The following is a 57,671-nucleotide window of genomic DNA, read 5'->3' on the forward strand; positions in this document are numbered from 1 at the left end:
TTCTCCCTAATACGCCGCTTACAACTAATTGAATCCCATATGTTTCATATATATATGAATATTTTTCATTTAATAATTTTATAAACTCTCTACCTACTGTTCCGTATCCCGATAATACAACTTGAATTTTCATAATATCCCCCCATATTTTTCTACCAAATCCCTCTTTCAATATAATATAAAGCGCTCTCGAATTCCATCGAGAGCGCTTTATTATTACCTATTTCGGTAAACGTGATAGCTTTTCAGCAATTGTTCTATAAAACTCTTGAATGCTAGAAAAACCTAACGAGTCTGAAACACTTAACCCTACCATGTCGAGATGGTCCCAATTCGCTTTCGTTTCGATATGATTCCATTTTCCAATCTGTAATGACTCATTATTATTTACAGTAACATTAGAAGATGGTGCAATCATAGAATTTGTATTTACTACACCATCATTTTGCCACCAAGAAGTATCAACTAGCGGACGGTTTTCTTCATATCTCGCATAAGAACCTAAGAAAAATGCATTTCCCATTAACACTTTATTCATCGTTATATGAGGCAAATGTAAACCTGTTATAGGTGCTGCTTGTGATGCATGTCCACTATATGATAAATAATACACATCTGGTTGCGTCTTTACCCAATTATTTAACTCCTTTGCACCATCTGTACTTAAATCCCATTGACTTATATCTTTTGTATTTTTCCAAAGTGAACTATTTAGAATACGATTACTATATTGGAAAAAGGACTCTCCAGCATTCTTCTTTATACCCCATTGATCCAATTTAAAATCATATAATGATAAATTATTGTTTCCCCCAAAGCTTGCAGTTGTAATGAGTAAATCTTTAACGAACGGCAGTAGAAGACTACCATCCGCAAGTGTTGTACCGTTGTGAGGGGTTGCTAATGTTGTAACACTATGAACATATGATTTTCCGCCTTCAAATAGTGGTGATATTTTGGTGTCTGGGTGATTTTTCACATAATTCTTTTCTTCAAAACTACCTTCTTTTAATAGCTGTACTAATGTTCTAATCGTTTGTCCACCCATGCTATGTCCAACTAAATGAACTTTATTTGTTTCACTCCAATTCGGCGCAAAACCACTATAAGTTCTGCCAAAACGATTATGTCCATGTTTCTCAGCATGGACTGCACCATAGTCTACTGTCCCACCGCTAATTTGTGCATACAATTCACATGCACGATCCCAGTTACTAGAAACAGGTCCAACAGCTGCGGTATGTACCGTATAACCATTTCGTTTCAAATCTTCCTGTATATCATGAACACCACCCCAATATTTTACGCCAAGCATTTCTTCTCTACCCCATCCAGCAAATCCATTCACCAATATGATAGGATAATTATTTTGTTGCCTCTCTTCAGCGTATGATATTTTCGCTGCGAATGAACATACGGTCACTAATGCAAAAAAACATATTTTTAAAAATAACTTCCCCATACTTTCTCCCCCCTAATAAAACGTTTACATTTTTCTTTTTAACTAATTAACAGAATAATTTAACAACTTAAACATAATGTAAAGTATTTTATATACTTTGTATATATAGAAAACATATACAAATGTTGATAAATATTAATTCAAGTAAATATTTACTTTTACAATATAACTTGTAAATCTATTTATTTAGATTTATAATTAGATATAGTTTCCTCATGTTAAAAAGATTTAAAAACCATAAGAAAACTAATCTCATTGCTTGAAAAGGAGGAAAAATCATGCAAATCGGATCAAATATTCATACATTGTCTCAACCTACTAAAATAACTCCATCTCATCTTGAGCATAATACTATCTCTTCTACTAAACTTGAAAGTAAGAAAATAAATGATCCTATCAAGTTTGATATTCGTTTATCTGAAAAAGAAATGAAACAGCCTGAGCATAAATTTAATGAATTAGATTTATGGAAGATGCTAAAAGATAAAGGTGTTCCTTTATGGATTATACTTGAAATGCTACAAAAGGCTCGTAAAGAAAAAGAAGCCCAAAATAATTCAGTTCAAAATTCAAATGGGATTGAGGAAACGAGTGAGACTCGATTAAATGAAGTAATGTAAGTTATTTAAACGGTATTAAAAAGAGCTCGAGGTTGATAAAGTATCCATCAACCTCGAGCTCTTTTTTAAGATTTTTCTCCAATCGTTACAAACTGAATTGATACCTCATCTCTATAACCTTCAATTAACTTTCTTACTTTTACTTTTTCATTAATCAACGTATTATCTGTCGATATTTTAGGGTTTTCATCACCTAATGACTTTTTCAAGTGTAGAAGTTGCATATTCGTTTCATTTGCTTTTATTTCTTTATACACACTATTTTTCGCCACAACGATATACCATAGTGCTCCATAGTCACGTTTATTGCCAAGCCAAGCATCACTACCATATGTAACAGGTATCTTGTTTCCTTCTATTTCAATACTTTTTATATTCTTTTCTTCTTCATTTATAAATAATAGGGAACTTTCTTTTGGAAAATTCGGCAACGTATCTAACGTTTTAGAAAGGGATGCTTGATCACGTTTACGAAAAAGCTTTGCATTCATCATCGCTTGTGCAGTAGATTCATTTATTATCAGAACCCTTTTTTGGTCAAATCTACCTGTTTTCACTGCAAAAGCTTCCTGTTCTTTCGTGTTTTCCTTATAACGATTCATAATTGCTCCAGTATGATTCTCATCTCCAATGATTAACACACCGTTAGCTGGAAATCTGTTTTCGTTTTTAGAGCATGCACTTACACTTAATAACAATAATATACTTAATATGAAAATAGATAATTGTTTTTTCATCACAGTTCCTTCCATAACTTCAAATTGTTTTTTTACATGCTTTTCTGCAATCTTACTTGCTGATTTTCTCTATTGTTCCATTGTCTTATGAAGCTTTTGTAAATAACGCCAACGAGTTATAAAGAAATATAAAACTTGTATACATATAAATGAAATTAAAATGACGATAGAGCTATTTAGAATAGAAAAATCGACTAATTGTTGTAATGCCATATAAGCGACTACAGTATGTATTACTGCAACGACAATTGGTAAGAAAAACATTAATAATAACTGTCTCGTTACAACTTTCTTTAGCTCCCGTTTACTTAACCCCATTTTCGAAATCATTTTATACTGCTGTTGATCACGATTCAAATCAGTATATAATCGGAAATAAATAAAACTAGCAGCAAATGTGAAGAAAACGATTCCGACTAAAACACTAGCCATAAGTAATAACCCATTCGTTTGTTTTGCACTTAACAACTCTATTGTTAGTGCTCTAAATTCAAAATGTATATCTCTAGGTTCTTGATCAAATATATTATTTAATTGGTTTGAAACCTCTTTCGTTTTTATCCAATCATCTACAACAAATCCGTAAGTACGATATTGAATAATATCTTCATTATCTGGACCACTATTCAGTGGAATTCCATCATATACATGATCTTGAATAGCAATATATATCCCTTTCGTATCATGTGGCAAAACTAAATTATCGACAGTTTTTTTCACATGAAATGTCTTTGTCCAATCGCCTTGAATGACTTCAATATTCTTCTTATAATCACCATTTTTAAATTCTTGTTTTTGTGATACCATTCCAGGAATTAATAACATTTCATCTTCTTTTTCAATCGTTTCTTGTTGATACCCTAGTGCTCTCGCAAGTTCGTTATATTCACTTAATTTCATTACATATACATTACTTTCTGTATATATATATGAAGATGAAGCCATTCGATACGGAATATTAGCATCAGCCAGATGGTTTTTTATAATAGAGAGATGTTTATCCGCTATTTTGTTGTTTTCAGGAGCCATGTATAGTAATGTATACGGATTCGTCATCCTTACTAAATCTTTATTTCCAAGAGCAGCTGTCGTGCCAATTGCTGTAAAAGCAACTGCTGATATAATAGATACTATAAAAAACATTGTTGCATTATCTTTCATACGATAAATTAATTCTGAAAATGTTAGTATATTTGTTCTCTTTAAAAAGAAAGTTTCTCTCCTTTTAGCAAGGTGCAATATATAAACACTACACTGTGTATATAAAAAATACGTTCCTATAATTACTAGGAGCACACCTATTCCAAGCGTAATAAAATTAGTACTTGGTATGAAGCGAAATACTGAAAAATATCCATATCCTATACTAATTAAAGAAAGTAGCGATAATAAAACTGAAGATTTCGGTTCAGGTTTTGGCTTTTCCTCTGCTCGAATAAGTTCCACAAGTTCCGTTACTTTTATCATTTTAAATGTAAATAATGAAACAATTAAAAACAAGAAAAGAAATGTGATAACTGTTAATAATACAGCCCGCACTGGTATATAAAAAGGTAAACCATTATTAATCATTAATACACTTGCACTTATCAATAAGACTAGTTTAGAAAATATGAGTCCAATGAAAATCCCTATACAAATTGAACCAAGTCCAATCAACATATTTTCAATTAATAATAATTTCTTAAGCTGTCTCATTGACATACCTTGCATCATTAAAACGCCAAATTCTTTCTTACGCGTCTTTAAAAACGAACTAACTGAATATAAAATGAAGAAAAATGAAAATACAAAAATCAATCCTTGCGAAACTGAAAATCCCAATGTACCAAATGCACTTATTGTTGCACTTGTCGATTTCAACTCACCTTGTAAATCAGGATGAAATAATAAAAGAGCATACGTAAAGAAAATCATAATAGAAAATGCACTACTTAAAAAATGGGCAGCATATGTACGCTTATTACGAAAAATATTATTAAATGCGAACTGACGAAAAGTCATGCCTTTTCCCTCCTAACAAAGAAAGAACATCCATAATCTTTTGATAAAAGGCTTGTCTGCTTTCACCACAATAAATTTCGTTATATAGTTGACCATCTTTAATAAATACTACTCTACTGCAAAAACTCGCAGCATACGGATCATGTGTAACTAACATCATCGTTGCTTTTTCTTCTTTATTAAGAGTATCAAGCATCTCCATTACATCATTTGAAGATTTAGAGTCCAAGTTCCCTGTTGGTTCATCTGCAAGTAATAATTGCGGCTTATGAACGATCGCACGAGCGATTGCTGTTCTTTGAGCTTGTCCCCCTGATATTTCAAATGTTCTTTTACTCAATATATCAGTAATGTTTAACTTCTCTGCAATCTCTTCCACTCGTTTATTCATTTCTCGGACGGAAACACCATCTAAAGTCATCGGCAATACGATGTTTTCTTTTACAGTAAGTGTGCTAAGAAGATTAAATGATTGAAAAACAAATCCTAATTGTTTTCTGCGGAATAACGCTAAATCTTCTGATGATAATTGGAAAGGATTTGTACCATTTATTAAAATTTCTCCCGATGATGGAGAATCAATAGTAGATACCATATTTAATAACGTTGTTTTTCCACTACCAGATGGCCCCATAATCCCTACAAATTCACCTTCTTGAATTGATAAATCAATATCAACTAATGCTTTATAAGGTATTTTCCCTTTATATACTTTACTAATACTTTTGGCATGTAAAATTTCCATGTATATTCTCCCTTCATTTGCACGTCTCATAACAGAGTGTAAATGAATTGTCTTACAGCTCATATTGATTCGTCTTTCATTTATCTTACACGCTTGTAAGTTTTCTAAAAAACTGATAATAAAACTATTTTCAAACTAAAATTAGCGCATAACTATCTTATAATAATTGTATAGTAGTAGGAAATACAATGTATAATAAATCTTTATTATATAAATGAGTAAAAGACCGATTGCTATCGGTCTTTTACTACCCAACGTTATATTTTTATCCACTCAGATTTTCTCAATATATAATGATTATATATTTGATTTTCTATCCTCTGTTGGCTCTTATAAATAAACCCGCATTTTTCAATAACTTTATTTGATGCTACATTGTTAATTAAAGCAATTGCGTTAAGGACATTTAAATTTGTTTCTTTAAACAAAAAGTCAATTAAACCTTTAGTCGCTTTTGTAGCATAGCCATGATTTTGATGTTCATTTGAGATAGCATACATTATCTCTCTGTTTGGTGAAGAGAGTTCTTCTTTCATACCTGTGCAGCACCATCCAATAAATTCATTTGTGGTTTTCTTAAATATTCCTAGTCTTAATATGTGATCATCTATGTTAGTCGTAGTTCTCACTGCATGAAGAAACGCTTTATTTTCTGGTATTTCATAATTTACAACCCAATTAACCCTTTGTTCTTTCATCGATTTCCAGTCCGGTAAAAATTTTTCTATTTCCGGTTGATTGGATATGTTATAAATACTCTCTGCATCTTTGACCGTAAACTCTTGTAGGTATATATCTCCACAATCTATTTTAAATAACTTAGTGAATCTCTCTTCATCCATGTTAATCCCCCTTACTTACATTAAAGCTCCTTAATCTGCTTCGTAAGTTCCATAAACCGTTCATCCAGTGCTTTATATTCTTTGTCGTTAGAAGTTAAAAAGCTTAATTTCCCTAGTACTTCTTGTCTCTCTGTTTCTAACGTTAAACGTAGCTCTTCAATATCATCTCTTGTTTTCGTAGGTTCTTCTAGCTGCTTTTGTATCGTATTGTTTGAAAACACGAGTTTTGTGTTAGTTGTTTTCTCCAAAAAATATCGATCGTGAGATACAATTACTAATGTTCCGTTATACTCAGCTAATGTATTTTCAAGTTGTTCACGTGAAGGTAGATCCAAGTGATTCGTCGGTTCGTCTAAAATGAGTACATCTTTTTCATCTAAAATATAAGCCATTAGCTTACATTTTACTCTTTCTCCCATACTCATATGCTCAATCGGCTCTTTCCATTGAGAAGCTTGGAACCCTAAATGTTTCATTAAATTTTGGACTTTTCCTCTTTCTTCAAACGTCTCTTTAAAAAATAAATTTTCTGGTGTTTTATCAAGCGGTAAATCAAAAACTTCTTGTGTTAAATAGCCGATGTTCGCAGATGGTGAAATCCATATTTCTCCTTCAGCAGTTTCCGTTCCCATAATCATCTTCAGTAATGTTGTTTTCCCACTACCGTTTGGTCCAACAATCGCAACTTTCTCACCGTGCTGAATTGTAAAATTAACGTTTTCAAATAATACTTTCCCATGAAAGTCTTTTTTTAATTGCTTCACTTCTAAAAAACGTTTTCCTACTTTTTTGTTCGCTTGAATAGAAAACTCAACTGAATACTCTTCTTTCACACGTTCTACTTTCGCTTTCTCCAGCTCTTTTTCAAGTCGTTTTCGTTTTGACTTCACTTGTGCATCCATTCGCTTCGCTTTTACACGATAGAATTCTTTCACACCTTCTTGTTTTGTAGACTGCGCGTGTGCCTTTTGTGACCATGAACTCAATTCTTTTATATGTGTTTCTACTTGTTCTATCTTTTTTTGCTGCTTTTCATATTCACGCTGCTGCGACTTTCTTTTTTGCTCACGTGCTTTCATGTAGCTCGTATAATTACCACTATGCTCAATTAATTTTTTGTCCTCAATTGACCATATCTTTGTTGCGACAACATCTAAAAAATATCGATCATGCGATACAACGATAACTGTACCTTTCATGTTTTTTATTTGTTTAATGAGAAATCCCGTACTGATCTCATCTAAATGATTTGTCGGTTCGTCTAATATTAAGACATTAGGATTTTCAGCAAATCCTTTTGCTAATCGAATTTTCAGCTTTTCACCACCACTTAAAGTATGAAAATCGTTCGTTGGCACGCCCCATTTCGCAAGAAGTTCTGCTTCTTTTGCAATTACATCATTACTAATAAAAGATTCTATTTCTTGCTCAACATATGCTGTTGTCATATTCATTTGCATCCATTCAACAGTACCTTTTGAAGGTTCAATCTTCCCGTTTATTAATTGAAGTAACGTTGATTTACCAGCACCATTTTTACCGATTAATCCGATAACATCCCCTTGTTTTACTGTCACATTCATTTTCTCTAACAACATATTTTCTTTTATTTCAACATAAACATCATTTAATTTTAATAGTTCTTTCATAAATATCGATCCCTTTCATTAAGGGAGAATAAAAAAATCCTCCCAAATAAATTTGGCAGGATTAGTCATTACATTATTTATACCCAAATAAGCTATTGCGCAATATAAATAGCAATACCGTTGTTTGGAATTGGGCAGACTAATCCTATTTTTTAGAAATTGAAATTTATTGAATTTCAACATTTAAAAATAAGATTAGTTAATCATCGTCCACCCATCATTCCTTTCCGTCATTAATAACCATATTGTACCATACTAGTACTGTATGAGTAAATGCAATTATTTGTGCTGTTAAAAAGATCGCTTTCTTTTAGGCTTATTTATCATTTCTTAGCTTCATATTGAACAAGCACAAATTACATTGATTGTAATACGTCCTTTAGATTTCCCCAGTAGTAAACTTCTAAGCACTCTCTCTTATATAAATTTTATATAAAAACAAAATGTTATTCGTTATCCAATAACCACTTATTGTTTTTCGATAAATTTTTATTGATTATTCCTTGTGATAAGCTATTATATCTTTACAGAAAATAATAATGTAAGGATTGATTTTATGGACAGGACATTAAAAATCACAAAGTTAAATATGTTTTTAATGATTTTTCTCATCCCGATTATAGTAGGGATAATTGTTGGTATACTAACTAAATTGGGGCAAAGTATACTTCCTGGACATTGGAATTCATTAGCTAATCTAGGAAGCGTTTGGTTAGTTCCATCCTTTTTTGTGGCTAGCTTTAGTTATTCTAAGCGTACAGCTATACTTTCTGGTATCCTTGCACTATTCGGAATGGTATTAGGCTACTATGGTTATGCAATAGTTATTAAAAATATAGCTCACTCTATTTATTTTATATCTGTATGGATTGTATGTGCATGTATAGGAGGAACTATCTTTGGAATTGCAGGTTTTCTATGGAAAGATACTACAAATCCACTTCATAAATTCGGAAGCTCACTTATTAGTGGAGTTTTTGTAACAGATGGACTTCACATTCTTTTAAATTTTGAAGACTATAGTCACATGTTACCTGTTGGATATACCGAAGTCATAGTCGGGATTATCTTGATTCTTGTATTAGAACGCTCTAATGCTCATCGAATTTCTTCTTTCTTAATGATGATTCCTATCACTATTTTGGGATTAATTGGATATAAATTATTAAGTTTGTTTACTTAATTAAAATTCATAAAGCTAGCTCTTTTAAAGGGCGAGCTTTTTCTTACAATAAACTATTTATATATTAATAAATTATTAAATCCTCTCATTTAACAGCCTTATTTATTATTGTGTCATTACACATACTTACACGACCTTTTATTAGAATCATACCAGTCTTGTATATCATTTCATTTAATCCATATAAAGTAAGGCTAAAAAACTTATTTCAAAAGTTCTTTAGCCTGAGTCATTTTACACATTAAAAAATATAATACGTACAACGGTACCTTTACCAACTTCTGAATAGATTTCTACACTATGTCCTAATTGCTTCGTAATTTCATATACGAGATATAGCCCCATTCCAGTTGATTCTTTAAAATCTCTACCGTTTTCTCCTGTAAAGAAAGGTTTGAATACTCTTGGTAAATCTTGCTTCGGTATACCTACACCATTATCAGCAATTTCAAGTATAACATTATTACCTTCCTTACAAGCTTTCACTTTAATTTTCTCTCTACTACCTGATGAATATTTAATCGCATTCGATAGTATTTGTCCGATTAAAAATTGTAACCATTTCGCATCACTTTCTACAGTAATGTCCTTATCAATTTCAAGCTCTGGATATACAAAATTTCGGATAAAGAAACGTTTATGCTCATGTACCGAATCATTCACTATTTTATGTAGTTGTACTCTTTCTACATAAAAATCTTGTGTAAATGCTTCTAAACGTGCGACATACAGAGCCATTTCTAATCCCTTTTTTAATCGATCAGTTTCCTCATTTATACTTTCAAAACGTGAATCTACTTCATCCTGTGTAATTAATTCTATTACAGATAAAGGTGTTTTCATTTGATGAATCCACTGATTCATAAAGGTTAAATGGTCATTATTTTTTCTCTCTTGCATTTGCAGCTGATTTTGATAATGTCGATATTGCACCTCAAGTAGTTCTTGAAGAGCAGCCGATACAGCTGCAAAATCAGATTTTTGAACAGATTCATCCAAAGATTGCATCGGGTTTGCTAGGCGCTCATAAAAAGAACGATGTGTAAAATAACGAAACACTAAATAACTTCCCATAAAGAAAACACCTAGAAACATTGCATATAACGCCGTTGTAATATGATTATGCCCATCAAACCAATATACGAGAAATATAGCTAGTAGTTGAATTATGGTAAAGCAAATAAGTGGTATATGATCACGTATAAACAACCTTATCATTTTTCTATACCATTATCCCAAGTAATATGAAATCTATATCCAACACTACGAATCGTTTCAATCGCACCTTCTATATGCAACGTTTGTAACTTTTTACGCACACGTGTTGTATTTACACTTAATGTATTATCATCAACATAAGATTCACTATCCCATAATTTATTAAGTAACACTTCTCTACTCACAACACGCGGATAATTTTTCATTAATGTCTCTAATAAAATGGCTTCGTTTCTCGTTATATCAATCTCGTCATTTCTAAGTTTCAATACAAGTCTTTCAGGATATAAACAAAGACCTTGTTGTTCAATCATTCGTTCTTCTAATTTCGGTGCATAATCTCCATATGCACGTCTTAAATGACTACGAATTTTCGCCACTACAACTTCATAATGAAAAGGCTTCGGAATAAAATCATCGCCACCGTTTTCTAACGCCATAACTTGATCCATCGTGCCTTCACGGGCCGAAATGAATAGTATCGGACATGTTGAAACTCCCCGAATTTGACGACACCAAAAGTACCCATCAAAACTCGGTAAATTAATATCTAATAAAACTAACTCTGGTTGTTCTTCTAAAAAAATGTTTAATACATTTTGAAAGTCCGATACAATAACTCCTTGATAACCATATTTCGCAACATGTGTCGATAATAGTTCTGCAATTTTCATATCGTCTTCTACAATCATAATTTTGACCATTATTGAACTCCTTTTTAATCCACAATCTCAAATATACTTATATAAAATAAATACTACCTCTTTTCACAAAATCAGTAAATTAAAAAAAGGATGCTTTTATACAAAAGTATCCTTTTTCGTCCCTTATCTATTTAATATGAAATTTACTAAAAGTAAATCCTAGTTTCTCCACATAATCCATTCCTAGTTCCATACGCGCTGTTTTCAGCGGATCCACAACTTGGCAAACTTTTAAATTACCTACTGCCGATAATAAAAGCGTTGCATCAGCTTTAGACATTGCTAATTCTTCATGTAAAAATGTCACCATATTACGTACAGCACGATTTGCTGCATCATCTAACAATTTCTCTGAAGCAATCGTCATCATTTTTTCTTTTTGAATAGCCATTGGTAATGGCCATTGTTTTCCTTTTATAATTTGAACTGTTACCGTTACCTCACCAGCAACCTCTACACCACTAACACCAATTTCACCATCACCCATTGCTGCGTGTAAATCACCTAATGCTAATAGTGCTCCTGGGACATTAACTGGTAGTAGTAATGTTGTTCCTTCTTTAATTTCTTTACAGTCCATATTCCCGCCGTGATCATGCGGTTTGCCACATGAAATGCTCTCTTCTTTCGGTGCAGTACCAATTACCCCAATCATTGGATTAATCGGGATTTGTAGTTCACTTGAAAACAAAACATATTCATTATGTATTGGGACAATTTTCACTGTATTTTCATTTAACTCATCACCCATTACACCAAGGTTTGCACCTGTAGTTAAAACGCCCTGCTCTGCAATTTCAATTTTTTCAATCGTTACGACTAATATATCGCCAGGTTCTGCTCCTTTAACATATACAGGTCCAGTCGCTGGATTAATTCGGTTCCAATCTAATTCTTGTAACACAACATCTTCAGAATCGATTTGATTTTCAAAGCAATCATATGTTTCAAATACAAGACTGCTCCCAATTTCTACTTCCATACACGGCTTATTTTCTGGTGACATTGAGTAAATGATATGGTCTTTATGAATTCGATACATAATACCTCTCCCTTTTATATTTATCTACTATTACTAATTAGCTTTTTTTATACAAGCTCCTCTTAAAATTAAATGTTATTTTTATGTAAAAAAGCACGCAGATTGTTTTATAACATACACTCTTTACTATAACAGAAAGGTGGTATCACTATGCCCCTTATTCCATACAACGAAAGTGATGTTGATTTACTAGCTCGATTAATTCGTGCTGAAGCTGAAGGCGAAGGTCGCCAAGGTGAGGAGTTAGTTGGCTGCGTAGTAGTAAACCGTGTATTTTGTGATTGCTTAGATTTTAAACAACTCCGTACCGTACGAGACGCTGTATATCAAAGCCCCGGCGGATTTGAAGCAGTACAATATGGATATTTTTATCAACGCGCTCGTGAATCAGAAAAAGAAATCGCACGAAAAGTTTTACAAGGTCAATGGCGCTGGCCTGCACGATGGGCTCTTTGGTATTTCCGTCCAGTTGGAGCTTGTCCGCCTGAATGGTATAATCAGCCATTTGTAGGACAGTTTAAAAGCCATTGTTTTTATGAACCAAGTGGTGATGAATGTCCGAAAATGTATTCACGATAGTAAAATTTGCAACGCAAGTACTTAGAAATTTTGGTACTTGCGTTGCTTTTAACTGTGTTTTAGAAATCTAATAGTGTGATGAAATTTTCTATGCCTACTACATGTATTAATAATGGTATACGAGGACCATTTGATTGATTCATAATGAGCTTATATATAATAGTGAATAATTGTTTTTGATTTTCTTTCATTATTTTTTTATTTTCATGATGACAAATCCCATATAATTGCTCCATTAAGTTAGAGTAATCTTTATTAGAACGAAGTATTTTACAAACTTCTACTAGCCATTCTTTCTGCCTTTCATCTAATGTGTAGTAAAACTCTGCATTTTTCTCCTCATTTACCGCGATTAATTTTTCAGATTGAAAGTTTCTTATCCAATACTCTGCGCGATTACTTATCGCTCTCATTTCATCTAATGCATAGCTCCTATCTATTTTCTTTAATATCCCCTGTAAAATAGTTGAATCAAAATTTAATAATGGTAACGTTCCTGCTACTTGATTAAATTTCGGATATTCTTTAATCTCACTATCAACTCTAGAGATTTTAATTGCATCAAATAAATCTTCATTTTTGAGCGTTTTATTTTCATAACTATCTTTCAATCGCTCATACTCTGTATAATTACGAATCACATCTTCATCCAACCCAATATGAAAAGCAGCGCCTGGTTTGTATTTTGCAAACATAAAGAGAATTACTTCTGGTATATACACTTTCAATAAATTGCTTGGTGTAATACTATTCCCTGAAGAACTAGACATTTTTTCATGATTCCCTTTAATACCAATAAAATCGTAAGCAACGTAATGAGGCACTTCTCGATTGAATATTTTCCTTGCAATTTCTTTTGATACATTATAACTACCCGTTTCTGATGAATGATCTCTACCGCCCGGTTCAAAAATAACATCCTCTATCATCCATCTCATCGGCCAATCGATTTTCCAGTTTAGTTTCATTTTATTTGTATTTAATACGGATAACTCTTTTTCATTTCCGCATTCACATTCATACCGGACTGTTTTTAATACTTCATCAAAATGTGTAATAGTTGTTGTATCTTTTCCGCATCTCTCACAATATAATGTAGCTGGATAAAAGCTCTCTCGCTCTTCTTCACTACACTCTCTAGTTTTAAAACCCATTAAAATATCATATATTTCTTTTCGTTTATACAAGGCCTCTAATATATTTTTGTTATACCTTCCGCTTCTATATTCATCATGTTGATAAATAAATTCTACTTCAATTCCAAATGCTTGAAGCGATTTTTCAAACTCTTTTTCAAAATGCTCCGCATACGAGTTATGACATCCATACGGATCTGGAATATCACAGTATGGCATACCAATATACTTTGCAAAAGATGGATCAATATTTTTTGGAACTTTTCTAAACCTATCATAATCATCCCACGAAAATATAAAACGAGTCTTTTTCCCTAAATCTTGAAGTGCTCTTACTACGAAATAAGTCGTTACGATTTCACGAAAGTTCCCAATATGAACAGAACCTGACGGACTAATTCCAGATGCACAAACAAACATTTCTTTATTTGGATGTTTCCTAATTAATTCATGTGCTACTTCATACGCCCAATGCATATATTACTCACCTCAATTATTTTTTGTTTCTCATTTCCAGTTTTATGCAACAAAAAAACTCCCACCCCCAAGATTATTCATCTTGAGGACGAGAGTTGTTAGCTTCGCGGTACCACCTCAGTTTGTTAATATGTCACCATATTAACCTCTTCAGGTACGGCAAAATATGCTTATACCCTATCTCTATAACGGGAGAACCCGTCGCACCATCCCTAAATAAATTAGTTCCTTGCGCAGCTCCAAGTCTTTTTTCATTAAGATGTATACCGCTCTTTCTCAGCTACCAGAGCTCTCTGTACGTATTCTTTCTTAACTACTCTTCTCTTCTATGCCTTAAATATTAGTTTTTTAATATGATAATTTATAACACTTTTATTGTCAAACTTTTCCGAATCGAAATCGTAAAATTATCTAAAAAAATTCTTTATCGCTTCTAATTGAATTTTGTGGCTACACTCATCACAACAATATGCCCCTTTTGGTTTCTCTTTAAATCGCTTATATTTTTCACTGCCTTCGTAAACACGAAATATATTCTTACAAGAAAAGCAAACAATCTCATAAAACATCATATGCATTTTCCTCTCCTTGTTTATACACTTTTTTAATCACTTGAGAAGGTCATTTTTCTACAGTATAAATTTTAATATCCTTTGACTAAAAGGTTTACCTCTATTCTTATCGAATTATATTAATATCTTATAACGCGAGGTGAACATCTTGTTCAGTAATATAGAATTAGTTTTAGATGCTAAAGCAAGTTTAGCCGAAGGACCATGTTGGAATGGAAAAAAGCAACTTTTATATTGGGTTGATATTATGGAGAGAAAATTATGCATATATAATCCTACCGCTAATACGAACCGAGTAATTGTTCTCAATCAACAAATTGGCTGTGTTGTTCCATATTTAGAGGATGTACTACTCTTAGCTATGGAAAACGGCTTTTATTCTATTAATGTAAATACAGAAAAACTGACACATATTTTTGACCCTGAACCACATTTAATAGAAAATCGTTTCAATGATGGAAAATGTGATCCAGCTGGTCGTTTCTGGGCAGGTTCTACAGATACATACGGTATGAATGCTGCAGGTTCCTTGTATTGTTTACATCATAATTTAAGTGTAGAGAAAAAAGTTTCACATGTAAATACATCAAATGGAATTGCTTGGTCACCTGATCATACATACTTTTACTTTATAGATACACCTACTAAAAAAGTGGTTCGCTATCAATATAATATACGTACTGGAGACATTCATAATCCAAGTGATGTAATCAATTTCTCTGAAAATGATGGTCTACCTGATGGTATGACAATTGACGAAGAAGGTTGTTTATGGATTGCACATTGGGGAGGTTCAAAAATAACTAGATGGAATCCCTTTACTGGAGAACAAATATTAAGCATTCCAATTCCCGCGTTATATGTAACATCATGTACATTTGGTGGGCCTAATTTAACAGATTTATATGTTACAACAGCCAGAACAAGAATGAGTGATAACGAATTAAAAGAGTATCCACATGCTGGTGGTATTTTTCGAATTCAAACAAATGTTAAAGGCTGTCCCACCTATTCATTTTGCAATAAAAATATTGGAGCTGAAACAATGTGAACCGTATCGATTACATAAGACAAGAAGAAAAGAAATATCACGACCTTTGCTATGAACAATATAAACTGTTTGAAGCTGGCTCTTGGCTTTTCAAACCAGTTAAAACGGTTATGGACTTGATGAACCACTTTGACGGACAAAACAACTTGCAAGTACTTGACCTTGGCTCTGGCGTTGGGAGAAATAGCATTCCAATTGCAAAAAAAATAAAAAATACTAGCGGCACCGTTACATGTGTTGATTTACTTAATTCCGCTTTAACAAAGCTACAAATTTATAGCAAAGAACATGATGTATTCGAGGCTATAAAAACAGAAGAAGCAGCAATTGAAAACTATCATATTGACTCTAACGCTTATGATTATATCGTTGCAGTATCAAGTTTAGAACATGTCAGATCAGAAGAAGATTTTAAAAATGTACTCCACTCTATGAAAAGAGGTACAAAAAACGGCGGTATTAATTGTTTAATTATTAACTCTAACATACAAGAAATTGATTCAATAACGAATGAAGAATTAGAAGCTTTAATTGAAATTAATCTTTCAACCGAAGAAATGATAAGTACTTTAAAAGCATTTATAAAGAATGGAAAGAACTAAAAGTTGAAATAAAAGAATTAGCTTATGATATTGTTCGAAATGAAAGACACATTCAATTAAAAACAAATGCTATATCGTTTGTAGTTCAGAAATAATCGTATAATAAAGATATGATTATTTCTCTCAGATTTATTTTTATTGCACGAAATTTGCAACTATAAATATTTATGAAACAAAAAAAAAGAGCACTTGTTTCCGCAAGTGCTCTTTTGGGATTTTGAGATACCCTATTAACGAAAGTTAAGGTTACTTAAAGTTAAAAGGTATTTATATTATATGCTTGTCCTTTTATTTGTGCATAATCAATATATAAACATCTTTAATCATTCTTAATAACTTTTAGTTATCGTTCTTTCTTACATTTTATCATTAAGAAATTGATTGAAGGTTTATTTGCCATGTTCTTATTTGGTTCATCAATTTCCGAAACTTGTACTAATCTATATTGATTAAAATCTTTTTATAGATTCAGAATCATAAAAGAACATTTTTACACCGTCCATTATCTCATAATAATCTTTATCCAACTGTTTTCCTTTTCCGTACATGGGAGCTTTTTTAGAAACAGTTGTAAAAACCATATATCCGCCTGGTTTTAACTGATTATAACAATCTTCAATAAATTTCTCTCTTTCCTGTTCATTCAACAAATGAAGAAGTGCATGACTAAATATCCCATCATACAGTTTATTATCAAAAGGCATTTCGTTTACTGAACCGTGATACATACTAACATCTTCTAGTCCGTTTTCTCTTGCTAAATCGATTGCTGTTTTCGAAATTTCAATACCTGTTACATTTATACCATTATCGATAAAAACCTTTGCATTTCTTCCATATCCAATACCCGGAACTAATATATTCTTAACGTTCTTTTCAAGAAAAAAATCTTTTGTCAAAATTGCAGATTCTGTAGGTTCAAATCCCCACATCGTTTGTTTTTCGATAAAACTTGATTCCCAAAATTCCATTATGTATCTATCTCCTTATTTTCAATCCATTTTTAGTATCACATGAAAAACTTATAAATTTTAACGCTGCGTCTACCTATGCCAAATTAGTTTTTTACCACATTCACTATAAGTCCATTGAATATAGCACAATTATAAGCCTATATCTATTATAATGATTGGTTTAAAATCCACCCTATTTTATTAATCCTTACGTTTGTAGAAAAATAAAAAAGCCAATACTTCCGTTATAGTATTGGCTTTTTCTCACGAGAAATTATCTTTTTATATTGTACCGATCTAATACTTTTTCTAACATTTCTAAAGTTATTGGTTGTGCTTCTTTTATTAATTGATAACCAATACGACCATTCGGTTCCGCTGTAACTTGCTGTAAACTCTTTACGTCATGAATCCCTTTTTCTCTTAATTGCATATAAAGTTGTTGTTCCGACATTTTTGCCTGCATCAAATTCTCTTTTACAATCTCTCCGTTTTCAACAATTATAATGCTACTTCCATTTAAAAATTGTTCCACCTTCCTTGATTTCAATTCAAAGAAATGAATGATAAGTAATATGCTTGCAAATATGATAGCCGCGAATATAGATGGGACTACTTTTCTACTTAATACAGGTTCTACAATAATACGGCCAATTGATACAACTATAATGATTTCAGCTCTTGTCATTTGGCTCACAGATGTACTACCTGTCATTTTCAAAACAATTATTCCAGTAAAAGTTAATATAATACTTTCCCAAATTATATTCATAATAACCCAATCCTTTAATGGTGTATTTTACTATCATTGCCATTAAAGGTGTGTTTTACTTACCTATTAAATTGTTAAATCCTTCAGACCATGATGGAAATAAAGGTGTCCATCCATACTCTTTACGTGCCTTATTATTGGAAGCTCCTCTTTCCCAACTATTTTTCCCATCTTGAACTTTAGGCTTATGTGCCCCTATCGCTGCTGCATATATTGGTAACCATTCTTTACTAGTTGCTGGATAATTATCTACAATATTTACGATTCCTGAAGGCCAATTAAGGGATAGCATAGTAGCTCTTGCAGCATCTTCAACATGTATAAACGAGCTTATCCCGTCTGATGCGATAATTTCATTATTACGAACTTGATTTGCTATTAATCCGTTTTCCGCATACCATGTTCCTAGTCCGTATAATGTGCCGTAACGAAGTATAACCGATTCAGGTAACTCAGTAACAGCTTTTTCTAATTTCAATATGCCATTAACAGTGACTTGCCGAGGCATAGAAGCAGTAATATGTAGTGAGTCTTTTTCAGTCGCAAATGTATCCCCTGGTTCATACGCCCATGAAATACTTTGAGCGATTATTTTCTGTACCCCTACATTTTTAGCGGCATCGACAAGGTTACGAGTGCCTTTTGTTCTAATTTTTGCATTATCCTCAAAATTCCATGATGACAATGACGTTAATTGATGAATAACTACATCGGGATTTGTTTCTTCTAATACAGAAAATACAGCCTCTCTATTAAGTACATCAGCTATTACTGGTATGGCACCCACCCTTTTCATTGCTTCTACTTGCGAAGTATTACGAATCATCGCAAACACCGTATGCCCATTTTTTATTAACATTGGCAATAAAGAACGTCCTATTACACCAGTTGCACCTGCTACAAATATTTTCATATATGTTCCTCCTCATTTAATAATCATAAATGTGACGAAACATTTGTAAGGTATGTGACAAATATTTGCTCATTTTTTTCGTTATTCATATGAAACATATACTTTTAATGGTTTAATTATCCCTAAACTCAATTCATCAAAGCATTGTATGAGTGAAGTATAATGTATTTCATGTTGAAAGATCTCCTCTATAAATGGTGTTTTTCCTATTTCTTCAAAAAACCAATCTGCATGTTTTTGATAATCGTATCCGTCACTTGATCCAATAATTTGCAATTCTTTCTGATAAAAGTTAGCAGTTAATGTTAGTTCTTCTATATTACCATCAGACAGTATACATATTTTACCATTAGTTTTAAGAGCTTTTTGCAAAGTATGGAACCCACTATTTGTAGCAGAACATTCGAAACCATAATTATATGTTTCTATTATTTTCTCTTCTGAATCATATATGTTTTTCGTACCAAACTTCTTTGCAAAATCTCTTCTATTTTTATTAGGCTCAACAACATCCACGTGCTCAATGCCTACATAGTATTTTAAGAAATAACAAGCGAGTAAACCAATAACTCCCATTCCAATTATAAGTACTTTTTCATCCTGTCGCGGGTTTAGTTTCAATACTCCTTTAGCGGCATCACATGAAAGAATAGATAATAAAGCAATTTTAGGTTGTATAGAACTAGGCACTCGAATTACTTTATGCGCCTTAACTATCCCTATCGTTTCATGTCCATAAAAAGAAACTACTTTATCACCTACGTTTACATGTGTTACTTGATTACCAACTTCAATCACTTCACCATAACTTTCATATCCAGTTTTTCTTGGATAAAAAGGATGCGGATCTGTAACATCGGATCCATTATACTGTGGTAACTCGGCCCCAATGCTTATCGATCCTGCGATTGTTTTAACGATAATTTCATCGTCCTGTATGTCCTTAATTTCATTTGTTTCCCACTTAAGTTGTTTCGCACCTTCTAAAACTAACTTATATTGTTCCATTCATATCCTCTCACTTTATAAAAATATATTCTCACTAAATTTCAAACAATGTATAATAGATTCATCCAAAATTAAAGCTATAGCGTTGGCTAGCACCCAACAGTGATAACATGATAATTGAATTTGATGGATATAGAATAAACGAGTATGTTATTGGCCGTAACTGTTCTATTAACGAATTAATAACGATGTATTTAAATGTAAAAATGAAGAGATATCTAATGAGGATCTGCTAAGCTTATTTTGTGTACGCTATCATTACAAAAAAATTCCAAAGTTACTACAAGAAGACGTCATAAGCAATGTTGTCATTGATTTAGATACGGACTATATTTATATCCCAAATAGATAACAGTAAACTAAATTGAATGATTAGTATTTACGATTCAGCTAAGTGTTTAATAAAATAAGTAATTGCCCAAATTAATGTCGCAAATTGAGTGACAAAATACATTGTCCATTCAAAGCCAGTCAATTTTCTCTCTCGTTTAACCTTCTTTAAGTATCTGTAAAATATGAATGTACTTAAAAACATAAGTAACAATGATAATTGTTGTAAATCATCGACTATACGTACCGCCATAGACTCGATCTCCTCCTATTCAAAATATAAATTATAATTTAATGATAGCATCTAACAGTAAAATATTACCATTAGTTTAACAAAACTTTAAAAATGTATAAGACTATGTATAAATACAACAATTTCCTAATCATAATTTTATAATTTATCTTTTAACGTTGAATTCTCAGCAGTTCATACTCAAACCAATCGATTTTATTATCTATTGAATTTACTGATAAAAAATTATTTTAATACCCATCTTTTTACCATTATTTAGGTTTTTAATGTGCTATTATATATTTATAATTAACAAGAAATAAGAAAGAAGGGGTTGTTGTGGAAACAAAGATTTTGGAAACTGAGAAAAAAATTGCTTCGAAATCTCTTTTGGCTTTTAGTTTATTAATTACTACCGGGATTGTATATCAAATTTTTGCGGTTTATTTAGGGGGGAATCTACCCCAATTGTTAGGAATACTTATTGAAGCTTTATGGAACCTTGTATTATGTGGAATTATAGGATACTATTTTTTAGGAAAAATATCATTAGAGCAATTTAAACATTTTCGTTTTAAAACTTTACTTTGGGGTGTGCCTTTAACTATTATCGTGGGTATGGGTTCCAGTTTAATATTCAGTTACATTTTTGAACCTGCAACTAAAAATTCTGTTGCTGAAGTAATAAGTATTTATATGATTTTATTCCGTATACCATTTATGTTAATGGGTGAAGAATTGATTTGTACTAATATAATTATTGCATTACAAAAATTAGGATTGAAATTTAGTACAGCATCCATAATATGTAGTTTATTGTTCGCTTTATGGCATATTCCAGCTTACGGTTTTGTGCCAATGCAATTATTAATAACTATAATCCCAGTTAGATTAGCACTAAATTATATATGGAAAAATTCAAAAAGTGTTTGGGTGAGTTGGATTTGCCACTTTATTTTTGATTGTATTTCATTTTTACCAATGCTTTTCAAATAACTATTTTGATAGTTAAGAGAAGTTCATTATTTGTGTACAGTATAAAAAATAGAGCACTCGGCTCTAGAGTGCTCTTAAAAATATTAATTTTGATTCAAAACATTCTCCTCAAAATAATTACTCCCAATATTTTGTTCATTTTCTAACGCTACTACTGTTTTTCCAGCGTATCTGTTGCCCCAGTCACAATTGTTACTTCCCTTTGTAATGGTTTCATTTTATTCAGCCTCATTTTTATAATTCAACTGTATAACTTTTGATATATGTTCTCTTTCATATTTCCTTGTGTGGACTCTGTTATTTGGAGTAACTAATTGCAACAAAATGTCATCACAAACACCATCCGCAATTTCAAATTCACCTTTTCATGTGAAATACTATGCATTTTATTTTTAATTGAATTTTCACATCTGCTATAGGTCGGTTATTTTAATCTACGATAATACCTTTTGAATACTCAGTAATTGCTATGCATTGATCATCTTCTTTATAATATTTCGTAACTACCAACGCTCCAATTACTATGGCAATAGCTACAAACAAGGTTATTATTTTTCGCCTCACAATAAACCTTCCTATACGTATTATTCTTTTTTAAATTGAAAATCTAAACGCCCTGATTGCTTGATTTCCTCAATTACTTTACGAATACCTTCTTCAATCTTATCTTCTTTTACATTCGAAACATTTAACTTTAACAGTTTTTCTTTAGGAAAATTCCTCATATAATTCTTATCAATAGTATCGACACTTATTTGCCTGCCACCTAATTTTTGTATAAGTGTTTCTGTAACTGTGTTTTTCTGCATTTCTAAACAAGTGTGTATTCCAAATGTGTTTTGTCTATTATATGTAAATAATGATGGATCTTCATTTTGCACTTTTTCTAATGTTTCTGCTAGTTTTATTGATCTATTATAGTAGGAAGAATTAATTTTACTTTTATGACGTTCAAACATACCGCTCTTTATATAAATTTCTAAAGCCGCTTGAGAAATCATCGGACTATCAATATCTAGTATCTTTTTGTATGTATAGAACGCATTTGCAATGGATGGTGGAATGACCGCAACTCCAACCCGTAAACCTGGAAAAATAATCTTCGAATAACTTTTCAAATATATGACATGACTACAATTATCCAAGCTATATAATGGATCTGCTTTTGAATCAGTTTCTAAATCTGCTAAATAATCATCTTCCACTATAAATACATTGTATCTCTTAGCCAATAGTGTGATTTTTTCTTTCTCATCTTTAGAATAAGACGTTCCAAGCGGATGATGATATCTCGGTATCGTATAGAAGAATTTTATTTTTCCGGTTTGAAATATTTGCTCCAATTCATTCAAATCGATACCTTCATTCGTACGTTTAATACCGATTACAGGAACTTTATTTATTTCTAGATAATCAATATACAGATGATATGTTGGTTGTTCAATTAATACAGTTTCATTTCCATTCGGAAATGGTATAGAAGTTAATATAGCAAGTGCCTGCTGAACACCTGATGTTATAAAAATATTTTCTTCTTTTGTAAAGACTTGATAATTTGCTAGTTGTTTTTGAATAACTGGTATTAAAGATGGTAAGCCTTTCGGCGTTCCATATACAAACAAATCATTTTTATACGTATCAATAGCCTTATTAATACAATGTTGAAAATCTAAATACGGAAAAACATCTGGATCTGGTGCTGAGGAGGCAAAATCAATTATCTCGTTATTTTCTATAGTACTCTCTGATTTTTTAACAACGTAGTATCCACTTTGAGGGACAGAATATATAATGTGACGCTTTTCTAATTCATGAAGCGCACGTATAACTGTTGCCTTATTACATTCATATTGCGTAACGAGTGACCGTATAGACGGTAATTTCTTTCCTTCTCTTATTTCTCCATTTTTAATCATATTTTCTATGTCGTTTAAAATATGTAAATACTTATACATCTTACACCTCCTTCAGTAATTCTATATTTAATTATATCGATTTTTCATTCATATAGCATTCATTCCTCAATTAGTTAATTTTCCGATCATCTATATCGTAAATCCCAATAGCATATGAATCATTTTCAATCCATTTCTTTACTGCTTCTGTTTTAAGTACAACTTCAACTTCTTTTTCTATTTTCTGTCCAAGTTCTCTCGCCCCTACTTCATCATCGCTAATCTTAGTTTTTATATCAATGGTAACAGGTTGATTCTTTTTATAATTTATTTGCTGAATACCAAACCCTTCATATCCATTTTTTCTGAATACGTCATCAAATATATGTCCAAAAACTTGATTCCATCTACTCTCTGCCTTTACAACTTCTCTATTTCTTTGAGTTATATTGATTTTATAAGACGTTACACCTTGTATCACCAATCTTTTATTAATATCATTTTTTATTTCGTTACTATCTTCGCTATCAGCAATCTCTAAATCTAATATTCTTTCTTTTTCATCTCTTATAGCAGCACTAAAAAAAGATTCCTCCTTTACCGCTGCTGTGGCAATATCCATCACTATAGAATCTTCACTTTTAGCATCTTCAATGTCATTCTCACAGGCACATAATAAAGCAAGTGGAAATAAAAATACAAGTAACTTCTTTCCCTTTCTCATGCAGCACCCCTCCATATATTTTCATTTACGATAAACTTTTTACTTTGACATATAAATACCTTCTTTAATTATTAAATTTAACATTATTTCACATTTACCCCACTTAACAAGGGAATTACAATTAATAAATAGAATATCTCTATGAATAAATACAAAGTGAGGGATATATAATGCAACGTGTAAATACGATTGATATTAGTAATGTACTACAATTGGAAAAAACTCTTTCGACTTTATTAAATAAAATGATTTCTTCAAAACTAGACCTTGAAAATTGGTTAAAAGAGCAGTCAAAAGTAATTTGGGACATCGAAGAACAATTAAGATCACATTACATCGCCTTTCAATGTAATACGGATGATGAAGAAATAAAGGATACTTTTGAACATGATCAACAATTTGTAAAGCCACTTTTAAAGCGATACCAAAATTTATTGGATAATAAATATTTAGAGTCACCTTTTCGAATGGAATTAGATTCTAATGTATATGGTTTATTAGATACAAAAATAAAAAATGCTCAAAAGTTATTTTGTGAGGAAAATATCGAATTAGAAATAAAGGAAGACAAATTAGTCACAGAGTACTTTGAAATCACTGGAGGATTAAGTGGAATTTGGGACGGAGAAGAAAAAACGATAACAGAATTACAATCCTATTTACAAGATTCGAATCGTGACACCCGTAAAAAGGCAAAAACCATTATTTCTGAACAATTTTTATCTGTTGAAAAAGAACTGCAAAACATATTAAATCAATTAATTGAAATTCGCCATCAAAAAGCAAAAAATATTCAACTAGAGAATTATCGCGATTATATGTTCAAAAAATACGAGCGTTTTGATTATTCAGCGATAGATTGCTATGAACTAGCTGAATCCATACGTAAGTATGTTGTGCCTCTTAAAGATAAAATATTGCTAGAGAAAAAAGATAAACTGCAATTGGATACACTTCGCCCGTGGGATGTATCAGCTGTAACTCCAGATCAAAAAGTACTTAAACCTATTGCAAATGAAAATGATTTAATTGAAAAGAGCACTCATATCTTTAATAAACTAGATGTTGAATTTTCAGCACTTTTAAACCGAATGTATAAACACAATTGTCTTGATTTAACAAGCCGCAAAGGAAAAGCAGCTGGTGGCTTTTGTGAGTACTTACCAGCTTCACAATTATCTTATATTTTTATGAACTTAAATTATACACAAGATGATATTGTCACTTTTATACATGAAATGGGTCATAGTATTCATAACGAACTCATAAAACCATTAAAATTACGACAGTATATAGAAATTCCAGCTGAAACAGCTGAGCTAGCCAGTATGACAATGGAGTTATTCTCGCTTAATTATTGGGATACCTTCTATACAGACAAAAAAGATTTAAAACAAGCAAAAATTAACTTCTTTAAAGATGTTATTTCATATTTACCTATTATGCTTATTGTCGATCAATTTCAACACTGGCTGTATGAAAATCCAAGTCATACTTCTAAAGAAAGAAATGAAAAATACTTACAACTTCAAAAACATTATCAGTCTAGCGTCATACATATTGATGGCTACGAAAACTGGATAGCAACGAGTTGGTTACCTGTACTCCATATTTTTGAAGTACCATTTTATTATATTGAATATGCGATCGCCCAACTTGGTGCATTACAAATGTATAAACAATATAAAGAGGATCCTAAGCAAGCGCTAGAAAATTATAAAAAGGCATTATCACTAGGAAGCTCGCAATCTATAAAAGACGTGTATGATGCAGCCGGTATTCGTTTTGATTTTTCTGGTGAAACAATTAAAGAACTAATGCTATTTGTAGAAAAAGAATTAGAATTACTTGAGCAATTATAAGAAGAAAGCTGCACCTATATTTTTGGTGTAGCTTTCTTCTTTATTTTATTAATCAGTTCTATGTACTGAGTATCTCCATATCCGATTGTAGGAAAAAGATGAAACAACTTCGTTAATAATTCTTGAGTTGATAAATCTTTATTTTTAGAAATGAATTTCATTACTGCATTATCTTCTGTTAACATTTCTAAAAATAAGTCTATAGCCTGATACATTACAGGTGGTACCTTATGGGAGGTCTTTTTATGGTTTACTAATACTTCATTGTATATAGAAGAATACTTCCCCAATTCAAGTTCAATTTGATTTACTTTAAATTCATCCTCTCTAAAGCTATTTAAGTATACCTTCCCTTCATAAACAGACTGTTCAAGGTGAGAAAGTATGGTAAGTAGGTTCATTTGACAAAACATATCTTCACCAAACCATAAAACAATACATTTATAATTTTTCGTAAAAAGTTTTTCTAACGGATCTATAACCTTTTTTGTATAACTTTCTACGGAACTGTTATGTCCTTCCGCTCTTGTTTTAATAAAATCCTCATCAAAAACTTGTGTAGTAGCAGGGTTCACACACATTGCCTCATTAAATGGTGCATAATCAGAATCACCCATTAGCTTTTCGTTTTTAAATTCTTCATACATAACTTGACCATTTAATATGTTAAGTACCTCTTTATCAAATAGCTCACTCTTCCTATCTCGTAACTGTTCAAACTCTATTTTTCTAGAAATATTCATTTTAAACGCCCCTTCTTTATTTAAATTTAGTTTAACAAATGATTGAATAGGCATTTTGTTAAGTTGATATTCTCTTGGATTCATTCCAAAAACATTTTTACATATTCGATTTAGCCGTTCCTATTTATAGTGCGATAGAATATTCATTTGCTGGAAATGGGAATATCGTTGACTATGAGTATTCTATTACAAAAGCACTATTTGAAGGCTGCCAAAAGGAAAATGAGCTACCAAAAGAGATGAAAGACAAGTTTCCGTTATTTATTAAATTAAAGGAGATTTTTGAATATAGCTTAATGCATATGTATTGGGATAAAGAAGAATTAACGGAGGAACAAGTACGGATTATGAACCTTTATAGGATGAAGATCGAAAATAAGAATACCTATATCAATATTTAAGAATGCTGTTGTTTAACTGCAAGGAAAATTTGGTTAAACAACAGCATTTATTAATTAGCTGACAGCCTTTTTTATGACTTATAAATACTGATTCAATAATCTTTTCAAATACACTTCATTTTGCGGTGATACTTTTTCAGAAAATCTAGCTGCAATAATTATAGGAGCCCATTGAAAAACTTCATCTCTTGATAAGCCGGTACGACTGCAATATATATGTAAATACATCTCAGCTAATTCTACCGAAGATTGTGAGTACAACAAATATGTTCGAAATACATCTGCGCGAATATCCCCTGAACTAGCATCTACCCAGTCTATAACTTTCACTTTCTCTTCCTTACTCAAAATTAAATTAAATGGATGGAAATCTCCATGACATAGCCTAAAATCAAATGTAATAGAATCTAATTTTAGTAATATGTTTTTCTTTTTGTTTTCATCCAATTTATGTACAGATTTAATTTGACTCTCTAACCTTTCCCTCATTAACTCCATTTCATCTGTATTTACATGTATAGCATGGATTTTTTTTTGCTCATTAACACAAAGGCCGATATAACGCTCTGCCTCATTTAAATTATTAAGCAGAAGATCACCAATGTTGTCCCCTTTTACATGTTCCATAATAATTGCCTGTCTATTTTGTATCTTTATTACTTCAAATACGTTTGGAACTGGCAGCCCGCATGAATACGCATATTTTTGTTTTTTTGCTTCATTCATAGACTCTGTATCTGGGAGGTAATCTTTAAATAATTTTACAACCTTATCATCAGTTAAATAAATTTCTGCAGTATTCCCTTTTGCAATTGGATTACCTAAAACCACTTCATTTCTCCCCTTAACATAAATTAAAATAACACCTTGTACTTCTCTTTAAATTCACTGTAACCCTAGCTAAAACCTTCTTCACGAATATACAAAAAACTTACCGCTTTTCATCCTTAAATAGAAAGCGGTAAGTTTAATTGTTTAGGAATATCAGAATGAAACTCAGATGTATGCACAATTGAAAATGTATATCCTTGCTCAATAAATGATACTTCATTACGTTTACATTCAAATGATACACTATTTTTCTTAAAGTTATTTTGGATTCGCTGTAAAAATGCGACGTCTGGTGTTCCGAAAGAAACGTATACTTTCGGTGATAGAGCTTTCATCGCGATTGGAATCCAAGGTCGCTGCCACCAAGTCGCGACGATATATGCAGTGCCACCTATAACAAAGTTAAAAATATCCCCATCTTCCATCGTTTTCATATTTAGATTTGATTTTAACCATTCCGTAAAAACAGGTACACTTTTAACAGGAAGACCAATTTCCCTTACGTATAAAATGTTTAAAGGTGAGTGTGGTACTAATACATCCTCTTTAACATAACTATGTGCGATAATTTCGAGTAGATTTCCATCTCCGTCTTTAAAGTATAAATTGAATAGACCATTCTCTTCACCAATTACATTTCCATTTTGCCATTTTACAATGAGTAATCCAGAGTCCTTTAACCATTTTGCTGTTTCATGGAATTTTGAATATGGAATTTCAAAAGCAAAATGTGCAGGTGCGATTGGTTCATACACTTCTTGAAAACTAATTGTTGTATAAGGTGTTACTTCAAATTGAATGAAGGATGCTGTTTCTTTTTTTATTGGAAAAGATAATATGTCCTTATAAACTTGTTTTACCCCTTCTATGGAAACCGTTTGTAGTTTTATATCTGATATATGTGTAATCACTTTACATTCCCCTCATTTCTTATTATCTATTCGTATTGTATTACACTTATAAATAGATAAAATCAAACGGAAGGATGGATTTTTCATATAGAAACTACAACTTTAGTATGAATATGTTGGCTCCAATTATTTTTTATTTCCGCTATAACAATTTCTGGTTTATCCCAGTGCAACATGTGTGTAGTATCAGGAATTACTTTTACTATACTGTCCGTTTTCTCTTTAAAAACATTTACTGTCTTATCTCTATAATCCGCCCAAACTTGTGGGACTGTAGCTCGAAGTAATACAATATTAGCCGGTAGCTTCTCATATATATCTATTGTTTCATCTTTATGCATACCTCTTATTATATTACTAGCTGTATTCCCCCTGGCATGCCACCATACTTTATTATCCATTTCGATCCCTAGATCCTTTACAGCAACTTCTAACAATGAAGACCATCTAGTATAAGCTTCTTTTTCACTTTTGAAAAATTCGTCCCAATTATTAAAAACATATTTATCAAAGTCCTTTTCATAATAAGCAATTTCTTCTTCCAACGTTTCTTCTCGAAGCCTTTTTGTTTGATATCCACCATCAATAAGAATACTTCCTTGTACTTTTTCTGGATGATTTAACAAATAAAATAACGCTACAAAACTTCCCCATGAATGTGATAGAAAATAGAAGTATTTGATTCTCAATTCATTTATTATTTCATTTAACCAATTTGCTAAATTGTGCATCTCATAATCTTCTGTTCTTTCAAATGGCGGTGTTTTACCATGTCCAGGTGCATCAACGGAGATAAATCTATACTCTTCTTTTAATTCCTCAGCAATTTCTATAAAACTTAAACTCGTACTACCTAATCCATGTAAACAAAAGATAACGGGCTTGTCATTATTCCCCCATTCAGTAATATGTACATTTATTTTTTCATTGCTAATATAGTAACGTTTCAAAACATTTATCCTCCATATTTTGATTTTTTAATTTACACTTTATTTATTTCTATTATTTTCAAGTATTTCCTGTATTCTTTTCACACAAAAGCTGCTTTTCTTTAAATGAAAAGCAGCTTTTACACTAAAATACATTATAATTTAACAGCAATAATCATAAATCTTTTGAATTCGTACGAATCCCTTTTTCAGAACTATACGTATCAATGAACTTTTGTAAAATAGTAAAATCCTCTTCCTGTTCTCCGAATCTAGGAATAATAGGGGTATGTTTTAATAAGAAAATGAGATCTTCAGACCTACTGTAATAATCAGTAACATCATATTCACGTACTTGCACGAGATCAAATCCTGCACTAATAAGTTCATTCATATAATTTTCTTTTAAAGTACCATCCCGTTCACCTAAGCATTGTCCTCTACCAAATGCTTCTTTCAGGTTTAATTTATCATTCTCACTTACTTGTTGTGTTAAGAAAAAGGCACCCTTTTTCATTACTTTCGCTAACTCAGATGCCAGAAACGGGGCATGACAACTTGAAGCAATATCAAAATGTGCATGTGGAAATGTTAAAGCTTCAGAACCCATTTGAAGAAACTCAACATTTTGTACACCTGATTTTTTTAAGTTAGAATGTGCCGTTGCAATCATGCCGTTAGAATTATCAATTCCAATCAACAATTTAGCTGATGATGCTATGTTAAGTACATTTTCTCCTCCGCCTGTACCAACATCAAGTAAAATATGTGATGGTTTACACCTTTCTTTTACCTCACTATAAAAGTCCCATGTATCTCCTACAGTTTCACATTTTATTTTGCTAAAATCCCATCCATTTAATCTTCCTACTTTATCATAGAAGCTTTTATACTCTAATTCGTTCATCTTATTACTTCCCCTTTGTAAAAATAAATTAAATATGTATAATAACCTACGACACTCTTTAATTATATATTATAAAATACAAATTATTAAAACAACATTTCCCTTCACACTACAAAAAGTTTACATAACATTTTTATGGTTTATCTTTATCTATATATTCTAAATGCCCTCTTCCCCAACTACACATACTATCCAAAACAGTACTGACTGTTTTTCCATGTTCAGTTAAGCAATATTCTACTTTAGGTGGTATTTCTTGATAAATTTCGCGTTTTATTAGTTGATCTTGCTCTAATTCACGTAATTGCTTCGCTAACGTCCCTTGAGATATATCTGGTATCAATCGCTTTAATTCACCAAAACGTTTCATTCCATCTGTTAGCAAAATAAACAAAATGAGTGACTTCCATTTCCCACCGATTATTTGTAATGTTGCTATTACCCCTTTTAACTTCGGTTCTTGTAAATCCATTTTTCTCACCTCTCCTCAGATATCATAAAGTGAAACTTTAATCAGTGGGGGTTTTGTTCATCCCACACTGATTATTAGTTGAACCAATCGAGCTTTTACGGGCAATTGATCTCTTACCTAACTTCCTTGCATTTTCCTAACTTTGAGGTGAGAGTTTTACTGCCCGTGAATGCCGGATAAACCATATTTAGAAATTTTTCCTATTACTTATCCGCATGTATAGCGATTAGTACGAAATTTGCGACTATGTACATATAAAGTGCGTACTTTTCACTTGCTCCCTTTTAGCGAATAATAAAAGCATAGCACAGTTAGTTATATTCTAAATTTTTTATTAAAGGAGTGGCTAAAATATGTCTATTACTACATTAAAAAATAGCCGTATTGTTATCATTGGCGGGAGTTCTGGTATTGGATTAGCAACAGCAACACAAGCAATTAAACAAGGCGCACATGTTATTATTGCCGGACGCTCGGAAGAAAAATTAAAAGTTGCTCGAGAAGTAATAAATAACAATCATCTTCAAACTTATATATTGGATAATCAAAATAAAGAGCAATTACAAAATTTTTTCAAGATAGTTGGGAACTTTGATCATTTATTCACACCGGGAGCCTCTTACACACTTGGACCGATTACCTCTACAGAGGAAATTGCTGAAAGTAGCTTCATCGGAAAGTTTTGGCCTCAATATTATGCCGTAAAATATGCAATTCCTTTTCTTTCAAACTCTGGATCGATTGTGTTAATGTCTGGTGCATTTAGTCAAAGACCACTTAAAGGCGCTCCTGCTTATGGAGCTTGCAATGGTGCTATTGAAAGTTTAGGGAAGGCTTTAGCTGTGGAATTAGCTCCTATTAGAGTTAATGTGGTTTCTCCTGGAACAATACAAAGAGAAAATGAACAAAATGAAAATAGACTAGTTGCTTACGAAGCTTATAAATCTCTTTCACTTGTACAACGAGCTGGATTTAATGATGAAATTGCACATACTGTCCTATATTTAATGCAAAATAGTTTTACTACGGGTAATGTATTATTTCCTGATGGAGGGTACACATACCATTAATTATTAAAAATTTAATGCCTCCTTGTATTAACTAGTATTAAGGAGGCTATTATTAACTAAAAAAGGGATATATTAATGTAGGATCTTCTTTCAAAAGTTCTGCTAACAACAATAATTGCGGAAAAGGTCATAAGATTAACTCTTTATCCAGCAACCCCTTTTGTTCTCAAATCATTCCGTCTCCTCGCATAAAAACCGCCCTAATTTCTATTCCCTACAATTTTATATAAAATCAATATTATAAAGTAGGATTCAACAACTTCTTACAGAATTCTATATTTAATACGTATTGGACGGATTATTTTCAAATTCCTCTATAAAAAAGGGAGGTCATATAATTGTGAAATTTGTACAAGAACGAAGATTAACTGTCAAGACAACTTTTTCAAAAGAATACAAGATTTTTATTTTTGGTTTACTCATTTCACGAATCGGGGATTCACTATATACTTTTGCACTGCCTTGGATTGCCTATCAATTAACTGGTTCAGCTGTAATTATGGGTTCTTTATTTGCTGTTAACGTATTGCCAATCGTTTTATTTGGCCCTTTAGTTGGTGTACTAGTTGATCGATATGATCGAAAAAAGTTACTTTGGATGGCGGATATTATCAATATTATTTTAGTAAGTCTCGTACCAATTCTACATGCATTACATCTATTAGAAGTCTGGCATTTATACGTAATTACTTTTATCTTAGCAGTTATGTCCATGCTTTTTGATGTAACAACAGTTACAGTCATTCCACACATCGCAGGTGCATCATTAACGAAGGCTAATTCTTTATATCAAATGGTTAATCAATTGGCTAGTTTGTTTGGTCCAATCATAGCTGGGCTTTTCATATCTTTTATTGGCGGCTTTCAAGTACTTTGGATTAATGTTCTTTCATTTATTGCTACATTAATTGCTGTGATTATATTACCTTCTATGAAAAACTTAAATAAAAAGAATACTGATAAAAAAACATTGCAAAATGTACTAAATGATTTGTTTGATGGATTTAAATGGCTCATAAATGATCGGTTAAATATAGCTTTGTCACTTCAAGCTATGGTAGGTAACTTTGGAGCAAGTGCTGTTTTAGGTGTACTTATGTATTATTTATTATCGACATTAAATCTTACCTCCGCACAAAGTGGTTATAATTATACTTTAATAGGAATAGGTGGGCTTTTAGGAAGCTTAATTGCCGTTCCTTTAGAAAAGAAATTTCGACGTGGTATACTTATTCCTTTACTCCTATTTTTTGGAGCGCTTGGATTAACATTTGCTTTATGGAGTACATATTGGCTTGCTCCTGGAATTGCTTTCGGAATCGCGATGACATGTAATATCACATGGAATACGATTGTTACATCAATTCGGCAGGAAACTGTTCCATCCAATTTGCAAGGACGTGTTTTAGGTTTTTCTCGTGTACTTACACGATTATCTATGCCATTGGGGGCATTAGTAGGTGGAATTATTTCAGCCTACAATCCTGTATTTATATTTGCTTTAGCTGCTTTTACTAAAATAATTGAAGTCTTTATTGCCTTATGTAGTCCGATACGAAAACTGCAAAGAGGAAAAATTATACATTTTGAGATATTAACAAAATAAAAAAAGGCATAAAACATGCCTTTTTTTATTACTTATTTGTTTATTGGATAACAAACTTCTGTAACCCACTTATTAGGATCCAATTCCATCGCTGGGCTCACATGATAAATATTAAACATCGGGCCTGCTAATTTGTAACCCTCTGTCTCAATCCATTTTGCCGCAGCCTCATTTACAGCTGTCATCTGTTCATAACTTCCATTAACTGTTATAGAAGCTACATTAGTCGATTCCATATTTTTAAATGTAACGTCTTTTGTATTTTCGTGCTTACCTAGAATACTTAGCTGTATTTCTATATCTACATCATTTTCTTTGTATTCATGATCATGGAAAACCGCAATACTATAACTCGGTTGGGCAATACTAATATTTTTCATTTGAATTTCTTGCATTAATACACTCCATAAATCACCTTCGCAATTATACGATGGAATAATCTTTCTAACACTAGCTACAGTTCTTTCTGGAATTTCTTTTATTGAAACATGATAATTCATCTCAACAACATCCTCTCTCATCGTTTTCATTGAGTCTTCGAGGAGACGTAATTGTTTTTGGAGGTTATTCATGTCTTCTTTAATTTGAGCACTACGATTTAAAAATTGCTCTTTTATGGTATCTATATTATCGCATTCTATTATTTCTTTGATGGTAGCAATATTAAACCCCATAGCTTTTAACGTTTGAATTTGATTTACTTTTTTTAATTGGTCTGCTGAATAAAATCGATATCCACTCTGCTCATCGACTTTTACTGGTTGTAGTAATTCCACTTTATCGTAGTGTCTCAACATTCGTATACTAATGGAAGATAGTTTTGAAAAATCCCCTATTTTAAACATGATTTCCTCCTATAAGTTACATCTACTTTGAAGCTCAACTTTATCTTAAACAATGACATTGTGTGAGGGTCAACTATTTTTAACGATTTAAATAACAATTTAACATGTTATATTTATATAATTAAAAACCTATATTCCTGTTTTTATGACTACTGCAATTGACAAATCCATCACTAGTTATTTTTCTCAAGACATTCATAAACCGCTATCATATCTCGTTTATCCAACTCACGTATGCGATTAAAAATTGGTATTTGTCCAACAGCTTCTGTTAATAAGCTTTCATTCACAACATCACTTACTTTTCCAGTTAACCACGTTTGTACATCCACGCCCTCAACAACTTCTTTTAACCCTTCGTCATTAATACCACTTGCATTACAAGTTACACATGGAATTGTTAGTTTAAAGACACCATCATGTAGATTATCTTCGGTTATCACTTTCTTACCTTTACAAAATGGACATGGATTACTCTTTTTAATTTTATTAATTTGGGTAACTAATTTTTTGTATCCAAACGCTTCGTATACATACGTAAGTTTTTTATATTTACCATTTGTGAAATACTTATCTATAATGGTTTCTCTCGTTTCATAAACATTAGGGAAATCACAAACAGTTACTTGATTATTAACACTAATGGATTCGATATTTCCTTTTATTTCGTTCCAGAATGGTAAGACATTTTGTAACACCATTTCATAGTTTGAAAAGCTTGCTTGTTCTAATTCAAACATCTTCAGTGCAACTTGTGCTTTTCTTGGCAATAAAGAAACATCTTCTGTCAATACCATATCGCCACCAACAATAGACTTCAATGTAACAAGTGCCGGTAAATCACCAACTGTTTTCAATACTTTATTAATAGGCTGATTGATTATTTCACGAATATCTACGTTACCAAATTTAAGTGGTTTATGATGATTTAAAACCGTCCCCTCACAAATTGGACATTTCATCATTTTTTTTGAACTCTTAATTTCTTCTTTAATAGGTGCTTTTGAAATAACAATATACCCACCAATAATTGTATTAAACCCTACCCATGTTCTACGTGTCTTTCCTTTTTTATCATAAAATGATTTTTCAAAATATCCGTACCAAAACGTATGCTTTTCTTCTTCTGACATATCATTATAGCTCTTTGACAAATCGTGACCAAGCTCATTTTTTATTTCTTCGAATAGAAATTCTATTTTTTCATGCTGATAAAATTTTAATACCTTCATGATTTCTGGATCGAATAGCCCATCCCAAAATGGAACACTTTTATCTTGAATGGCAATATCTTTATCAAAAACTTCAATTTGAAGACGTCCAGAACAAGATGGACAATGATTGTCCTGTGAATAGAAATCAAAACTTCTCGTATCTTTATTAATTGGATGAGCAGCTACAATATGATTAATTAATCCACCAATCTCATATAAGAAACTATATTGACTATATAAATGTCTTTCAAGATCAATAGCAATAACAGGTGCGATTGTATCAGATTCATATTCACCATAAATTAACCTAGCCATTGATGATAAACTTTTTAAAATACCGCCCTTATAAACATTTTCGGCATTTTTAAAATAGTTAATATGATTTTCTTCTAAATAGTGAACTCCTTTTTTCTGCTTAAGCATTGAAGAGATATTTATTTTCTTTGTGCTATTCACATTACTTTTTTGACGATAGTAATCCTCATGATTAACAACATCCAAATGCTCTACAGATTCATTCTGCCTTTTTCCAAAATCAACTATATAATCAGAGCTTTCTAACATGTAACGATTATGCTCAATCATAATGATAGAAACTGATTCATCTTGCAGAATACCTCTAATACTATCGATAAATTGATTTAAAATATTTTGTGATAAACCTTTTGAAGGCTCATCAAAAATGAATAATGTATGTGGATTTCTAGTGTTTGCAAATAATTCCGAAACTAAATGAACACATTGAAACTCACCTGTCGATAATGTTTGTGTTTTTCTCTCTAATGTTAAATAGCCAAGTCCTAATTTAATTAGTAGGCTCAAACGTTTATAAGCGATATCTTCATTTGGAAGTTCATCAATAATATCCTCAATCGAGCGCTCAAAAATATCATCAATGTCTTCACTATACTTTGTCAGTTTCTTTTTAATATCTAGGAAAGTTGCTACAGTTGATCGACTTGTAATTGATTGATTTCGGTCTTGTCCTACCATAACTAATTTATCTTTTGGATATCGTTTCAAAAAATCTGTAGCTAGACATTCGTTGACAAGTGTAGATTTCCCACATCCTGATTCTCCTGTAACTGTTACAAGCCTGTTTTTAGGAATTTGAAACTCAGCTATTTGGATATTACGGCAATATAAATCATAGAATGTATAAAATTCTGTTGGTATTTCTTTATTTCGATCCCACAGTATTGACTTTGGTCTTGGTGATTCTTCCACAATTTTCCCGCCATATTTTCCGCTACCAGGTCCAAAGAACAATTGCTCATCAGATGTATCTAGTACTGTATCTGAATGATCAATAAGCCAAATTTGATTTTTACACCCTAATCGTTTAATCTCTTCTAAAATTTGTAATAATGTTTCATGATCAAGTCCAACTGAAATCTCATCAATAATAATTACAGCATTTTCACTTACTGCCATGAATTCAGCCAAATAAAGTCGTGTTAACTCTCCACCTGACAACGTACCCATAATTCGATTTAATGTTAAATAACCAATGTTCATATTAATAATATTTTGCAGTATATGCTGTTTTTCTTCACTAATATTCAATTCTTTTGCTAGTGAAAGAATAGATTCAACACTTAAATCATTAATATTTGAAATTGAATGTGGCTTGGCCAACAAATCAATTTCATGTTGTTCAATTTCTTCACTATAACGTTTTCCCTTACATTTTTTACACTCAACATTTTTTGTAGTACCACGGCCTTTACAACCAGTACACCAGCCTAATTGATTATTAAATGAAAAGACCTCTGGAGAAAGATTAAATACTTCAGCAAGTTTTTCCCGAACCTCTGTAAAAACACCAGTATGAGTACCAATCGTTGAACGCGGATTAGACGAAATCGATGATTTTCCTAGAAAAAGTACTAAAGGCATTTCTTCCATCTTAATGGCACTAAAATTTGTTTCCATAATGTTAGGAAATAAATATTGATATTCAGCCTTTGGTAATAAAGAAACTAATCGTTTTTTTGATTCTTCACCAATTGTTTGGCAAAAAGTTGTTTTACCCGATCCAGATAAACCAGCAATTCCAAACGATTTATTAAACGGTATAGTTGCATCTAATTTATTTATGTTATTAGCAATTAATTGATTTACTTTCATATTAACCTCTATTCTTATTTATTCACAAAAGCATTTTTACAATATAATAATTACATAATGAATATTATCTATTATGCAATTATCCTCTCACTTCATGAATCTTATCCTTGTATATTTCAAACCACTGTTGCCATTCATCTTTAGAAAATTCTTTCTCTTCTCCTTCTAAAACGAAAGAAAAAAGATTTAAACAAATATGCCAACCAGCTACATCTCTCGGTGTATGATCTGTTAATTCATGAATGTACTCTTTAAGAAGTAAAAGGGTACCATTTTCCTCATTATGTATTTCAAATCTGACACGGTCTTTATCCCAAGTAAATTCAAGTACTGAGTTTAGTTGACACTCTAAAATATCAATATTTATGAATGAACCGTCCATCATGTCGAACTTTATTATTCCAGCAGTTTTAAGGCTTTCAATCTGTAAATTGGGCATCCATTTTTTCAGCTTACTGTTTTCTGTTAATACAGACCAAACTTCTTCTGCCGTATATGGAAATTGGCGTTCAAATTTTACAATATATCCATCAGTTAGTTTCCTAATTTCAGCTATCATTTTGATTGTCTCCTTATATAGAATATATGTTCCCATTTCATTTTACACGAATATAAATATAAAATAAATATTTATGTCAACGAAGTGTTAATTTAAAGTGAATGGTGCTGAGAAAAACTTAAATATTTTCTAAATCGAATTATATAATATTGAAAATTAAATATAGATTTATGTACAAATAAAAAAGCCGCATTTGCGACTTATGAAATCATAGGATTAACTCCTTTTTTGTTGAATGATTAGCGCTTAATCGCATCGACAATTAGCGATGGAAAACCAAGTTTATCGCCTTTATTTCTAGAATCATACCTTTTCGAACGGAAAATAACACCGTCGTTTGCATCCCATTCGTTGTAATAAAACCGACCATTTTCATCACAATATTCAAGTAAAACTACCTCGAATCCAGCAGTTTCAAACATTTTCGTTAATGTTATATAATTATGAACGATTTTATGACTTGCTGCTGGATGATCTTTCGGACCGGGGCCCCCTATTTGAACTATATTTTGATATGCCTCATCCTGAAAGAATGCATCAGGGACTCCGCACCGAATATGACCAGATGGTTTTAAAAATTCATAACAAATTTCAGCTGCTCTTACACCTTCTTCAAAAGTAAGGTGTTCCCATACATGCTCAGCTAAAATAGCTGAAATAGAGTTGTATTCAAATCTTCCTTCCCACGTAGCTTTATCTAGTAAGTTAAGTTCATCTTCTTGCGTTTGAATCCAACCTGGATTATTATTAAACACTCCAGCTCCGACAACTACTTTAATTTCGTCTTGTTTTATTGCCACCATGTTCACCTCTTGAATATTTTAATTCATTAACATATTCTATGTTTACTATTATCCTTCCTCCTTCAACAAATTTAGTAACATGAGTCCAGTACAATACCGAACTCATGTCCTAAAAACTCTCTAACGCAACGATCTGTCTAACTCTATAAAATTAGTTCATAATATACGATTTTTCTTATAGAAATATAGCACAGCAAACATTAGCATAATACCAATTACGTAAAAAATTGTTGTTCCACTCCCACCAGTATTAGGAATTACCCAATTATTCTTCGCATTTTTCACTGTTATTTTTTGTGTCTTTACTGCTTCTGTAATTTCTATTTCTATTGGATCTCTAAGTAACATGTATCCGTTCGGTGCTTTTATTTCTTTAATCGTATACTTTCCAATTGCTAATTGGTTGGAAATCACCTTTCCTTTTTCATCCGTTATTAATCTACTAACTTCTTTCCCTTCTTTATCTAACACTTGAAATACAGCGCCTTTTAGCTTTAATTCACTATCCATATCATCAACTTTTTCAATTTCAAATTGCCCAGTCGGATCTGGCAATTTCTTATTTCCTATTTTAATTTCTACTACTGCATCTTTTTCTATTTTTACAGTTATTTTTTCTTTTAATAATTCGTAACCTTTAGGTGCTTCTACTTCCACTAAGGTATAGTTTCCTATTGGTAAGTCTTTTGATATTACTTCTCCTTCTTCATTTGTTACTAGTTCTCCAACTATTTTTCCTTTTGAATCTTCTATATGAAACTTTGCCCTTGCTAGTTTTTTATTTTTATCACTTATGTCTACTTTCACAAGCTTCATTTTCCCCATTGGATCTGGCAATTTCTTATTTCCTATTTTAATTTCTACTACTGCATCTTTTTCTATTTTTACAGTTATGTTATCTTTTAATAATTCGTAACCTTTAGGTGCTTCTACTTCCACTACGGTATAGTTTCCTATTGGTAAGTCTTTTGATATCGCTTCTCCTTCTTCATTTGTTACTAGTTCTCCAACTATTTTTCCTTTTGAATCTTCAATTTTAAACTTTGCTCCTGCTAGCTTTTTATTTTTATCACTTATGTCTACTTTCACAAGCTTCATTTTCCCCATTGGATCTGGCAATTTCTTATTTCCTATTTTAATTTCTACTACTGCATCTTTTTCTATTTTTACAGTTATGTTATCTTTTAATAATTCGTAACCTTTAGGTGCTTCTTTTTCCACTAAAGTATAATTTCCTATTGGTAAGTCTTTTGATATCGCTTCCCCTTCTTCATTTGTTACTAGTTCTCCAACTATTTTTCCTTTTGAATCTTCAATTTTAAACTTTGCTCCCTCCAATTTTTTATTATCATTATTACTATCAACCTTTTTTATTTTTACTTTTCCTGTACTAGGCTTGTTCCAATGTTGCCAGTTAAATTTGAAATTGTGAAATTCAAATCCACCAGTTTGTTGTACCGCACCGACAAATGCTTGTCCATTAATCGAACCGCCTTTTGTTTCTAATACAGCATTGGGGGCAAACACACTACCAACGACACCATATCCCTCTGTTATAATTTTTTTCGCATTTGGAAAAACCCAAATCACTTTCCCATATAGCTCAGTAAACGGGGAATTAGGAGAATATGGTTGTGATGTAGGAACTATATCTGTAGCCCTTCCAATATTGTTCGTGTCATATAGAATAGACCCATTTTTAAATGTAACCTCTGTTGCATCCGAATACATAACAATAAAATCTTTGTCCTTAGCATTTGGTAAAAATACATCTCTTATATCTAAATTAATTTTCCCTGTCAATTCTGATGAAACATAAATATTAGGATTGTTTATATCTTTTCCGATTCCATGACTCATATTTGGAATTGGGGTATTCGTTTTATATTGACCTGCATTTTTACTGACTTGGTTCACTATATTGCGAAATTCATTAAATTTCGCGTCAATTTCTAGTTTTTCTTTATAAACGATACGATCATAAGAGGATTGTATGATGCGATCTGGATCACTCTCTTTTGTCATTACGACTATTCCGTTTTGAATGATAAAAGATTCTTCTCTTGATTTCTTAAATTTTCCAGAAAATAACAAGGACGGATATCCCTCATCACCCCATTTTTCACCTACTATATTAGATGTTCCCGCTGCAGCACCTACAATCGTATACCCCGATGCATCCATATCACCTTGAACTGCAATTGCTCCTTCAATGTCGCCACCTATTGCTTTATGGTTACCAAAGACAACAGCATTATAACGCGATATATCTCCTAGACCTTCTAAGTTAGTCGTGGATCCATATGCTTCTTTTGGTACATATACGACAAAACTTACACTTAACATTAACAAAACAATAAAATGAATACTTACCAGCTTTAATCGTAGCCTCAATTCCTTTGTTCCCACCTTTACCGTATTTTTTCTATAGTCGAATAAAATGAAATTTTTATTAATGATGATTTACTTCATCTCCTATATACCTTCTTTACTTATCTTTGAATTTCCGGTCCCACTTCCCATTAATACAGGATAAATACATACATTCTATCAAGTAAACCTTTTCTTATAAATTTCGACTAGAAACACACATAACAATAGGATTGTAACTATTACAGTCCACTTATTAAATATAACTATCTCTGTACTCACTTTTTGTTTTTCTTTCTCGTTTAACTCCACACGCTCACCTCGAACTAGCAATCTATTGGTGTTTATTCCATAAGGCGTACACGTAATTAAAGTTGTATAATCTTTATTTTGTACAATTTGTAGATCGTCCGTTTCGTGTGGTAACACTACTTTAATTTGATCTACTTTATAAGCAAGAACTTTGTCTAAAGAATGAAGATAAAAAAGATCTCCTTTGCTCAACTTATCTAAATCTGTAAATAATTTTGCTGATGGTAAACCACGATGCCCTGTTAAAATAGTGTGCGTATTTTCTCCACCTACCGGGAGCGAAGAAAAATCTAAATGACCTATCCCGCGACTCAATACTTCCTCAGAGGTCCCTTGATAGATTGGCAGTTTTATATTAATTTTCGATATTTCAATATACCCCATTACATCTCCTAAATTTAACGCATCAGCATACGCTTGATGATTACTTTTTTTTCAGAAAATGGATCTGTAAATGTTTTCGCAGAAGTTTGAACTTGTTTATTATATTCGGCTGCTTCTTTTTCCCTACGTTCGACTTCTTTCTTTTGTAATGCTTTAATCTTCTTATCGTAAGAGCTAATCTCAGAATAATGTGCACGGGTCGCCAACCAATTACTAATAGTAGGATATAAAAAAATACCTAATCCAAATAAAAAAATACCTCCCAAAACAAGATTTCGTTTCATATTTCCACCTCTGTATATGCTTAAATATCGAAAAGAGGGAAGCATTTTGCTTCTCCTCTTTTCATATGGTTACATGTTCCTAAAATCTTAATTTCTAGCAAACTTTTTTCTAAAGAAAACAAATGCCGCTGTAAGCATTAAAGTAAGGCCTATTACAGTAAAAAGAGTCGTTCCTATACCACCCGTTACCGGAAGAATCCATCCACTTTTATTATTTTCTATCGTTAATTTAACCGTTTGATTATTTTCGCTAATCTTTACATCAATGGGGTCTTTTAATAATTGATAAGAAGTTTTTGTACCATCTTCTTTTGTATATGTCGGTGCTTTCGTTTCAAAAATTTGATAGTCTCCATATGGAATGTTAGACCATTTAATAACACCATTTTCATCTGATACACCTGTTACTTCTTTTCCTGCTACGACAACTATTTTTCCATTATTATCTTTAAGTACAAACTCTGCACCTTTTAATTTATTCTTATTAGCACTATCAATTTTTGTTAACTCAATTATTCCAGTTGTCGGAATAACAACTACAGGTTTAGATTCCTTTTCTCCAATTACATCATTTTTATTTGTAAAATGTATTTTTGCTGTATTTAAAATTTCCGAACCAGATGGTACTCCTTCTTTTACTTGGGATTTAATTTGCAAATGAAATTCTTTTTTACCATCTAATTTTGTGAAATCTTTTACTGTAGCTGTTACTTTTTGACCTTCTATAGCTACCTCAACAACGTTTGCATTTACTTCTGCTCCATCAATTTTCACGATTGGCTTTCCTTGAATCACTAAACGATTATCCAAAGTATCTGTTACCACATATTTTTTGTATTCCTTAATGTCTTCTGGAATTAATGTTTTAATATCATAATTATAATTAGTTAACGGATTTATTGGTAACGCTTCCAATTTTCCGTTAATTTTTTTATCAATTGTTGGTTCTTCATTGTTTTTCACTTCTATTTTAACTACTGTACCAGAAGTAATAGTTCCATCTTCATTAATTGTTCCGGAGTTCTTAACAAAAAACTCACGTTTAGTTGGATCTATTACATAGCCTTTCGGAGCTTTTGTTTCTTGGAAATAGTATTCTCCATACTCCAATCCTTGCACTCGGATATGGCCATTAGCATCTGTTGCTAACTCTTTTTTCACTTCTGTACCGTCTTTTTTAAATAAAGAGAATACTGCACCTGCTAATGCTTTTTCATTTACACCAGTTTTTATTAAATCCACTGCACCACGTTTAATCTCATTTTTGGGATACATGTGAACATCATAGTTTAGCACCTTACCCTCTTTATTCGTTAATGGGATATCCACTGTATACGTATTGGGATTTAGATTCACATGTGGAGGTCCTGCCACTTCTTTCACCTCATAACGTCCTAGCGGAAGATCTTTTAATACAGCTTGTCCGTTATCATCTGTTACTACTTGATTTGGAGTGGCTCCCATTACAGGTTTCACGTCTTCTTTCACGATTTTCCCATCGTTTGAAATTTTTTCAAAAGAAGCAACCCTTTTCACTTCAAACGTTACACCTTTTAATGGTTTCACATCTTTTGGCACCTCTTGATTTGCAGAACCGTCACCTTCTAGTCCCTGCGCTCCATCTTTTTCTTGTTCATACTTATGAATCGTTAAAGTACCTTTAGATGGTGAATCTGCCTTTACTAATACACTAGACCATGTAGAAAATGTTAAGAATAACACTAAAAGCACACTAAATATTTTTTTCATTTCTCTTATCCCCTTTACTACTTCTATCATTTTAAAATTTCTTTATTACTATTACCTTCTTAAAAGCAATAGTGTGCCAAGTATCAGATTTAAACGAATAACATAAAACATAGTCGTCCAACAATCCATTGTTTACAATCACTTATTCACTTTTCTTATCTTCTATTATTACGTTGTCTCTCCACATGATATATGTAATTTTCTCCCTAAATTACACGTATATCCCTATTTCAAGAATCATTACATTTGTTACATAATAGCTTTCACTGCTAATTTCGACTAGTCACTTACTGTCAATCTATTCATTTCTCACTTCCTATCCCTATTTAAAATCCAATCTTAATCATTTTTAATACATATAAGTAATAACCAACAAATAAGTTTGACGATTCATATTTTACGTTACTGTCCAAACTATTACTTGTATATTCAAATAATATGTGCTATTCATGTTAAATTATGGTATTATTCTTAGAAGTTTATAACTTTTATTTATATTTTTATTGATAAAGGTTTTCCGTATCTACTTATGAAAAGGAATATATGTTTATTTAACTATTACGCATAACTGTAAGGAGGAAGAATATGACTAAAAACTCAGTCTAGTTGAGATAGAGTACATTTGCAATATGTTTTTCAATCTTTCGAAATTCCAGTTTGTTTTTAGATTGTAACAAAAATATTCTTTTAGAATTTAAATCAAAAAATGATTCACATTCGTTATATACATCAAAAATAGAAGAGTTACATATGCTTTTTCAGAGAAATGATACATATAATTCCCCATCTTCAGAACTCACGAATATCTAGGGCACTTTATTTTAATTCACATAAAGAGCGATTATATGGTGAACGGTACTGTTATTATTGGGCCCTTGACACATGTGAATTCTTCTACAAGTAAAGCGGATAGTAACCTTAATTTTATTCCAAATTATAAAAGAACAAGAGACCATTATTTTTCATTGTCAGTCAAAGATCAAAATTTCTTTGTAAATATAGCGATATTGTTCTATAACATTCTCTATAAAAAATTCAGATGTAAGCACCTTTTCAAATAACAGTGACTCACTTCATATAAGTCATAGCAGCATCTTAAACGAAGATGTATATATTTCAATGCAAAAGATGAATCCATTTATCATAATTTATATATAGAGCAGCAACTACTTAGTTCTATAGAAGAAGGGGATAAAGAAACCGTACTCAAATATTATTACGAATTCCAACAAGAGACTCTTTCATCTTTATCTTCATTCCATCAATTAAGACGTCATAAAAACATTTGTATTTCATCCATCACGCTCGCTACTAGATATGCGATAAAAGGGGGACTTCCATCTGGGATTGCTTACAAAATTTATGATTTACATATTCAAAGAACAGAAGATTTAAAAGACAAAGAATCTGTTTGGGATTTATTAAAAAATGCTTTTTGTACCTTTGCAGACCGTGTAAAGGCACAAAAAACACAGCAACATTCACAGACTATTGCTATTTGCAAAAACTACATTTTTAAAAATATTTACAATCCAATATCTGTTAAACAACTTGCTAAATTTGCAAATGTGAATTCAGATTATTTATCTATATTATTTAAAAAAGAAGTCGGTATTTCATTAATTGAGTACATTCAGCGTGAACGAATCGAAGAAGCAAAGAAATTATTAACTTTCACCACCTATCCTTTATCAGACATATGCGCTTCGCTTAATTTTAGCGATCAAAGTTATTTCACTAAAATTTTTAAAAAATTCACCAATGAAACACCTGGTAAATATCGAAAATCTCATGTTGTCATTTAGAGTGAAACTTCCATTAAACAAAATGTTTTCAGTAACTCATCAATGGCAGATTAGAAGCACTCCCAGATTCATGAACTATAGGATTTATGCTTTTTCCAAACCAAAAAACACGTTACTATTCTTTTATTTTAATGAGAATAGTAACGTGTTTTTTATGTAATGTAGTTTTGTAGACAGAACATGATCCAACTACAAATTTTTATAGAAGTCAAATGCACCGCTTAACTACTAAAATCTTATTAAGTAAAAAATCCATATTTTGTTTTACTTACTTTCTACTTTATTTCTTTTGAATAATGAACTCTTTTCTTCAAACGAATAATCCCTACTATTATTTTTGTATCTTTCTAAATTTGCGAACCAAAGTGAGTACTGTGCCTACAATAATTATCAATATGCCGATTGCTGCACTGTTAGTTGTACTTACACCCGTCTTTGGAAGCTCCTTATATGTATATTCTTTTTTATCGCTATTACTGTTGTTTGAGATATTACTCTTATTTTCCTTATTAGCAAGGCCATTAGCTTTGCTAGTTTCTTTATCTTTCACTAATACTTTTTGTATTGCATTTACCTCATTACCCACGGAATCTCTAACACTATATATTATTTCATAAGTACCAGCTTTAGTTGTATCTATAGTTCCTTCATACGCTACTTTAGAAATAAGGTCACCGTCCTCTTTATCAGTAGCTGATACCCCTACCAATGGATCAAATTGATCACCCTCAGTAATTGAAGTTGTAGCAGGTACTTTTAGTATTGGTTTATCATTTTTAACTTCTTCTCTAACTTTGACCGTTACAGTTTGCTTCGCCGTTACTTCATGACCTTTAGAATCTGTAACCGTGTACGTTAATACGTAAGTACCGGCTTTAGTTGTATCTACTTCACCATCAACTTTGATTTTAGAAGTGAGATCACCGTCTTCTTTATCGATAGCTAATACTTCTGCCATTGGAACAAATGAATCTCCAACATGAATTGTCGCTCCAACAGGCACTGTTAATTTAGGTTCTAAATCTGATGTTTCTCCATTTCCCTCTACAATTACAGTCTGTGTTGCCGTTGCATTCCGCCCTTGAGAATCAACAACCATGTATTCCACAATGTATGTACCTGGTTTTGAAGTATCTACATCGCCTTTATGCTTTACTTTATTTGTTAAATCACCATCTTCTTTATCAACAGCTTTTACATTTCTCATTGGATCAAACGTATCACCTACACGTAGTGTAATCGTAAACGGTACAGTTAACTCTGGAGCTTGGTTTTCTGCTGTTTTTTCGTTCTCTTTCACCGTTCCTGTAATTTTTGCCGCATCAAAAGCATTTTGGACTGCTTGAACTTCAATTGAGTTCGCTCCATATTTATTAGTTGCCACTTTAAGGCATGCCAATTTCAATTCAGAGAAATTAGAAGTCATATTTAATTCATCAGTATTTGCATAATAGAAAATATCAAACATTCTATCTTCACCAATACCATTTACATTTACACCGTTATGAGTACCACCTTGTGCCATTAAATACGCAACTTTATTAATAATACTTGAGTTAAAATGAACGCCTCCATAATCCTCTCCATTTAAATCATTATATTTACTATAATCATCCGGATACGGTAGTCCTTCTGAAAAATTAATTGCAGTTGGATTTTTCATATTACGAAAAGTCGATCCAGTTTGTTCTCCTATTGTCCAGTTAAATTCCCCATTATTTATGTATTTCTCTATAGCCGTTCCCATAATATCCGATAATGCCTCGTTAATTGCCCCAGATTCTCCTGAAAATTCAAGGTTAGATTCACTTGATGTAACTGCATGTGTAAATTCATGACCGGCTATATCGAACGCTTTTACCATGGGATCTCCATATAAAAGCATACTAATGTTATTAATATTAGTACTAAATGCATTCTCCCAATTTTCAGGATCATTTGTTCCTCCAGAATCCCATGCATGTACAACTGAAACTACTTTTTTTCCTTTATTATCAAAACTATTACGCTTATATTTTTCTTTATAAAAATCGTATACCTTTGTTGCTAAGAAATGAGCGCTTACCGCCTTTGGATCATTAAATGTTGTTGAAACACTAGTTGCTAGTATACCAGGATAATAACTTTCTTCATTTGTAATATCTCTATAATTTACATCATATGTCTCAATTCCTTGTCCTCTTGTGTAATCAGCAAGCGCATAATTCCCACTGGTCTGTTTAGAAATACCAAATGTACGAGTTACGCCTAAATCATCTTTTCCTGTTCCAGTTAATGATGTAAAATTGCTAGTTTTATTTTCCTTAACGGATTCAACATACTCTTCACTTATTTTCAAACTTGATTCTTGTACCATATCTTTTAACATTTCACCATTATGAGCATTCACTAAATAAGTTCCAGATACATAATTTGGTGTTGTAGCAGCAAATGTAACTTGATATGCATTGCTAGCCTGCCCATGATTTTCATCAACAAAAATAACTGCCTTAACTTCTGGCTCAGAAATAAATTTAGTATCGTTTCCGTACTTTTTATAAATATATTGTTTTGCTTCTTCTTTTGATAAATTAATAGGTTTCTTTAAATCTTCTTGTGTTAAATTTTGTGCGCTAGCTCCTGAAATGCTTTTAATAATACCTTTTTTATCTACGTGAGCAGTCAACTGGTGGCCATATACTTCTTTTCCTTCATATATTTGTTGCATGCGCACAAGTGTAGTTCCATCATAAGAACCACGTTTTTGAAGAACCTTGTAATCTACTCCTGTTTCTGCACTAACTTGTTTTGGAGACAAAGCATGCTCCGTATTTTCCTTAAGTGCATCTTTCACTACATTCTCTGGTGCCTTTTTTGATGGTTGTGTCAGATCACCTGTACGGAACGAATCCTCTTGAATTTCAACTTGCATTTGACCAGGTTCCTCTGCATGCCCTACTCCATATGGTGTTACACTTGTTAAAACGAATCCTGTTGTTAATGCAACTATAGCTATTTCTTTTTTATTTCCCATGATATTTACCTCGTATAAATTTCTATTATTTATATGAAACTGCTAAAATGTATACAATCTATTCCTAACATAAAAAGATGACTTTTGTAATCTACAAAAGCCACCTCTTCAATATGTAATATCCCTAAAATGTTTTTAATACATAATTTCTATACGAACAGAAAAAGCATTCATTAACGAGCATTTTGCAATACTTTTATTAAGTCATTTATATTTTCAACTTTCTGCTGAAACTGATCAAGTCTGCTATGTAACAATGAAGGATTTTTATCTTCAGTTGAAATAACTTGTTTTAATTCGTTTTCTAATTTATCATACATATCAAAGAAATTATCAAATTCTACACTTACAAGCTCTTCATTTTCGCGATAGAATCTTTTGCTTCTATATAAGTCATATATGATTTATTTAAAAATCCTAATGAAATTAAATATTTAGAAGTGTTTTCTTGATAAATAGCAATATCACACGCTATTTTAATATCAGAATAAGTCTTTTGAACGAGACAATGCAATTCAAAAATCTTAAACTTTAATCCATTATTCATTTCATCCCCTCCCATCGTATCTATTCTACATAAAATTAGAATATTATACAAAGAAAATTATTAGCATGAAATTGACAATTTAAAAAATAACTTAAGGATAAACAAAATCCTCTCATTATAAATTATAGTTGCGGAGCATTTACCAACATAACAGCAAAATAAAAAGCGAAAAGAATAAATCTTTCCGCTCTTAGAGTAATAAATACATTTCATATTGCGCTAAAGAATTCTTTTCAAATCCACATTTCTTAAGAAAACCTTCCAGTAAATTATTGTTAGGAAACCCAATTGATAAACTTGATAAATTTAATTCTTCTCTTGCTACTTGTAATAATTTCATCCCAACACCAATATTTCTATAATCTTTGTCTACGAAAATAAAACTAATTTTACCTTGTTTATTTACACATAGAGAGCCTTTTAAGTCATTATCGACATATGCACCATAAAATACATTATTTGTTTTTGATATAATCAATATCATTTTGCCAATTTATATGGAAGTTTAACCATTTCTGAATTTCATCTTTAAAAGTTGGAAATTCTAATTGTTTTACTTCAATATCCTTACAATCTTTATTCATTATTTTAGTCAAATCATTTAAATTATAATAAGAAAGATCGTACACTTTTTCATAGCCCAACTTATTATAAAAATGAATCGCTCGGTCATTTCCTACAATGACTTCGAGAAAAAGTTGCTTACATCCATGTTGAATCGCCTCTTCTTTATGCAGTTCAAATAATTTTTGACTCACACCAATACCGCGGTAATTAGGATGAACCGCTAATGTTCCACAGCGCATAGTCTTAATACTTTCATAATCCTTTATACCACCTAGTATTACGCCAACAGGTTTGCCTTCTTCTAAAGCAAGAAAAGAATGTTCTAGCAAATTACCTTCTGGTCCCAAAAAACGTTGTATAAAATCCCCTTTTGAAACTTCCATTTTAATAATGTAATCTGAAAATCCAACTTTAAAAGCTTCATATACTAAATCAATATTTACATCACTACACCTTTTATATTGAATCATAATATAATTATGCCTCCAATTACTTATGTTAAAACCCTCTAACTATCTATTATTTACTACATTAATCTCATAAACACGTAAAAAGGCAATTAAATGCTCACATGCTCTTTCGCATGCTAGCATTTTAAAAATTTTTTGTTCTTCTTTCGTTTTATCATTTGCTTGATCTGAAGCAGCTTTTAAACAGAGAAATGGTTTTTTATTTATTTGACACACATAGGCGAAAGCTGCTACTTCTTGATCAACTGCCAATGCTCCATATACGGTATGGAGTAAATATCTCATTTCTGAACTACGAATACGTTGATCTCCGGATAAAAATGTACCGAAATGTATTGGATCATATGATCGTATTTTTTTTATTCTTCTTACAAGTGATTTTGTTGTTTCAATAGGTGCTGTTCTACCGTTATATAAATTAAAAACATCTTCCCCTGAGCCAGCTGCAGTAACATCGTGTTGTATTGCGTTTAGTGCCACTACAATATGACCGTTTTTCACCTTGTTTGATAAACTTCCGCATATTCCTGTCATAAACAACTCATCTGGCTGAAACTCACTAATTAACAATTGTACACAACTAGCGCAGCTTACTTTACCGACACCAGTAACAACTGATATAATTTCCAGCTCATTAATAGTATGAAAATGAAATTCCCAAGCTGCTCTTTTTTCAACACGTTCACTCGGATAATGTTGATGCAAATACGTCAGTTCTGGTTCCCATGCAGATACAATTGCAATACGTTTCATTACACGCTTCACTTCCCCTATTGTCATTTAAATAAGTTATCTATACTTTCTCGTTCATAATCTGGAATCCATTCTTTGTATTTCTTATATGAATCTCGTATTATTTCTTTATTCTTCGCAATTACTTCACATCCTCTATCATCATACATAAACATCACAATATCTTTCTTTGCATTTATGAGAAATACATCTGGATAAGAGATTTCTTTTTTTCGTCCAAATCGAAGATACAGATCAGAAAAATCCTCATGATTAGCAGCTTGTATCAGCGGTTCATATTTAATATCTTCCGCAAGACATTTAAAAGAAAATTGATATGTACAATATAAAGTGAAACTTTAATCAGTGGGGGGTCTTACTGCCCGGCAAATAGCGGGATAAATCTGCTTCTTCATCTTCAAATAAAAACGGTAATGTTTCTTATCTTATATGAAATCTTAAATCTCTTTTCTTAATATATTTATTGTATATATTTATTTTCTGTGAAGTTTTATGTTTTCCTTTTAAATCTATAAACATTTGTCACTACAAACACTACATCTTCTTTTGAAAATATGTCTTCAAAGTTGAGAAAAGTATTCCATATTTAAATCGTCGGTTTCTTCTACAATTTGATATTTATCTTTTCCGAAATCAAAATGTAAATGATTTTCCCACTGAGAATATAAGTAGGGTCCTAATGTAACTCCTGGAAATGTTTGATTCATATATTCTTTTAATTGCATTTCCTTGTCCTTTCTACTGTACAATTCTTTTTAAATCCCAATATGCTTCTTCTAGCCACGGATGTATAACTTTCAATGTATCTTTCCTTTCCCACAAATATGAAATATATACAAAAGCTGCTTTTTCCAAAGATTTTCCCAATTCTTTTTTTATTTCTATTAAATATGGTGGTGTCCCTTTTTGATCCCATTCTATTTTATCTGCAACAAATAATACTAAATCCATCTTCGTTGCATGTTTACGCAACGTTGTATGGCAACAAATTGCATTTAAAATCTCTTCATCTTCGACTTTAAATATTTCTTTTGCGATTACCCTCGATAATTTTTGATGAATAATCATAGGAAACTTTCTTTCCGCTTCCACTATTGCTACACCAAATTCTTCAGCAACTGCAATCCGCTCCTCGTTTGGAAAAATGCCACTAATATCATGTAAATATCCTGCAATTGCTGCTTTTTCTTTATCTACGTGAAACTTTTCTGCAATCTTTTTTGCCTCATTTGCCACACGAATTGAATGTTTATATGTAAACTCTTTATTATATTTTAGTAGAAAAGCTTTAATATCATTGTCTATTTTTCCAGTTGGAGTAAATGAATATATATCATTACATAACATAGAAAATCCCCTTATAACTAACTTTCATTATAATGTAGAATCTAAATATCCTTGTTATTTTATATTCGTTATTAATCTTTTACTCCTTTTAATACGTTACATGAAATTTTATACAGAATCATCACTACAAGTACATAAATGTTTGATATTATAGTAATGTTGATGATTTGTAAGGAAAGGAACTACACAATGAATAAAAATATATTAATTATTGATGATGATAAAGAAATTGTTGAATTACTTGCTGTTTATTTGCGAAATGAAGGCTATAACATTTATAAAGCTTATGATGGCGATGAAGCATTGCAAAAGGTTTCTACATATGAAGTTGACCTTATGATTTTGGATATTATGATGCCAAAACGAAACGGATTAGAAGTTTGTCAGGAAGTGCGTGAAAATAATACTGTACCAATTCTAATGCTTAGTGCAAAAGCAGAAGATATGGATAAAATATTAGGCCTTATGACAGGTGCTGATGATTATATGATCAAACCATTCAATCCATTAGAATTAGTAGCTAGAGTGAAAGCTTTATTACGAAGATCCTCTTTCCAAAATGCTACTTCGCAAAAGAATGAAGATGGTATTATTCGTATTCGCTCTGTTGAAATACACAAACATAATCATACAGTTAAAGTAAATGGAGAGTACATTAAACTAACCTCTATTGAATTCGATATTTTATATTTACTTGCGAGTAATACAGGAAGAGTATTTAGTTCAGAAGAAATTTTCGAACGCGTTTGGAATGAAGATGGTTATGGTTCAAATAAGACGGTAATGGTCCATATTAGCAACTTACGAGATAAACTTGAAACAGTAATAAATGGAGAAAAATTTATTCATACTGTTTGGGGAGTTGGCTATAAAATTGAGAAATGAAGCATTTGATATATTAAAAGATATTCCTAAATGGAAACTTATTTTTTGGCTTTTATTAGCTATCACACTCACTCCTATTACTGAACTAATTATTTATCGCCTCGTTACGAGTGTAATTGAAAGTTCACTTACTCTAACCGAACTCGGTAAAGAATTCATTCGAATTTTTGGTTATGAAAAGTATAAAGGGATTAAAGAGTCTTTATGGATGATGATTGTATCTTATTTGTTTTTATTTTCTATTTTTCATCCTATCTTTACATTTTTTATCGTCACGAGAAAAACTTTATTATGAAACTTGTATAAAAAAATGATAGAAGAAATTCGTTATATTGCAAATGGAAACTTCAATCATAAAGTTTCTATTGTAAATCATAATTATCTAGAAGAATTAGCAATCGGGGTCAATGAAATTGTTGAACAATTAAAAGTCTCAATTGATGAAGAAAGACAAGCGGAACAAGCAAAAAGTGAACTTATTACAAATGTATCACATGACTTACGCACTCCCCTTACTTCTATAGTTGGATACGTAAATTTAATCCATCATGATAATTATAGAGATGAAGTGGAATTGCGATACTATATTCAAGTCATTTACGATAAAGTAACTCGTCTTAATGCATTAATGAATGACTTGTTCGAATATACACGTGTTCAAAATAAAGAATTAAGCTTGTATTCTGTTCCTATTGATATTGTAGAGTTACTTGGACAATTAACTGTTCAATTCCGCATACAGGTTCAAGAAGCTAATATAGAATGTCGGCCTTCTTTCCCGTCTCAAAAGCTCATGGTATTAGCTGATGGTGACAAATTAGTGCGTGTGTTTGAAAATCTTATTATAAACGCTATCGCTTATGGAAGCGAAGGTCGCTATATTGACCTTACTGCTTATGAAAGTAATAATATGATTACAATTGATATAACAAATTACGGACAACCTATTCCTAGTACGGATTTACCTCATATTTTTGAACGTTTTTATCGCGTTGAGAAATCTCGCTCTACAAACACTGGTGGATCTGGACTTGGATTAGCAATTGCAAAAAGTATAGTCGAATTGCATAAAGGAACAATTGAAGTATATAGTGATGACGAAAAAACAACATTCACTGTAAAACTACTCCCATACAAATGTTAATATTACAAATAAAAAGTTCAATTTCTTACCATATAAGAAATTGAACTTTTTCCATAATTACCCTAAATTTAATAATCCTTTATAATTCTTTAGAAATTCTTTACCTTTTCTTTCTTCCTAATTAAGCATTCCTTTTACAATACTATTATTGATGTCATAATAGGAGGATCGCTTATGCAATTCTTAAAGAAATTTGCTATTTTATTATTATCTTTTTATTACTGCTCTTATCGTTTTATATTTTTATCTTTATGTAAATGGTCCGATTATTCAAGCTAAATCAGCTATTTTAATAAATGCTAATTCAGGTGAAATTGTTTATAAAAAAAATGAAGAAACCCCAGTACAATCAGCTGCTTTATCTAAATTAATGACAGAATATATCGTATTGGAGCAACTAAATGATAAAAAGATACAGTTAGATGACTTCGTACAAATAAGTAACGAAGTTTTCCGAGTAGAAACAAGCCCTATACAAGTAACATCGAATGATAAAACAACGGTTCGTGATTTACTTCATGCATTGCTACTGGCAGGGAATAATCGTTCTGCACTCGCTCTAGCAGAACACATTGCTGGAAATGAAGATAACTTTACAGTATTAATGAATAAAAAAGCAAAAGAACTAAAGTTATTACAACCATCTCCATTTCTAAACTCTACTGGAATTAATAATAATACAAATAAACAATCAACTACAACAGCGATAGACGCAGCTAAACTAGCAGCACGATTAGTAAAAGATTTTCCAGATGTATTGAATATTACGAAACTAACCTCTTACCAATTTACCTTCAAAGATTCCCAGGTTTTCAATACGAATAAAATGATATATTCTCTTAATGAAAACATTAAACTTCAAGGTGTTGATGGCTTACAAACTAGTTTTTCAACTAACGGTAATTATAGTTTTGTCAGTACAGCAAAACTTGGAGATACTAGACTAATTTCAGTAATATTAGATGCAGATGAAGAAAACATTTCATTTATTGAAACAAAAAAGTTGCTCCAGTATGGTTTTGATCCTTCCTCGTACTCTGCACTCCAAGCTTTTAAAGACGCCCTTACATCTTGGACAATATTGCTTCAGTTTAAAAATTTAATTATACAAACTATAATGATTTTTTTAATCATTACCACCTTAATGTTTTTACATATACGTCAGAAAAAATCCGAGGATTTCAATTAAGAAATCTTCTTATATATATAAAACCGACTTGCGCTTGAGATGCAAGTCGGTTTTTAATTCTATCATCCTCTTCCAAGCAAATTTGCTGAAACTGGTTGCAAGTTTAACTCTCTCGCCCATATAGATAGCTGACCAATATGATAAATTTCATATCCCATTACATGTCTTAAAACCTATGTTTTTTGAGGCATACATCCATCTCTGTTTCCTTTCGTTGTGTTCGTTTGTTTAGTTTAAATGGGTTAATCTATTAATTCTATTAAATCCAACAATTGAACTATTACACTTTAAAGTTCTACTCATATACTATAGTAGATTACTAGAAAGGAGGCTTAACTATGGATAGTTGCGTTGTATTTGTAAACGGACAACCTTTTTTAGTTCTTTCAGTAGCTGGTATTGAAATTGCTAGATTAGAGATTTCCCTTCAAGTAGCATTAGCTCTAAGAGTACTTGGGATACCAATCTGTGATTAATTACCAAATTAAAAGAAAAAGAGGGCATTAGCCCTCTTTTTTTATTTTCCTCATATATTTTCTTAACAACAAATAAAATTTTAATTTTTATATTGTAAGGAAATTCCGAAAAATAAACTCATTTTATTCAATAAAAGAGCACCACCCATACCTCATTATCCGTTTCTAAAAATTAGAATTCGATTAATTACAAAAAATTTAAATATACGAACGTTACATAAAATACTTGTTAGAATAGCTGTCCTTCACACTATTTATTTCGCAGACGTTATATAATCAAAGCACCAATGATTAACTTTTTATACGGCTTATTTTAAGTGTGCTAGCCAATACTTTTACTTGTATGTTCTATACACTCATTCTCTACGGTATACTGATACCAACTTATATTTTTTGATGAGGGCCAATTTCCCTATATCCCTCTTTATTCCCATGTACTTTTTTTCTCAAATCCAAGCTAAATAATCTATATTGTTATCTTTTAAAATCAGCTCACTATCTGATTATATTAATAACCTATCACCTGGTAAAATCCTATTACCTAATGTATCTTCAATTGAATGGTCCATCATTTATACTTACGGATTGGCTTTCCCGTATCTATTGTGCATGGACATTGGATTTTCTAGCATCTAGCTCATTTCTTT

At 31.6% G+C, this 57,671-nt stretch carries 43 protein-coding genes, 13 pseudogenes and 1 other annotated feature (1 of these 57 cut by a window edge); of the genes and pseudogenes, 16 read left to right on the top strand and 40 right to left on the bottom strand.

Features of this window, described 5'->3' with window-relative positions:
• Together IQ781_RS02935 and IQ781_RS02940 are read right to left on the bottom strand one after the other, a co-directional pair.
• Positions 1–133, bottom strand: partial view of a homoserine dehydrogenase gene (locus IQ781_RS02935; protein WP_000701770.1) — the beginning only. The gene continues 893 nt to the left of window position 1, outside the view; 133 of the gene's 1,026 nt are visible here — the first part of the coding sequence; it begins with the start codon at positions 131–133; its stop codon lies off the left edge, out of view.
• 87 nt (positions 134–220) lie between these two features.
• Entirely contained in the window at positions 221–1,462 is a 1,242-nt protein-coding gene (locus tag IQ781_RS02940) for an esterase/lipase family protein (RefSeq protein WP_000517073.1), read from the bottom strand.
• A gap of 278 nt (positions 1,463–1,740) precedes the next feature.
• On the opposite strand from IQ781_RS02940, the gene IQ781_RS02945 reads away from it, so the two are divergent.
• Positions 1,741–2,082 (top strand): DUF3914 domain-containing protein, encoded by a 342-nt coding sequence (locus IQ781_RS02945; RefSeq protein ID WP_001165491.1) that lies wholly within the window; start codon positions 1,741–1,743, stop codon positions 2,080–2,082.
• A 65-nt stretch (positions 2,083–2,147) separates the two neighbouring features.
• Here IQ781_RS02945 and IQ781_RS02950 read toward each other — a convergent pair whose 3' ends face one another.
• From IQ781_RS02950 to abc-f, 5 genes are all read right to left on the bottom strand, one after another.
• Positions 2,148–2,819: a lipoprotein BA_5634 family protein gene (locus IQ781_RS02950; protein WP_000744467.1), complete on the bottom strand. Its 672-nt coding sequence runs from the start codon at positions 2,817–2,819 to the stop codon at positions 2,148–2,150.
• Positions 2,820–2,888: 69 nt separating this feature from the next.
• On the bottom strand, positions 2,889–4,823 hold the full coding sequence (locus IQ781_RS02955) for an ABC transporter permease (RefSeq protein ID WP_000144161.1): 1,935 nt from the start codon (positions 4,821–4,823) through the stop codon (positions 2,889–2,891).
• Positions 4,798–5,568 (bottom strand): ABC transporter ATP-binding protein, encoded by a 771-nt coding sequence (locus IQ781_RS02960; RefSeq protein ID WP_000404266.1) that lies wholly within the window; start codon positions 5,566–5,568, stop codon positions 4,798–4,800. Before IQ781_RS02960 ends, IQ781_RS02955 begins: the two co-directional genes overlap by 26 nt.
• A 257-nt stretch (positions 5,569–5,825) precedes the next feature.
• Positions 5,826–6,410, bottom strand: a complete 585-nt coding sequence (locus IQ781_RS02965; protein WP_000343078.1) for a GNAT family N-acetyltransferase — start codon at positions 6,408–6,410, stop codon at positions 5,826–5,828.
• Positions 6,411–6,430: 20 nt separating this feature from the next.
• Entirely contained in the window at positions 6,431–8,059 is a 1,629-nt protein-coding gene (gene abc-f / locus IQ781_RS02970) for a ribosomal protection-like ABC-F family protein (RefSeq protein ID WP_000661373.1), read from the bottom strand.
• 556 nt (positions 8,060–8,615) lie between these two features.
• Here abc-f and IQ781_RS02975 point away from each other — a divergent pair.
• Positions 8,616–9,242 carry a DUF6518 family protein gene (locus tag IQ781_RS02975; RefSeq protein ID WP_000376264.1) on the top strand — a complete coding sequence of 209 codons (627 nt, stop codon included), beginning with the start codon at positions 8,616–8,618 and terminating at the stop codon, positions 9,240–9,242.
• Positions 9,243–9,476: 234 nt separating this feature from the next.
• Here IQ781_RS02975 and IQ781_RS02980 read toward each other — a convergent pair whose 3' ends face one another.
• The 3 genes from IQ781_RS02980 to IQ781_RS02990 form a co-directional block, all read right to left on the bottom strand.
• Positions 9,477–10,460 carry a sensor histidine kinase gene (locus IQ781_RS02980; protein WP_002183605.1) on the bottom strand — a complete coding sequence of 328 codons (984 nt, stop codon included), beginning with the start codon at positions 10,458–10,460 and terminating at the stop codon, positions 9,477–9,479.
• Positions 10,457–11,164, bottom strand: a complete 708-nt coding sequence (locus IQ781_RS02985) for a response regulator transcription factor (RefSeq protein WP_000238994.1) — start codon at positions 11,162–11,164, stop codon at positions 10,457–10,459. The genes IQ781_RS02980 and IQ781_RS02985 overlap by 4 nt, the downstream gene beginning before the upstream one ends.
• Positions 11,165–11,291: 127 nt before the next feature.
• On the bottom strand, positions 11,292–12,206 hold the full coding sequence (locus tag IQ781_RS02990; RefSeq protein WP_000285667.1) for an acetamidase/formamidase family protein: 915 nt from the start codon (positions 12,204–12,206) through the stop codon (positions 11,292–11,294).
• A 150-nt stretch (positions 12,207–12,356) separates the two neighbouring features.
• Between IQ781_RS02990 and IQ781_RS02995 the strand changes: the two genes are divergently transcribed.
• The gene (locus IQ781_RS02995) at positions 12,357–12,785 is read left to right on the top strand and encodes a cell wall hydrolase (RefSeq protein ID WP_001128402.1); all 429 of its coding nucleotides are present in this window, start codon (positions 12,357–12,359) and stop codon (positions 12,783–12,785) included.
• 59 nt (positions 12,786–12,844) lie between these two features.
• On the opposite strand, the gene lysS is transcribed toward IQ781_RS02995, so the two are convergent.
• Both lysS and IQ781_RS03005 read right to left on the bottom strand, forming a co-directional pair.
• Positions 12,845–14,398: a lysine--tRNA ligase gene (lysS, locus tag IQ781_RS03000; protein ID WP_000558598.1), complete on the bottom strand. Its 1,554-nt coding sequence runs from the start codon at positions 14,396–14,398 to the stop codon at positions 12,845–12,847.
• Between the two features lie 81 nt (positions 14,399–14,479).
• Positions 14,480–14,736, bottom strand: a binding site (T-box leader).
• A gap of 69 nt (positions 14,737–14,805) precedes the next feature.
• Entirely contained in the window at positions 14,806–14,976 is a 171-nt protein-coding gene (locus IQ781_RS03005; RefSeq protein ID WP_000551042.1) for a DUF2197 domain-containing protein, read from the bottom strand.
• A gap of 142 nt (positions 14,977–15,118) precedes the next feature.
• Between IQ781_RS03005 and IQ781_RS03010 the strand changes: the two genes are divergently transcribed.
• Positions 15,119–16,021, top strand: coding sequence for an SMP-30/gluconolactonase/LRE family protein (locus IQ781_RS03010; RefSeq protein ID WP_000492432.1), 903 nt, complete (start codon positions 15,119–15,121; stop codon positions 16,019–16,021).
• Positions 16,018–16,718: pseudogene (locus IQ781_RS03015) on the top strand (class I SAM-dependent methyltransferase). The gene IQ781_RS03010 and the pseudogene IQ781_RS03015 overlap by 4 nt, the downstream one beginning before the upstream one ends.
• Positions 16,719–16,966: 248 nt before the next feature.
• Here IQ781_RS03015 and IQ781_RS03020 read toward each other — a convergent pair.
• From IQ781_RS03020 to IQ781_RS03035, 4 genes and pseudogenes are all read right to left on the bottom strand, one after another.
• A pseudogene (locus tag IQ781_RS03020) lies at positions 16,967–17,594 on the bottom strand (class I SAM-dependent methyltransferase).
• Between the two features lie 256 nt (positions 17,595–17,850).
• The gene (locus tag IQ781_RS03025; protein WP_001021703.1) at positions 17,851–18,348 is read right to left on the bottom strand and encodes a DUF421 domain-containing protein; all 498 of its coding nucleotides are present in this window, start codon (positions 18,346–18,348) and stop codon (positions 17,851–17,853) included.
• Positions 18,349–18,403: 55 nt separating this feature from the next.
• Positions 18,404–19,261: an NAD-dependent epimerase/dehydratase family protein gene (locus tag IQ781_RS03030; RefSeq protein WP_065212711.1), complete on the bottom strand. Its 858-nt coding sequence runs from the start codon at positions 19,259–19,261 to the stop codon at positions 18,404–18,406.
• 81 nt (positions 19,262–19,342) lie between these two features.
• Positions 19,343–20,269 carry a zinc-binding dehydrogenase gene (locus IQ781_RS03035; RefSeq protein ID WP_000438854.1) on the bottom strand — a complete coding sequence of 309 codons (927 nt, stop codon included), beginning with the start codon at positions 20,267–20,269 and terminating at the stop codon, positions 19,343–19,345.
• A 110-nt stretch (positions 20,270–20,379) separates the two neighbouring features.
• On the opposite strand from IQ781_RS03035, the pseudogene IQ781_RS03040 reads away from it, so the two are divergent.
• A pseudogene (locus IQ781_RS03040) lies at positions 20,380–20,621 on the top strand (hypothetical protein).
• Positions 20,622–20,648: 27 nt separating this feature from the next.
• Here the strand turns inward: IQ781_RS03040 and IQ781_RS03045 are convergent.
• Positions 20,649–20,852 (bottom strand): hypothetical protein, encoded by a 204-nt coding sequence (locus IQ781_RS03045; RefSeq protein WP_000290886.1) that lies wholly within the window; start codon positions 20,850–20,852, stop codon positions 20,649–20,651.
• A 318-nt stretch (positions 20,853–21,170) separates the two neighbouring features.
• Between IQ781_RS03045 and IQ781_RS03050 the strand changes: the two genes are divergently transcribed.
• Positions 21,171–21,827 (top strand): CPBP family intramembrane glutamic endopeptidase, encoded by a 657-nt coding sequence (locus tag IQ781_RS03050; protein WP_061457221.1) that lies wholly within the window; start codon positions 21,171–21,173, stop codon positions 21,825–21,827.
• 218 nt (positions 21,828–22,045) lie between these two features.
• On the opposite strand, the pseudogene IQ781_RS03055 reads toward IQ781_RS03050, so the two are convergent.
• From IQ781_RS03055 to IQ781_RS03065, 3 genes and pseudogenes are all read right to left on the bottom strand, one after another.
• Positions 22,046–22,391 (bottom strand): annotated as a pseudogene (locus IQ781_RS03055) (carboxypeptidase regulatory-like domain-containing protein).
• A 20-nt stretch (positions 22,392–22,411) separates the two neighbouring features.
• On the bottom strand, positions 22,412–23,782 hold the full coding sequence (locus tag IQ781_RS03060; RefSeq protein ID WP_000280110.1) for an aminotransferase-like domain-containing protein: 1,371 nt from the start codon (positions 23,780–23,782) through the stop codon (positions 22,412–22,414).
• Positions 23,783–23,852: 70 nt separating this feature from the next.
• A complete protein-coding gene (locus IQ781_RS03065) occupies positions 23,853–24,446 on the bottom strand; it encodes a DUF4030 domain-containing protein (RefSeq protein WP_001225383.1) in 594 nt (197 codons plus the stop codon).
• Between the two features lie 170 nt (positions 24,447–24,616).
• Here IQ781_RS03065 and IQ781_RS03070 point away from each other — a divergent pair, with 170 nt between their 5' ends.
• Positions 24,617–26,308, top strand: a complete 1,692-nt coding sequence (locus IQ781_RS03070) for a M3 family oligoendopeptidase (protein WP_001190028.1) — start codon at positions 24,617–24,619, stop codon at positions 26,306–26,308.
• Positions 26,309–26,322: 14 nt separating this feature from the next.
• Here the strand turns inward: IQ781_RS03070 and IQ781_RS03075 are convergent, their stop codons facing one another.
• Positions 26,323–27,135 (bottom strand): hypothetical protein, encoded by an 813-nt coding sequence (locus tag IQ781_RS03075; protein WP_001069556.1) that lies wholly within the window; start codon positions 27,133–27,135, stop codon positions 26,323–26,325.
• Here IQ781_RS03075 and IQ781_RS03080 point away from each other — a divergent pair.
• Positions 27,126–27,452, top strand: coding sequence for an aminoglycoside phosphotransferase (locus tag IQ781_RS03080; RefSeq protein ID WP_139846806.1), 327 nt, complete (start codon positions 27,126–27,128; stop codon positions 27,450–27,452). The two genes, IQ781_RS03075 and IQ781_RS03080, sit on opposite strands and share 10 nt — an antisense overlap.
• A gap of 78 nt (positions 27,453–27,530) precedes the next feature.
• Here the strand turns inward: IQ781_RS03080 and IQ781_RS03085 are convergent, their stop codons facing one another.
• From IQ781_RS03085 to IQ781_RS03105, 5 genes and pseudogenes are all read right to left on the bottom strand, one after another.
• Complete coding sequence (locus tag IQ781_RS03085; RefSeq protein WP_000242836.1) at positions 27,531–28,283, bottom strand: aminoglycoside phosphotransferase family protein; 753 nt, start codon at positions 28,281–28,283, stop codon at positions 27,531–27,533.
• Positions 28,284–28,399: 116 nt separating this feature from the next.
• Complete coding sequence (locus IQ781_RS03090; protein WP_000627924.1) at positions 28,400–29,194, bottom strand: VOC family protein; 795 nt, start codon at positions 29,192–29,194, stop codon at positions 28,400–28,402.
• A gap of 83 nt (positions 29,195–29,277) precedes the next feature.
• Complete coding sequence (locus IQ781_RS03095) at positions 29,278–30,144, bottom strand: alpha/beta fold hydrolase (protein ID WP_139846807.1); 867 nt, start codon at positions 30,142–30,144, stop codon at positions 29,278–29,280.
• Positions 30,145–30,278: 134 nt separating this feature from the next.
• A pseudogene (locus IQ781_RS03100) lies at positions 30,279–31,030 on the bottom strand (class I SAM-dependent methyltransferase).
• A gap of 133 nt (positions 31,031–31,163) precedes the next feature.
• Positions 31,164–31,502 carry a winged helix-turn-helix transcriptional regulator gene (locus tag IQ781_RS03105; RefSeq protein WP_000365536.1) on the bottom strand — a complete coding sequence of 113 codons (339 nt, stop codon included), beginning with the start codon at positions 31,500–31,502 and terminating at the stop codon, positions 31,164–31,166.
• Positions 31,503–31,855: 353 nt separating this feature from the next.
• Between IQ781_RS03105 and IQ781_RS03110 the strand changes: the two genes are divergently transcribed.
• Positions 31,856–32,572 carry an SDR family oxidoreductase gene (locus tag IQ781_RS03110; protein WP_000029108.1) on the top strand — a complete coding sequence of 239 codons (717 nt, stop codon included), beginning with the start codon at positions 31,856–31,858 and terminating at the stop codon, positions 32,570–32,572.
• A gap of 340 nt (positions 32,573–32,912) precedes the next feature.
• Positions 32,913–34,178 (top strand): MFS transporter, encoded by a 1,266-nt coding sequence (locus tag IQ781_RS03115; RefSeq protein WP_139846808.1) that lies wholly within the window; start codon positions 32,913–32,915, stop codon positions 34,176–34,178.
• Positions 34,179–34,210: 32 nt separating this feature from the next.
• Here IQ781_RS03115 and IQ781_RS03120 read toward each other — a convergent pair whose 3' ends face one another.
• From IQ781_RS03120 to IQ781_RS03150, 7 genes and pseudogenes are all read right to left on the bottom strand, one after another.
• Positions 34,211–35,023, bottom strand: coding sequence for a MerR family transcriptional regulator (locus IQ781_RS03120; protein ID WP_000472635.1), 813 nt, complete (start codon positions 35,021–35,023; stop codon positions 34,211–34,213).
• 173 nt (positions 35,024–35,196) lie between these two features.
• Entirely contained in the window at positions 35,197–38,367 is a 3,171-nt protein-coding gene (locus IQ781_RS03125) for an ATP-binding cassette domain-containing protein (RefSeq protein ID WP_063219960.1), read from the bottom strand.
• Positions 38,368–38,446: 79 nt separating this feature from the next.
• A complete protein-coding gene (locus IQ781_RS03130; protein WP_000559863.1) occupies positions 38,447–38,926 on the bottom strand; it encodes an SRPBCC family protein in 480 nt (159 codons plus the stop codon).
• Between the two features lie 239 nt (positions 38,927–39,165).
• Positions 39,166–39,729, bottom strand: a complete 564-nt coding sequence (locus IQ781_RS03135) for a class I SAM-dependent methyltransferase (RefSeq protein ID WP_000225731.1) — start codon at positions 39,727–39,729, stop codon at positions 39,166–39,168.
• Between the two features lie 156 nt (positions 39,730–39,885).
• On the bottom strand, positions 39,886–42,123 hold the full coding sequence (locus IQ781_RS03140) for an MSCRAMM family protein (protein WP_065212717.1): 2,238 nt from the start codon (positions 42,121–42,123) through the stop codon (positions 39,886–39,888).
• Positions 42,124–42,279: 156 nt separating this feature from the next.
• Positions 42,280–43,079: pseudogene (locus tag IQ781_RS03145) on the bottom strand (class C sortase).
• A gap of 87 nt (positions 43,080–43,166) precedes the next feature.
• Positions 43,167–44,828 carry an LPXTG cell wall anchor domain-containing protein gene (locus IQ781_RS03150; protein ID WP_000719303.1) on the bottom strand — a complete coding sequence of 554 codons (1,662 nt, stop codon included), beginning with the start codon at positions 44,826–44,828 and terminating at the stop codon, positions 43,167–43,169.
• Positions 44,829–45,457: 629 nt separating this feature from the next.
• Here IQ781_RS03150 and IQ781_RS03155 point away from each other — a divergent pair.
• Positions 45,458–46,633: pseudogene (locus tag IQ781_RS03155) on the top strand (helix-turn-helix domain-containing protein).
• A 331-nt stretch (positions 46,634–46,964) separates the two neighbouring features.
• On the opposite strand, the gene IQ781_RS03160 reads toward IQ781_RS03155, so the two are convergent.
• The 6 genes and pseudogenes from IQ781_RS03160 to yqeK all read right to left on the bottom strand — a co-directional run bounded on the left by IQ781_RS03160 (position 46,965) and on the right by yqeK (position 53,330).
• Complete coding sequence (locus tag IQ781_RS03160) at positions 46,965–49,646, bottom strand: M4 family metallopeptidase (RefSeq protein ID WP_000527065.1); 2,682 nt, start codon at positions 49,644–49,646, stop codon at positions 46,965–46,967.
• A 173-nt stretch (positions 49,647–49,819) separates the two neighbouring features.
• Positions 49,820–50,193 (bottom strand): annotated as a pseudogene (locus tag IQ781_RS03165) (hypothetical protein).
• A gap of 190 nt (positions 50,194–50,383) precedes the next feature.
• Positions 50,384–51,230 (bottom strand): annotated as a pseudogene (locus tag IQ781_RS03170) (GNAT family N-acetyltransferase).
• Between the two features lie 42 nt (positions 51,231–51,272).
• Positions 51,273–52,010, bottom strand: coding sequence for a 5'-methylthioadenosine/S-adenosylhomocysteine nucleosidase (mtnN, locus tag IQ781_RS03175; RefSeq protein ID WP_000151939.1), 738 nt, complete (start codon positions 52,008–52,010; stop codon positions 51,273–51,275).
• Positions 52,007–52,708, bottom strand: a pseudogene (locus tag IQ781_RS03180) (DUF3885 domain-containing protein). The gene mtnN and the pseudogene IQ781_RS03180 overlap by 4 nt, the downstream one beginning before the upstream one ends.
• 13 nt (positions 52,709–52,721) lie before the next feature.
• Positions 52,722–53,330 (bottom strand): bis(5'-nucleosyl)-tetraphosphatase (symmetrical) YqeK, encoded by a 609-nt coding sequence (yqeK, locus tag IQ781_RS03185; protein WP_025689453.1) that lies wholly within the window; start codon positions 53,328–53,330, stop codon positions 52,722–52,724.
• 189 nt (positions 53,331–53,519) lie between these two features.
• Here yqeK and IQ781_RS03190 point away from each other — a divergent pair, with 189 nt between their 5' ends.
• The 3 genes and pseudogenes from IQ781_RS03190 (at position 53,520) to IQ781_RS03200 (ending at position 56,548) form a co-directional block, all read left to right on the top strand.
• Entirely contained in the window at positions 53,520–54,215 is a 696-nt protein-coding gene (locus IQ781_RS03190; protein ID WP_001038807.1) for a response regulator transcription factor, read from the top strand.
• A pseudogene (locus IQ781_RS03195) lies at positions 54,205–55,359 on the top strand (sensor histidine kinase). The gene IQ781_RS03190 and the pseudogene IQ781_RS03195 overlap by 11 nt, the downstream one beginning before the upstream one ends.
• Before the next feature lie 174 nt (positions 55,360–55,533).
• Positions 55,534–56,548 (top strand): annotated as a pseudogene (locus tag IQ781_RS03200) (D-alanyl-D-alanine carboxypeptidase family protein).
• 62 nt (positions 56,549–56,610) lie between these two features.
• On the opposite strand, the pseudogene IQ781_RS03205 reads toward IQ781_RS03200, so the two are convergent.
• Positions 56,611–56,721, bottom strand: a pseudogene (locus IQ781_RS03205) (DinB family protein); the annotation flags it as partial.
• Positions 56,722–56,886: 165 nt separating this feature from the next.
• On the opposite strand from IQ781_RS03205, the gene IQ781_RS03210 reads away from it, so the two are divergent.
• On the top strand, positions 56,887–57,024 hold the full coding sequence (locus IQ781_RS03210) for a DUF3956 domain-containing protein (protein ID WP_000376554.1): 138 nt from the start codon (positions 56,887–56,889) through the stop codon (positions 57,022–57,024).
• Positions 57,025–57,671: the final 647 nt, after the last annotated feature.

This window comes from Bacillus sp. N447-1 (genome assembly GCF_022701035.1).
In the GTDB taxonomy this organism is placed as follows: Bacteria; Bacillota; Bacilli; order Bacillales; family Bacillaceae_G; genus Bacillus_A; species Bacillus_A cereus.

Coding starts and splice junctions, on each gene's coding strand:
- IQ781_RS02960 (WP_000404266.1), bottom strand. CDS start 5,568: ATGGAAATTTTACATGCCAAAAGTATTAGTAAAGTATATAAAGGGAAA.
- IQ781_RS03070 (WP_001190028.1), top strand. CDS start 24,617: ATGCAACGTGTAAATACGATTGATATTAGTAATGTACTACAATTGGAA.
- IQ781_RS03025 (WP_001021703.1), bottom strand. CDS start 18,348: ATGAATATAATTTGGGAAAGTATTATATTAACTTTTACTGGAATAATT.
- IQ781_RS03065 (WP_001225383.1), bottom strand. CDS start 24,446: ATGAGAAAGGGAAAGAAGTTACTTGTATTTTTATTTCCACTTGCTTTA.
- IQ781_RS03005 (WP_000551042.1), bottom strand. CDS start 14,976: ATGCATATGATGTTTTATGAGATTGTTTGCTTTTCTTGTAAGAATATA.
- IQ781_RS03150 (WP_000719303.1), bottom strand. CDS start 44,828: ATGAAAAAAATATTTAGTGTGCTTTTAGTGTTATTCTTAACATTTTCT.
- IQ781_RS02990 (WP_000285667.1), bottom strand. CDS start 12,206: ATGTATCGAATTCATAAAGACCATATCATTTACTCAATGTCACCAGAA.
- IQ781_RS03120 (WP_000472635.1), bottom strand. CDS start 35,023: ATGTTTAAAATAGGGGATTTTTCAAAACTATCTTCCATTAGTATACGA.
- IQ781_RS03060 (WP_000280110.1), bottom strand. CDS start 23,782: ATGTATAAGTATTTACATATTTTAAACGACATAGAAAATATGATTAAA.
- IQ781_RS03130 (WP_000559863.1), bottom strand. CDS start 38,926: ATGATAGCTGAAATTAGGAAACTAACTGATGGATATATTGTAAAATTT.
- IQ781_RS03190 (WP_001038807.1), top strand. CDS start 53,520: ATGAATAAAAATATATTAATTATTGATGATGATAAAGAAATTGTTGAA.
- IQ781_RS02940 (WP_000517073.1), bottom strand. CDS start 1,462: ATGGGGAAGTTATTTTTAAAAATATGTTTTTTTGCATTAGTGACCGTA.
- IQ781_RS02950 (WP_000744467.1), bottom strand. CDS start 2,819: ATGAAAAAACAATTATCTATTTTCATATTAAGTATATTATTGTTATTA.
- IQ781_RS03035 (WP_000438854.1), bottom strand. CDS start 20,269: ATGGAACAATATAAGTTAGTTTTAGAAGGTGCGAAACAACTTAAGTGG.
- IQ781_RS03125 (WP_063219960.1), bottom strand. CDS start 38,367: ATGAAAGTAAATCAATTAATTGCTAATAACATAAATAAATTAGATGCA.
- IQ781_RS03210 (WP_000376554.1), top strand. CDS start 56,887: ATGGATAGTTGCGTTGTATTTGTAAACGGACAACCTTTTTTAGTTCTT.
- IQ781_RS02975 (WP_000376264.1), top strand. CDS start 8,616: ATGGACAGGACATTAAAAATCACAAAGTTAAATATGTTTTTAATGATT.
- abc-f (WP_000661373.1), bottom strand. CDS start 8,059: ATGAAAGAACTATTAAAATTAAATGATGTTTATGTTGAAATAAAAGAA.
- IQ781_RS02965 (WP_000343078.1), bottom strand. CDS start 6,410: ATGGATGAAGAGAGATTCACTAAGTTATTTAAAATAGATTGTGGAGAT.
- IQ781_RS02955 (WP_000144161.1), bottom strand. CDS start 4,823: ATGACTTTTCGTCAGTTCGCATTTAATAATATTTTTCGTAATAAGCGT.
- mtnN (WP_000151939.1), bottom strand. CDS start 52,010: ATGACAATAGGGGAAGTGAAGCGTGTAATGAAACGTATTGCAATTGTA.
- lysS (WP_000558598.1), bottom strand. CDS start 14,398: ATGCATTGGGCGTATGAAGTAGCACATGAATTAATTAGGAAACATCCA.
- IQ781_RS02985 (WP_000238994.1), bottom strand. CDS start 11,164: ATGGTCAAAATTATGATTGTAGAAGACGATATGAAAATTGCAGAACTA.
- yqeK (WP_025689453.1), bottom strand. CDS start 53,330: ATGTTATGTAATGATATATATTCATTTACTCCAACTGGAAAAATAGAC.
- IQ781_RS03110 (WP_000029108.1), top strand. CDS start 31,856: ATGTCTATTACTACATTAAAAAATAGCCGTATTGTTATCATTGGCGGG.
- IQ781_RS03030 (WP_065212711.1), bottom strand. CDS start 19,261: ATGAAAATATTTGTAGCAGGTGCAACTGGTGTAATAGGACGTTCTTTA.
- IQ781_RS03045 (WP_000290886.1), bottom strand. CDS start 20,852: ATGGCGGTACGTATAGTCGATGATTTACAACAATTATCATTGTTACTT.
- IQ781_RS03160 (WP_000527065.1), bottom strand. CDS start 49,646: ATGGGAAATAAAAAAGAAATAGCTATAGTTGCATTAACAACAGGATTC.
- IQ781_RS03135 (WP_000225731.1), bottom strand. CDS start 39,729: ATGGTGGCAATAAAACAAGACGAAATTAAAGTAGTTGTCGGAGCTGGA.
- IQ781_RS02980 (WP_002183605.1), bottom strand. CDS start 10,460: ATGATAAGGTTGTTTATACGTGATCATATACCACTTATTTGCTTTACC.
- IQ781_RS02995 (WP_001128402.1), top strand. CDS start 12,357: ATGCCCCTTATTCCATACAACGAAAGTGATGTTGATTTACTAGCTCGA.
- IQ781_RS03075 (WP_001069556.1), bottom strand. CDS start 27,135: ATGAATCCAAGAGAATATCAACTTAACAAAATGCCTATTCAATCATTT.
- IQ781_RS02945 (WP_001165491.1), top strand. CDS start 1,741: ATGCAAATCGGATCAAATATTCATACATTGTCTCAACCTACTAAAATA.
- IQ781_RS03105 (WP_000365536.1), bottom strand. CDS start 31,502: ATGGATTTACAAGAACCGAAGTTAAAAGGGGTAATAGCAACATTACAA.